Source organism: Flavobacterium sp. AC267 (assembly GCF_979258715.1).
Genome location: NZ_OZ409875.1, coordinates 2,360,808 through 2,418,478, shown reverse-complemented (window position 1 = coordinate 2,418,478; position 57,671 = coordinate 2,360,808). Strand labels below are relative to the sequence as shown.

The 57,671-nt window shown below is 35.7% G+C and carries 59 protein-coding genes, 2 tRNA genes and 10 pseudogenes (2 of these 71 cut by a window edge); 45 read left to right on the top strand and 26 right to left on the bottom strand.

Annotated features, from left to right (window positions below; translation table 11 throughout):
- Positions 1 to 619 carry the 5' portion of an amino acid permease gene (locus ACZZ95_RS12640; RefSeq protein WP_463469303.1) on the bottom strand. The gene continues 1,316 nt to the left of window position 1, outside the view, so 619 of the gene's 1,935 nt are visible here — the first part of the coding sequence; its start codon is at positions 617 to 619; its stop codon lies beyond the left edge, outside the window.
- Positions 620 to 1,759: 1,140 nt separating this feature from the next.
- Here ACZZ95_RS12640 and ACZZ95_RS12635 point away from each other — a divergent pair.
- Together ACZZ95_RS12635 and ACZZ95_RS12630 are read left to right on the top strand one after the other, a co-directional pair.
- A complete protein-coding gene (locus ACZZ95_RS12635; RefSeq protein ID WP_463469302.1) occupies positions 1,760 to 2,212 on the top strand; it encodes a Gfo/Idh/MocA family protein in 453 nt (150 codons plus the stop codon).
- Complete coding sequence (locus ACZZ95_RS12630) at positions 2,145 to 2,915, top strand: Gfo/Idh/MocA family protein (protein ID WP_463469301.1); 771 nt, start codon at positions 2,145 to 2,147, stop codon at positions 2,913 to 2,915. Before ACZZ95_RS12635 ends, ACZZ95_RS12630 begins: the two co-directional genes overlap by 68 nt.
- Positions 2,916 to 3,148: 233 nt before the next feature.
- Here ACZZ95_RS12630 and ACZZ95_RS12625 read toward each other — a convergent pair.
- Positions 3,149 to 6,050, bottom strand: a pseudogene (locus ACZZ95_RS12625) (FAD-binding and (Fe-S)-binding domain-containing protein).
- 208 nt (positions 6,051 to 6,258) lie between these two features.
- On the opposite strand from ACZZ95_RS12625, the gene ACZZ95_RS12620 reads away from it, so the two are divergent.
- Positions 6,259 to 7,071, top strand: a complete 813-nt coding sequence (locus tag ACZZ95_RS12620) for a mechanosensitive ion channel family protein (RefSeq protein WP_463469300.1) — start codon at positions 6,259 to 6,261, stop codon at positions 7,069 to 7,071.
- 716 nt (positions 7,072 to 7,787) lie between these two features.
- Here ACZZ95_RS12620 and ACZZ95_RS12615 read toward each other — a convergent pair.
- The 4 genes from ACZZ95_RS12615 to ACZZ95_RS12600 form a co-directional block, all read right to left on the bottom strand.
- The gene (locus ACZZ95_RS12615; RefSeq protein ID WP_463469299.1) at positions 7,788 to 8,198 is read right to left on the bottom strand and encodes a DUF3137 domain-containing protein; all 411 of its coding nucleotides are present in this window, start codon (positions 8,196 to 8,198) and stop codon (positions 7,788 to 7,790) included.
- A gap of 136 nt (positions 8,199 to 8,334) precedes the next feature.
- A complete protein-coding gene (locus ACZZ95_RS12610) occupies positions 8,335 to 8,742 on the bottom strand; it encodes a hypothetical protein (protein WP_463469298.1) in 408 nt (135 codons plus the stop codon).
- The gene (locus tag ACZZ95_RS12605) at positions 8,742 to 9,296 is read right to left on the bottom strand and encodes a LemA family protein (protein ID WP_463469297.1); all 555 of its coding nucleotides are present in this window, start codon (positions 9,294 to 9,296) and stop codon (positions 8,742 to 8,744) included. Before ACZZ95_RS12605 ends, ACZZ95_RS12610 begins: the two co-directional genes overlap by 1 nt.
- 120 nt (positions 9,297 to 9,416) lie before the next feature.
- Entirely contained in the window at positions 9,417 to 10,088 is a 672-nt protein-coding gene (locus tag ACZZ95_RS12600; RefSeq protein ID WP_463469296.1) for a DeoR/GlpR family DNA-binding transcription regulator, read from the bottom strand.
- A gap of 290 nt (positions 10,089 to 10,378) precedes the next feature.
- Here ACZZ95_RS12600 and ACZZ95_RS12595 point away from each other — a divergent pair, with 290 nt between their 5' ends.
- From ACZZ95_RS12595 to ACZZ95_RS12390, 42 genes and pseudogenes are all read left to right on the top strand, one after another.
- Positions 10,379 to 11,122 (top strand): TonB-dependent receptor plug domain-containing protein, encoded by a 744-nt coding sequence (locus ACZZ95_RS12595; protein WP_463469295.1) that lies wholly within the window; start codon positions 10,379 to 10,381, stop codon positions 11,120 to 11,122.
- Positions 11,085 to 11,570: a hypothetical protein gene (locus ACZZ95_RS12590; RefSeq protein ID WP_463469294.1), complete on the top strand. Its 486-nt coding sequence runs from the start codon at positions 11,085 to 11,087 to the stop codon at positions 11,568 to 11,570. The genes ACZZ95_RS12595 and ACZZ95_RS12590 overlap by 38 nt, the downstream gene beginning before the upstream one ends.
- Before the next feature lie 14 nt (positions 11,571 to 11,584).
- Entirely contained in the window at positions 11,585 to 11,920 is a 336-nt protein-coding gene (locus ACZZ95_RS12585) for a hypothetical protein (RefSeq protein ID WP_463469293.1), read from the top strand.
- Positions 11,863 to 12,780, top strand: coding sequence for a TonB-dependent receptor domain-containing protein (locus ACZZ95_RS12580; protein WP_463469292.1), 918 nt, complete (start codon positions 11,863 to 11,865; stop codon positions 12,778 to 12,780). Before ACZZ95_RS12585 ends, ACZZ95_RS12580 begins: the two co-directional genes overlap by 58 nt.
- On the top strand, positions 12,747 to 13,463 hold the full coding sequence (locus ACZZ95_RS12575; RefSeq protein ID WP_463469291.1) for a hypothetical protein: 717 nt from the start codon (positions 12,747 to 12,749) through the stop codon (positions 13,461 to 13,463). Before ACZZ95_RS12580 ends, ACZZ95_RS12575 begins: the two co-directional genes overlap by 34 nt.
- A 59-nt stretch (positions 13,464 to 13,522) precedes the next feature.
- Complete coding sequence (locus ACZZ95_RS12570) at positions 13,523 to 14,275, top strand: SusD/RagB family nutrient-binding outer membrane lipoprotein (protein WP_463469290.1); 753 nt, start codon at positions 13,523 to 13,525, stop codon at positions 14,273 to 14,275.
- Positions 14,235 to 14,459, top strand: coding sequence for a hypothetical protein (locus ACZZ95_RS12565; protein WP_463469289.1), 225 nt, complete (start codon positions 14,235 to 14,237; stop codon positions 14,457 to 14,459). Before ACZZ95_RS12570 ends, ACZZ95_RS12565 begins: the two co-directional genes overlap by 41 nt.
- 17 nt (positions 14,460 to 14,476) lie before the next feature.
- Positions 14,477 to 15,091 (top strand): SusD/RagB family nutrient-binding outer membrane lipoprotein, encoded by a 615-nt coding sequence (locus ACZZ95_RS12560; RefSeq protein WP_463469288.1) that lies wholly within the window; start codon positions 14,477 to 14,479, stop codon positions 15,089 to 15,091.
- A gap of 25 nt (positions 15,092 to 15,116) precedes the next feature.
- The gene (locus ACZZ95_RS12555) at positions 15,117 to 15,662 is read left to right on the top strand and encodes a hypothetical protein (protein ID WP_463469287.1); all 546 of its coding nucleotides are present in this window, start codon (positions 15,117 to 15,119) and stop codon (positions 15,660 to 15,662) included.
- 76 nt (positions 15,663 to 15,738) lie between these two features.
- On the top strand, positions 15,739 to 16,020 hold the full coding sequence (locus ACZZ95_RS12550) for a hypothetical protein (protein ID WP_463469286.1): 282 nt from the start codon (positions 15,739 to 15,741) through the stop codon (positions 16,018 to 16,020).
- Positions 16,021 to 16,129: 109 nt separating this feature from the next.
- Positions 16,130 to 17,327 (top strand): annotated as a pseudogene (locus ACZZ95_RS12545) (exo-beta-N-acetylmuramidase NamZ family protein).
- Between the two features lie 133 nt (positions 17,328 to 17,460).
- Positions 17,461 to 18,282 carry an N-acetylmuramic acid 6-phosphate etherase gene (murQ, locus tag ACZZ95_RS12540; protein WP_463469285.1) on the top strand — a complete coding sequence of 274 codons (822 nt, stop codon included), beginning with the start codon at positions 17,461 to 17,463 and terminating at the stop codon, positions 18,280 to 18,282.
- A gap of 24 nt (positions 18,283 to 18,306) precedes the next feature.
- Positions 18,307 to 19,813, top strand: a pseudogene (locus tag ACZZ95_RS12535) (sodium:solute symporter).
- Between the two features lie 18 nt (positions 19,814 to 19,831).
- Positions 19,832 to 20,992 carry a glycoside hydrolase family 3 protein gene (locus tag ACZZ95_RS12530; protein ID WP_463469284.1) on the top strand — a complete coding sequence of 387 codons (1,161 nt, stop codon included), beginning with the start codon at positions 19,832 to 19,834 and terminating at the stop codon, positions 20,990 to 20,992.
- The gene (locus tag ACZZ95_RS12525; protein WP_463469283.1) at positions 20,946 to 21,140 is read left to right on the top strand and encodes a hypothetical protein; all 195 of its coding nucleotides are present in this window, start codon (positions 20,946 to 20,948) and stop codon (positions 21,138 to 21,140) included. The genes ACZZ95_RS12530 and ACZZ95_RS12525 overlap by 47 nt, the downstream gene beginning before the upstream one ends.
- Positions 21,088 to 21,339, top strand: a complete 252-nt coding sequence (locus ACZZ95_RS12520) for a hypothetical protein (protein WP_463469282.1) — start codon at positions 21,088 to 21,090, stop codon at positions 21,337 to 21,339. Before ACZZ95_RS12525 ends, ACZZ95_RS12520 begins: the two co-directional genes overlap by 53 nt.
- The gene (locus ACZZ95_RS12515; RefSeq protein WP_463469281.1) at positions 21,332 to 21,895 is read left to right on the top strand and encodes a serine hydrolase; all 564 of its coding nucleotides are present in this window, start codon (positions 21,332 to 21,334) and stop codon (positions 21,893 to 21,895) included. Before ACZZ95_RS12520 ends, ACZZ95_RS12515 begins: the two co-directional genes overlap by 8 nt.
- A gap of 34 nt (positions 21,896 to 21,929) precedes the next feature.
- The gene (locus tag ACZZ95_RS12510) at positions 21,930 to 22,481 is read left to right on the top strand and encodes a serine hydrolase (protein WP_463469280.1); all 552 of its coding nucleotides are present in this window, start codon (positions 21,930 to 21,932) and stop codon (positions 22,479 to 22,481) included.
- Complete coding sequence (locus ACZZ95_RS12505; protein WP_463469279.1) at positions 22,405 to 22,836, top strand: serine hydrolase domain-containing protein; 432 nt, start codon at positions 22,405 to 22,407, stop codon at positions 22,834 to 22,836. The genes ACZZ95_RS12510 and ACZZ95_RS12505 overlap by 77 nt, the downstream gene beginning before the upstream one ends.
- 214 nt (positions 22,837 to 23,050) lie before the next feature.
- A pseudogene (locus tag ACZZ95_RS12500) lies at positions 23,051 to 23,479 on the top strand (anhydro-N-acetylmuramic acid kinase); the annotation flags it as partial.
- A 52-nt stretch (positions 23,480 to 23,531) separates the two neighbouring features.
- Entirely contained in the window at positions 23,532 to 24,257 is a 726-nt protein-coding gene (locus tag ACZZ95_RS12495; protein WP_463469278.1) for an anhydro-N-acetylmuramic acid kinase, read from the top strand.
- Positions 24,258 to 24,295: 38 nt separating this feature from the next.
- Entirely contained in the window at positions 24,296 to 25,561 is a 1,266-nt protein-coding gene (locus ACZZ95_RS12490) for an acyltransferase family protein (RefSeq protein ID WP_463469277.1), read from the top strand.
- Between the two features lie 100 nt (positions 25,562 to 25,661).
- On the top strand, positions 25,662 to 26,876 hold the full coding sequence (locus ACZZ95_RS12485) for a glycoside hydrolase family 10 protein (RefSeq protein ID WP_463469276.1): 1,215 nt from the start codon (positions 25,662 to 25,664) through the stop codon (positions 26,874 to 26,876).
- Positions 26,877 to 26,907: 31 nt separating this feature from the next.
- The gene (locus ACZZ95_RS12480; RefSeq protein WP_463469275.1) at positions 26,908 to 27,144 is read left to right on the top strand and encodes a hypothetical protein; all 237 of its coding nucleotides are present in this window, start codon (positions 26,908 to 26,910) and stop codon (positions 27,142 to 27,144) included.
- A 77-nt stretch (positions 27,145 to 27,221) separates the two neighbouring features.
- Positions 27,222 to 28,497, top strand: a pseudogene (locus ACZZ95_RS12475) (MFS transporter).
- A gap of 22 nt (positions 28,498 to 28,519) precedes the next feature.
- Positions 28,520 to 28,861, top strand: a complete 342-nt coding sequence (locus ACZZ95_RS12470; RefSeq protein WP_463469274.1) for a hypothetical protein — start codon at positions 28,520 to 28,522, stop codon at positions 28,859 to 28,861.
- A gap of 115 nt (positions 28,862 to 28,976) precedes the next feature.
- Positions 28,977 to 29,426 carry a GNAT family N-acetyltransferase gene (locus ACZZ95_RS12465; protein WP_463469273.1) on the top strand — a complete coding sequence of 150 codons (450 nt, stop codon included), beginning with the start codon at positions 28,977 to 28,979 and terminating at the stop codon, positions 29,424 to 29,426.
- A gap of 8 nt (positions 29,427 to 29,434) precedes the next feature.
- Positions 29,435 to 30,568 (top strand): glycoside hydrolase family 3 protein, encoded by a 1,134-nt coding sequence (locus tag ACZZ95_RS12460; protein ID WP_463469272.1) that lies wholly within the window; start codon positions 29,435 to 29,437, stop codon positions 30,566 to 30,568.
- The gene (locus tag ACZZ95_RS12455; RefSeq protein WP_463469271.1) at positions 30,531 to 31,043 is read left to right on the top strand and encodes a hypothetical protein; all 513 of its coding nucleotides are present in this window, start codon (positions 30,531 to 30,533) and stop codon (positions 31,041 to 31,043) included. The genes ACZZ95_RS12460 and ACZZ95_RS12455 overlap by 38 nt, the downstream gene beginning before the upstream one ends.
- Before the next feature lie 125 nt (positions 31,044 to 31,168).
- A complete protein-coding gene (locus tag ACZZ95_RS12450; RefSeq protein ID WP_463469270.1) occupies positions 31,169 to 31,807 on the top strand; it encodes a peroxiredoxin in 639 nt (212 codons plus the stop codon).
- 256 nt (positions 31,808 to 32,063) lie between these two features.
- Complete coding sequence (locus tag ACZZ95_RS12445) at positions 32,064 to 32,372, top strand: thioredoxin family protein (RefSeq protein ID WP_008462030.1); 309 nt, start codon at positions 32,064 to 32,066, stop codon at positions 32,370 to 32,372.
- A 67-nt stretch (positions 32,373 to 32,439) separates the two neighbouring features.
- Positions 32,440 to 32,697 carry a DUF6952 family protein gene (locus ACZZ95_RS12440; protein WP_042566605.1) on the top strand — a complete coding sequence of 86 codons (258 nt, stop codon included), beginning with the start codon at positions 32,440 to 32,442 and terminating at the stop codon, positions 32,695 to 32,697.
- A gap of 642 nt (positions 32,698 to 33,339) precedes the next feature.
- Complete coding sequence (gene tpx, locus ACZZ95_RS12435) at positions 33,340 to 33,837, top strand: thiol peroxidase (protein WP_463469269.1); 498 nt, start codon at positions 33,340 to 33,342, stop codon at positions 33,835 to 33,837.
- A gap of 13 nt (positions 33,838 to 33,850) precedes the next feature.
- A complete protein-coding gene (locus ACZZ95_RS12430) occupies positions 33,851 to 34,225 on the top strand; it encodes a diacylglycerol kinase (protein WP_463469268.1) in 375 nt (124 codons plus the stop codon).
- A gap of 18 nt (positions 34,226 to 34,243) precedes the next feature.
- A complete protein-coding gene (locus ACZZ95_RS12425; RefSeq protein ID WP_463469267.1) occupies positions 34,244 to 36,694 on the top strand; it encodes a DNA translocase FtsK in 2,451 nt (816 codons plus the stop codon).
- A 73-nt stretch (positions 36,695 to 36,767) separates the two neighbouring features.
- Positions 36,768 to 37,394 (top strand): outer membrane lipoprotein periplasmic chaperone LolA1, encoded by a 627-nt coding sequence (gene lolA1 / locus ACZZ95_RS12420; protein WP_463471671.1) that lies wholly within the window; start codon positions 36,768 to 36,770, stop codon positions 37,392 to 37,394.
- An 8-nt stretch (positions 37,395 to 37,402) separates the two neighbouring features.
- Positions 37,403 to 38,858 (top strand): annotated as a pseudogene (locus ACZZ95_RS12415) (LptF/LptG family permease).
- A 2-nt stretch (positions 38,859 to 38,860) separates the two neighbouring features.
- Positions 38,861 to 39,996: pseudogene (gene ribB, locus ACZZ95_RS12410) on the top strand (3,4-dihydroxy-2-butanone-4-phosphate synthase).
- Position 39,997: 1 nt separating this feature from the next.
- A complete protein-coding gene (locus tag ACZZ95_RS12405; protein WP_095955189.1) occupies positions 39,998 to 40,396 on the top strand; it encodes an acyl-CoA thioesterase in 399 nt (132 codons plus the stop codon).
- Between the two features lie 140 nt (positions 40,397 to 40,536).
- Positions 40,537 to 40,621, top strand: a tRNA-Ser gene (locus tag ACZZ95_RS12400).
- Positions 40,622 to 40,774: 153 nt separating this feature from the next.
- Positions 40,775 to 40,859 (top strand) — tRNA-Ser (locus ACZZ95_RS12395).
- A 292-nt stretch (positions 40,860 to 41,151) separates the two neighbouring features.
- On the top strand, positions 41,152 to 42,462 hold the full coding sequence (locus ACZZ95_RS12390; RefSeq protein WP_463469266.1) for a site-specific integrase: 1,311 nt from the start codon (positions 41,152 to 41,154) through the stop codon (positions 42,460 to 42,462).
- 45 nt (positions 42,463 to 42,507) lie between these two features.
- Here the strand turns inward: ACZZ95_RS12390 and ACZZ95_RS12385 are convergent, their stop codons facing one another.
- From ACZZ95_RS12385 to ACZZ95_RS12290, 20 genes and pseudogenes are all read right to left on the bottom strand, one after another.
- Complete coding sequence (locus ACZZ95_RS12385; RefSeq protein ID WP_463469265.1) at positions 42,508 to 42,768, bottom strand: hypothetical protein; 261 nt, start codon at positions 42,766 to 42,768, stop codon at positions 42,508 to 42,510.
- Between the two features lie 43 nt (positions 42,769 to 42,811).
- Positions 42,812 to 43,087, bottom strand: coding sequence for a DNA-binding protein (locus tag ACZZ95_RS12380; RefSeq protein WP_463469264.1), 276 nt, complete (start codon positions 43,085 to 43,087; stop codon positions 42,812 to 42,814).
- Positions 43,088 to 43,121: 34 nt separating this feature from the next.
- Entirely contained in the window at positions 43,122 to 43,424 is a 303-nt protein-coding gene (locus ACZZ95_RS12375; protein WP_463469263.1) for a hypothetical protein, read from the bottom strand.
- Positions 43,425 to 43,497: 73 nt separating this feature from the next.
- On the bottom strand, positions 43,498 to 44,580 hold the full coding sequence (locus ACZZ95_RS12370) for a hypothetical protein (protein WP_463469262.1): 1,083 nt from the start codon (positions 44,578 to 44,580) through the stop codon (positions 43,498 to 43,500).
- 15 nt (positions 44,581 to 44,595) lie between these two features.
- On the bottom strand, positions 44,596 to 45,165 hold the full coding sequence (traN, locus tag ACZZ95_RS12365) for a conjugative transposon protein TraN (protein ID WP_463469261.1): 570 nt from the start codon (positions 45,163 to 45,165) through the stop codon (positions 44,596 to 44,598).
- A gap of 49 nt (positions 45,166 to 45,214) precedes the next feature.
- The gene (locus tag ACZZ95_RS12360) at positions 45,215 to 45,292 is read right to left on the bottom strand and encodes a hypothetical protein (RefSeq protein ID WP_463471670.1); all 78 of its coding nucleotides are present in this window, start codon (positions 45,290 to 45,292) and stop codon (positions 45,215 to 45,217) included.
- Between the two features lie 209 nt (positions 45,293 to 45,501).
- On the bottom strand, positions 45,502 to 46,482 hold the full coding sequence (traM, locus tag ACZZ95_RS12355; protein ID WP_463471669.1) for a conjugative transposon protein TraM: 981 nt from the start codon (positions 46,480 to 46,482) through the stop codon (positions 45,502 to 45,504).
- 544 nt (positions 46,483 to 47,026) lie between these two features.
- Complete coding sequence (gene traK, locus ACZZ95_RS12350; protein WP_463469260.1) at positions 47,027 to 47,635, bottom strand: conjugative transposon protein TraK; 609 nt, start codon at positions 47,633 to 47,635, stop codon at positions 47,027 to 47,029.
- 24 nt (positions 47,636 to 47,659) lie between these two features.
- Positions 47,660 to 48,190: a hypothetical protein gene (locus ACZZ95_RS12345; protein ID WP_463469259.1), complete on the bottom strand. Its 531-nt coding sequence runs from the start codon at positions 48,188 to 48,190 to the stop codon at positions 47,660 to 47,662.
- Between the two features lie 22 nt (positions 48,191 to 48,212).
- Positions 48,213 to 48,869, bottom strand: coding sequence for a hypothetical protein (locus ACZZ95_RS12340; protein ID WP_463469258.1), 657 nt, complete (start codon positions 48,867 to 48,869; stop codon positions 48,213 to 48,215).
- A gap of 3 nt (positions 48,870 to 48,872) precedes the next feature.
- Positions 48,873 to 49,508: a TerB family tellurite resistance protein gene (locus ACZZ95_RS12335; RefSeq protein WP_463469257.1), complete on the bottom strand. Its 636-nt coding sequence runs from the start codon at positions 49,506 to 49,508 to the stop codon at positions 48,873 to 48,875.
- Between the two features lie 11 nt (positions 49,509 to 49,519).
- Positions 49,520 to 50,134 carry a hypothetical protein gene (locus ACZZ95_RS12330; protein ID WP_463469256.1) on the bottom strand — a complete coding sequence of 205 codons (615 nt, stop codon included), beginning with the start codon at positions 50,132 to 50,134 and terminating at the stop codon, positions 49,520 to 49,522.
- 14 nt (positions 50,135 to 50,148) lie between these two features.
- A pseudogene (locus ACZZ95_RS12325) lies at positions 50,149 to 50,833 on the bottom strand (conjugal transfer protein TraI).
- Positions 50,834 to 50,842: 9 nt separating this feature from the next.
- Positions 50,843 to 52,845: pseudogene (locus tag ACZZ95_RS12320) on the bottom strand (TraG family conjugative transposon ATPase).
- Positions 52,846 to 53,115: 270 nt separating this feature from the next.
- Positions 53,116 to 53,283 (bottom strand): DUF3875 domain-containing protein, encoded by a 168-nt coding sequence (locus ACZZ95_RS12315; RefSeq protein WP_463471668.1) that lies wholly within the window; start codon positions 53,281 to 53,283, stop codon positions 53,116 to 53,118.
- Between the two features lie 65 nt (positions 53,284 to 53,348).
- A complete protein-coding gene (locus ACZZ95_RS12310) occupies positions 53,349 to 53,663 on the bottom strand; it encodes a DUF4133 domain-containing protein (RefSeq protein ID WP_463469255.1) in 315 nt (104 codons plus the stop codon).
- 12 nt (positions 53,664 to 53,675) lie between these two features.
- Positions 53,676 to 53,959: pseudogene (locus ACZZ95_RS12305) on the bottom strand (DUF4134 domain-containing protein).
- Positions 53,960 to 54,794: 835 nt separating this feature from the next.
- Positions 54,795 to 55,511 (bottom strand): hypothetical protein, encoded by a 717-nt coding sequence (locus ACZZ95_RS12300; protein ID WP_463469254.1) that lies wholly within the window; start codon positions 55,509 to 55,511, stop codon positions 54,795 to 54,797.
- A 604-nt stretch (positions 55,512 to 56,115) separates the two neighbouring features.
- The gene (locus ACZZ95_RS12295) at positions 56,116 to 56,916 is read right to left on the bottom strand and encodes a helix-turn-helix domain-containing protein (RefSeq protein ID WP_463469253.1); all 801 of its coding nucleotides are present in this window, start codon (positions 56,914 to 56,916) and stop codon (positions 56,116 to 56,118) included.
- Positions 56,917 to 57,425: 509 nt separating this feature from the next.
- Positions 57,426 to 57,671 carry the 3' portion of a hypothetical protein gene (locus ACZZ95_RS12290; protein ID WP_463469252.1) on the bottom strand. The gene runs 189 nt beyond the window's last position, so only the last 246 of its 435 coding nucleotides appear in the window; its start codon lies beyond the right edge, outside the window; the stop codon is at positions 57,426 to 57,428.

Here is a 57,671-nt window from a genome sequence, read left to right as displayed (position 1 = left end):
CTGGTAAATCTGTCACAAAATGAAATGATCCTATTGTTGGTGCAGTTGTCCAAGCCGTATGAGCAGATTGCAGTGCTGTACTTAAATTTTCGAATGATTTTCCACCGCGCATTAAAGCTTCGGCATCGTTAAATCCGTTTGAAGCGGTTAAATAATCCATCTGAATCCATTGTGGAAGATGAATACCGCCACTCTGGAGCAGTCCAGTAAAATAATCACTCCACGATATGGCAACGGTTATATTTCCAACCGCATATTCCATAATCAATGCCCAGCCAATTATCCAAGCAATTAATTCTCCAAAAGCTACATAAGAATACGTATAAGCACTTCCCGAAACTGGAACCATCGAAGCAAATTCGGCGTAAGCAAAAGCGACAAAACTACAAGCTAAAGCTGTAAAAAGAAATAAGAAAATAACAGCTGGTCCGCCGTCTGCGCTGGCTTTTCCGATGGTACTAAAAATTCCCGCTCCAACAATTGCCGCTATTCCGAATGCAGTTAAATCTCTAGTTGTCAAATGTTTTCCTAAAGCATTATGACCGTCTGTTTCGTTCTGAGCAACCTGCTTCAGAATATCCTGTACTGTTTTCTTTCGGAATAAACTTGAAAATGCCATATATAATTTGGTATTGTAAATTAATTTAATTCGGACTTTATGGTTTTATTTTGCAAATAATGCAAAAATTATCCTGATTTCAAATATATAAAACCATTTTGTTTTATTGTGAATTATTTTTTGCCACGAATTTTTCGATTTTTTTTTTTGCCACGAAGACACTAAGGCACAAATTTTTTTTTATCTTTTAATATGTGTCCAAAATTTTCTCGCAGATTTGGCAGATTGAGGAGATTTTCTCTTGTTGCAGATTAAGAAGATTGACACAGATTTACTCATTAAAAGTTATCTGCTAGATCTGCTGAATCTGCGGGAAACAAAAAATAATCCTTTAATCTGAAACTAAATTTTTCTCGCAGATTTGGCAGATTGAGCAGATTATTTTGCCACAGATTAAAAAGATTATCACAGATTTATTCGTTAAAAGTAATCTGCTAGATCTGCAGAATCTGCAGGAAACAAAAAAAAATCCTTTCTTCTGAAACTAAATTTTTTCTCGCAGATTTGGCAGATTGAGGAGATTGAGGAGATTTTCTCTTGTTGCAGATTAAGAAGTTTAACAGAGATTTACTCATTAAAGTTATCTGCTAGATCTGCTGAATCTGTGGGAAACAAAAAAATCCTTTATTCTGAAACTAAATTTTTCTCGCAGATTTGGCAGATTGAGGAGATTTTCTCTTGTTGCAGATTAAGAAGTTTAACACAGATTTATTCATTAAAAGTAATCTGCTAGATCTGCTGAATCTGCGGGAAACAAAAAAATAATCCTTTAATCTGAATCTAAATTTTTCTCGCAGATTTGGCAGATTGAGCAGATTTTCTCTTGTTGCAGATTAAGAAGATTGACACAGATTTACTCATTAAAAGTAATCTGCTAGATCTGCTGAATCTGCGGGAAATAAAAAATAATCCTTTAATCTGCAACTAAATTTTTTCTCGCAGATTTGGTAGATTGAGCAGATTTTTTTTGCACAGATTAAAAGATTATCACAGATTTATTCATTAAAAGTAATCTGCTAGATCTGCTGAATCTGCGGGAAACAAAAAAATATTATAAATCAAATAAGATCAAACACAAATGTAACATTTATAAAAAAGAGCTTACTAATAAATTGATATTTAACTTAAAAGATAAATTATATGGAAAAAATTTCAAGAAGATCATTTGTGAACAAATTTGGGATTGGCGTTGGAGCATCAGTTATTGTAACTGCTCTTCCTTCTTTTTTATCTGCGCCGGAAACGGATAAAACGCCTTATACTGGAAAAAAATTAAATATCGCACTTTGCGGTCTCGGAAATTACGCCTCCATGTTAGCAGAGGGAATTCAGGTTTCTGAATATTGCCATCTTGCTGGTATCGTTACGGGCACACCTTCAAAAGCTGAAAAATGGAAAAAGAAATATAATATTCCTGAGAACAACATTTACAATTACGAGAACTTCGATGAAATTATAAAAAACAAAAACATTGACTTAGTGTATGTTGTAACGCCAAACGGACTTCATAAAGAATTTACTATCCGTGCTCGCAAAAGCAGGAAAGCATGTTATAACCGAAAAACCAATGGCAATTTCTGTACAAGATTGTGAGGAAATGATAAAAGTCTGCACGGATAACAATGTACAGTTAGCAATAGGTTACCGCTTGCATTACGAACCTACACATCTAGAAATAAAACGATTGGGGCAAGAAAAAGTTTTTGGACAAGTGCGTTTTATCCAAGCTTCTTTGGGTTATAAAATACATGATCCTCTTGATACAAAAGCTACTGTCAATTTTAACGATCGAAATGAATGGAGGCTCAATAAAAAATTATCAGGAGGCGGGCCCTTAATGGACTTAGGAGTTTATTGTATTCAGGCTAGCCGATATGTTTTAGGAGAAGAACCAATTGCTGTTACGGCGCAATTTGGAAAAGTTTATAACAAACAGATTTTTTCAGAAACAGAGGAAAGCATATCCTGGCAAATGGAATTTCCGAGCGGAGCCGTATCCAATTGCGTTACGTCTGTTAATTTTGATATTGATCGTTTTTACGCTTCCGCAGATGAAGGTTCGTTTGAATTAAGTCCAGCTTTGAGTTACGGACCATTTGAAGGAAAGACATCTAAAGGTATTCTGAAATTTCCCGTAATAAATCAACAGCAAACGCAAATGGATGAAATTGCAAAATTATTATTAGAAAATAAAAAACTGCCAAATCATATTACCGGAGAAGAAGGATTAAAAGACATTAAAGTTATTAATGCCATTTATAAAGCGGCAGAAACCGGAAAAAAAGTCTTGTTGTAATTTTTAGCACGCAGATGACACGGATTTGAACGGATTGACGCAGATTTTTTTATGTATTTTGTAATCTGTGGACATTTTTTTACGCAGATTTTAGCAAATTTTAGCAGATTTAATTTTTAGATTTTTTATTAAATAATCTGCGCATATCTGCTTAAATCTTTTTAAATCTGCGTGAAAAAAAAATAAAAATCTGCGTCAATCCGTTCAAATACGCGTTATCCGTTTGCCATTTGTCATTTCAAGCAATTCCTCAAAATACTAACAGGATGCTTGCGCCTCACGTTTTGTTCCATCATAAATTTGATGACGACAGCTTGTTCCTGCAAGCAGCAATTTTTACATTTTCGGCTGTGTTGCGTACTTTAGGGAAAAGTGTATCTTCTCCCATCTGCATGCTCACTTTATAATGTTCTTTTTCGTATCCAAAAGATCCCGCCATTCCGCGACAACCCGAATTGTAAATAGTCACCGTATTATTTTTAGGAAGATTCAGCATCGCAAAAGTCGCTTCAACAGAACTCAATGATTTCTGATGACAATGTCCGTGAATTTTGATTTCTTTTGTTTCTTCTGAAAAGGAATCGGGCGTTATTTTTCCGTCGATGATTTCTTTTTTGAAGAATTCTTCGATAGTAAAAGCATTTTGCGAAATTCTTTCTGCATTTTCTTTGTCCGATGCCAAACGCAGGTATTCATCTCTAAAAGTCAAAATCGCCGAAGGTTCAATTCCAATTAAAGGCGTGTTACTCGAAATTAGAGCTTTAAAAATGTTGACATTGATATCGGTTATCTTTTTGGCTTCTTCCAAAAATCCTTTTGACAAATATGTTCTTCCGCTTTCTTCGTGATTAACGATTAAAACTTCGTAACCTAATTTCGTTAATAATTCAAAAGCATCGATTCCGATATTGACATCGTAGTAATTCGTAAATTCATCTACAAATAAATACAATTGTCCGTTTGGGAAATTTTTGGATGCAGGTTTATTGTTTTCATACCATTTTCTGAAAGTCTTTTTCGCTAAAAGCGGCACTTGTCGTTCTGGTGCAATTCCCATTGATTTTTTAACAAGCGACTGATTCGAAATAAAATTCGTAATCGACGGAAACAAACTTCCCATTTTATTCAATTTTGCGTTATTGGCAAAAATTTTACTTCGGGTCGAGAATCCGTTTGCTTTTTGGTATTGGTATAAAAATTCCGCTTTTAAAGTTGCCACATCCACATTACTCGGACATTCGCTGGCGCAGGCTTTACAGCTTACACATAACTCAAAAACTTCGTATAATTCTTTTTGATCAAATTTGTTCTCTTTTTCAGAATAGGTCAAATATTCTCGTAAAGCGTTTGCACGTGCACGAGTCGTTTCTTTTTCATTTCTGGTCGCACGATAACTCGGACACATCGCTCCTCCCGCCGATGGCATTTTTCGGCAGTCGCCAGAACCGTTGCATTTTTCGGCGACCATGTAAAATTCCTAAACTATCGGAGAAATCCTGAAAGGTTTTAATATCTGGTTCTACCCTGCCCGAAACCACACGATGATTTTCATCCATTTTCAAGGCATTGACAATCTTCCCGATATTCAAAACCGAATTAGGGTCAAATGCCAGTTTAATTCTTTTCAGCAGTTCGTAATTCTTTTCGCCAATCATAAACGGAATAAACTCCCCGCGTACAATTCCGTCGCCGTGTTCGCCGCTTAATGAACCTCTATATTTTTTAACCAAAATCGCAACATCTGTCGCAATGGTTCTAAATAATTTTAAATCTTCTGTTTTCTTTAAATTCAAAACCGGACGCAAGTGTAATTCTCCTGCTCCTGCATGCGCGTAGTAAATCGCTTCTTGTCCGTGACTTAACATCATTGCCGAAAACTCTGCAATATAAGCGGGTAAATCACTCAATTCAACCGCTGTATCCTCAATAGAATCGGTCGCTTTGTTGTCGCCTACAATACTTCCTAAAAGTCCCAATCCGGCTTTTCTAAGTTCATTGGCTTTATCGATATCTGCTCCGTAAATTTTTACTCGGGCGTAACCAAAATTGTGTTTTTCTAAATCGGCAATTAAAGCATTGGCTTGCAGTTCTGCATCTTCTAAAGTATGAGAAGCTACTTCAAAAAGCATAATCGCTTTAGGTTCGCCTTCTAAAAAGAAACGGTTTTTAATGTGTTCGCGATTTGTTTTAGTACAATCCAAAATCGTGTCGTCGATCATTTCGCAAGTATACAAATGATGTTTCATCGCCACGACAACAGATTCCAAAGATTCATGAATTGTATGATAATGCCCCACAACCATAATATTATGCGCCGGTGGCAAGTCGTCTACTTTTAAAGTAACTTCTGTTGTAAAGGCTAAAGTTCCTTCACTGCCGCAAAGCAATCTTCCTAAGTTAATTGTCGGTTCTGTTCCGCCAAATAACTCTGATTTTAGCAGAATATCAACCGCGTAACCTGTATTTCTTCTGTGAATTTCTGGTTTCGGAAACTCTTTTACAATTTCGTCCTGAATCGCTTTTACCGAAAGCTCTTCGTAAATGCTTTTGTAAATTTTATTTTCTAATGAATCGCCTTTGGTTTTTTCGATAAATGCCGCCGAAGTCAATTCGCCGAAAGCTACTTCAGAACCATCACTTAAAATGGCTTTAATCTCCACAATTTTGTCGCGCGTAACACCATAACGAATCGAAGTGGTTCCAGAAGAATTGTTTCCCACCATTCCGCCCATCATACAACGGTTTGAAGTCGATGTAATAGGTGCAAAAAATACACCATGAGGTTTTAAAAATAAATTCAGTTCATCGCGAATCACACCTGGCTGTACCGTAACGGTTTTCTTTTCGGCATCAAAAGCAACTATTTTGGTAAAATGTTTCGACACATCAACCACAAGTCCGTCTCCTACCGCTTGTCCTGCCAGAGAAGTTCCCGCAGTTCTTGGCGTAACCGAAATATTATGCACTGCGACGAAAGCGAATTAATTTGCTGATATCTTCAACCGTTTTAGGCAAAGCCACCGCATTTGGCCGAATCCGATATACCGATGCATCTGTAGAATAAAGTGTTTTATGAAGATCATCGTATAAAAGTGTGCCTTCGAGCGCCGCAGACTTAATTGCTCTAAATGAGATTGGGTCAACATGAAATGGTGCTTTTTATAAAAATATTTTTCTGAAAAACTCAGACAGCAAATATAAAAATATAGCAGGTTAAATTGATATAATTTGTGATTTTATCTGATTACTGTATTAGATTTTATAAGATTCTGAGAGAATCCTGTAAAGCGTTCCACTTTTGAAATCTCTAATTTTAAATTTTTACTTTTTTAAGCCTATTATTATGGAAAATTTTCTGCAAGACGTTTTTAAACATTTAGAAGGATATTATTATAGCATTGTCGATCTTACACCAAAATTTATTCTGGCAGTTCTGGTTATTCTCGTTTCCTGGTTTATTGCGAGCCGTGTCGGAATTTTTGCGGGCAACCGACTTAAATTAAGAATGCACGATCGTCTTTTGGCTACTTTTATTGCCCGATTAATTAAATCTGTTCTTATCATTATCGGGATTCTTATTATGTTCCGAATTATCGGTCTTGACGGAATCGCGCAAAGTATGCTTGCCGGTGCTGGAATCTCCGCTTTTGTAATTGGTTTTGCACTTAAAGATATTGGCGAAAATTTCCTTGCGGGAATTCTGCTGGCTTTCAAGCGTCCGTTTTCTATTGGCGATATTATCGAAAGCAACGGCGTAAAAGGCGAAGTAATCAACCTTAACCTGCGCGATACCGAAGTAAAAAGCGATTCCAAAATTATTTATATTCCAAACGCACTTTTAATTAAAAATACGCTCATTAACTACAATAGCGAAGGATTTCTACTCCAAACTTTCACAGTTGGACTCGAATACGGTTCTGATTATACCCGCGCTATCGAACTCGTCAAAGAAGTTCTTGGAAGCAGTGAAGATGTTACCGAAAAAGACCACGGAAACGCAGACCGTAATTACAGACGTCGTCACGCGGGAGTTATTCAGCTTAATATTCGTTATTGGGTTAAAACTGCCTCAACAACTGAAAATTCAGAATGCCGTTCTAAAATCATCGCCGCAGTCTTGAAAAAGTTAAAAGAAAATGAGTTTGTTTTGAAGTAGAGGGAGGTTTAGAGTGGCAGAGGTTCAAAGGTTCAAAGGTTCAGAGGTACAAAGGTACAGAGGTACAGAGATTCAAAGGTGCAGAGGTTTTTCTCAATCCACAATTGTCACCCTGAGCGTAGTCGAAGGCTTATGGAAACGTAAACTTCTCTTCTTGGAATTTGGAATTTAAAACTTCTCCCAATTGTCACCCTGAGCGTAGTCGAAGGCTAGTAAAAACGTAAATCTTCTCTTTTGGAATTTGGAATTTGAAAACAGTACCCAATTGTCACCCTGAGCGTAGTCGAAGGCTTTTGAAAACTAAATTTAAATTGTAACAATCAAAGAATTTTGGAATTTGGGATTTAAGAAATTGGAATTTTAATAAGGAGCAATTTCCTGCTGTCCGCTATATCTTTTACGCCGAACCCCGGCGCAAAAGGATGCCGCTTCCATCAGGGCTAGACACTCGGTTTCATAAGAATTGTCAAATTTTTCTACAACAAAGTCTATCAATCTTGTCATTTCAACCGAAGGGAGACTCGAGCGATAGTGAACTGTCGAAGCAAATCTCACTAGTGGATCGCCAAAGATTGGAGATTTCCTCTCTGGAATGCAAGTGCGATTTCTCCCTTCGGTCGAAATGACAAACTGCTTGAAAATCTCGCAACTTAGATTTTAAATCTCAAAAAAAACAAAATCTATTAAACGGCTTAAAAAAAATATTCCAAAATCCCTTAATTCTTCCCCCAAATTCTAGTATTCAAATCCAGCTCATGAACAATACTCTGCATAAACTCAACAATCGAAAGATCATCGGCAAGTAAATCTGGAACTAATAGTGACGAATGAATGGGTGGTTCAAAATAATTGGTGCCTAACGGGAAAGCAATATACATTTTAGAATGTATAAAAGAGATCGAAATGGTGTCGCCGCATTTTTTGTTTAACTCCAAAATTCTTTCCATCATGGCGGGCGTTAAAATATATCGCGCTTCAATCTGGTTTCTGGAATAGGTGACAAATATATCATCGAAGATTGTATTTTCTAACAGCACTAAATTGCTGTTTCCAAAACTGAAAACGTTTTTAGAGAACCACTCCCCAATAGAATCTCCAAAATCTTTTGGGCGCACGACTGTCGACACTTCAAAGTTTTTATTGAAATCGGCAACAAAAATAATTCCCTTAAAAATAGTGTACCATTCGGTACGCGTTCCATTTTTGGTACGGGTTTCTGTTTTGTATTCGGCATGAACCTCGGCAAACCAAAAAGAAGTTTTGTCAACGCACGCTTATTAAATCCTGCGTTTTATAGCGATTTGGTTCTGTTGTAAAAAGTTCAGAACTTATAAACTCATATTCAGGAAGCCCGCTTTGCGGTGTTAACGAAAAAGTTTCATTAATCTGTTTTAATGCCGATGCAACTACATTTGTTTTATAAGCAAATTTATATTTTTTTGCTTCATCTTCTATTTGAAAATACATTACAATTCCAATAATTGCAGGAACTAAAGCACCAAAAAAAGCTAACATTGGAAACCTAATAAGCAAACCAACAACTACAATCAACCCCGCAAGACCAAATAATATATAGCATGTTTTATAAGTTTCTGCTATTTTTTTTCGGTCAATTTCTAACGTATTCAAAACCTCCTGCAACGCAGTATTATTCGTATTTTCTGAATCCATTAATTATTGAAAAGTTCTTTTGCACTAATATTTTTACGTTCTTCTTCTGGAGTTGCCAGAACATCAATTGGAGTATAATTTAGCATTCCCGCAAATAAATTCCCTGGAAACATCATAATAGCATTATTATAACTCGTCACCGAAGCATTGTAAGTTCTTCTAGCAGTCGCGATTTGTTCTTCGCTTTCTGTCCAAGTTGTCTGAAGGTTTAGGAAATTTGTATTGGCTTTTAAGTCCGGATAGTTCTCAACCGTTACCAATAAACCTTTTACAGCCGTACTTAATTCTGTATCCAAACTTGCTTTTTCGGCATCGGTTAAAGAACCTGAGCCGGCTTTAGCACGAAGCTCAACGATTTTAGTTAAGGTGCTTTGTTCGTAATTGGTGTATTGTTTGACAACCTCAACCAAATTCGGAATCAGATCGAAACGTTTTTTCAGCATCACATCAATCGCCGAAAATGCATTGGTAACCTGATTTCTTCTTTCAATAAGAGAATTGTAAATAAATACGCCTACTGCTAATAAAACAACAAGGATTATAACTATAATCATGACTTAAAAAATTTAATTGGTTTGGAAACAAATATATAGAATAAGGAAATATGTTTTATGTTTTTTGTCAGAGATATCATATCATTAAAAAAACGCATAAAAATGCATTTTTATACAATTTTACAATACTTTAATTCCTGAATCGACAAAATTCTTGATTTTCGGACTCGCCACATTTAGGTCGGTTACAACAGCGTAAAGCTTATCCAGATCACACACTTTATGCGGCATCTTGCTGTTCATTTTTTCTGAGGTTAAAAGCGCAATTACCTTGTCTGACGCCTTAATCATCTCTTTTTTGATTACGGAAACTTCATAACCCATTTCGGTAAGTCCTTGATTTACATCGATACTGCTGACCCCCATAAAACAAATATCTGCTTTAATTTTAGAAAGTATTTGTACCACATCGATACCAACTGTTACCATCGCCTGCTTTTGTAATTTTCCTCCAATAAAAATCAATTCGATATTTGGATGTCGCGATAACTGCATGGCAATTGGAAGGCTGTAGGTATAAATTGTAGCGGTAAAATTTAACGGAATAAGCTTGCAGAATGTCAAATTTGTAGTTCCCCCGCTCATGATAATCACCTGTCCTTCACTCAATAAGGAAAGTGCTTTTTTGGCTACACTTATTTTCTTATCCTCATTGACAATAGTTATATCAAACACATTTTTATGGTTGTTTTTGACTAAAAATGCCCCGCCGTATACTTTGTTTATTAGGCCTTTATCATTTAGCTCGATAAAATCCCTGCGAATGGTATCTTCAGAAATATTCAATTCCAAGGCTAAGTCGATTGTATTTATTCTTTCGACTTGCTCGCAATTTATTCATTATGAATTGATGTCTTTCTTTTTTGAGCATAAGATGTTCTTTTCTACAAATTTAGAAAAACAAAGCACTTTTGAAAATCTTCGAAATAAAACTTTTTACGATTTACAGAATTCGAATCAATTCAAAATAAAAAATGCGTTTTTATGCATTATTAAATAGAATTAATAAAAATACGACATAAAGTTGCAGTTTTTTAAAAATATTTTATACATTTCGCTTCTCTAACCATAAATTAACCCTTATGAAAAAAAAGCATTTAATTCTTTTACTTTTCATTTTTGGAATACTAGCCAGTTATTCGCAAAATAATGTAGTAAAAGGTGTCGTTACAGATGGCGCTGGGAACACACTGCCAGGCGCAAACATTTTAGTACAGGGAACCAAAGATCAAACCTCAACGGGAACTGACGGAACCTTTTCGATCAAAGCTAACCAAGGAGCGGTGCTTCTTGTTTCGTACATTGGTTTTAACACCAAAGAAATTATCGTGAATGGCGTTAATCTTAAAATCGTAATTTCAGAAAGTGCTCAAACACTGAACAATGTTACCATTGTGGGTTCTATGGGTATTGTAAGAAACAAATCGTCTTTAGGATATGCAGTTCAGGAAGTAAAAGGAAAAGAAATCGCCGAGACACAGCGTCCGAACTTTGCAACGGCTTTACAAGGTCGTGTGGCGGGTTTAACGGTAACGAGTACTTCTGGTGCACCGGGTGCTTCTGTCGCGATTCAGTTAAGAGGGGTAAATTCGCTTAGCAGCAGTAACTCTCCTTTGTACGTAGTTGACGGATTACCTGTGAGCAACGAAACAATGGATCAAGGTTTAACGATTTCTAATGCTCCAAACAGAACACAAGATTATACCAACAGAGGCGCAGATATCAATCCAGACGATATTGAATCTGTAGTAATACTAAAAGGACCTGAGGTCGCAAAGACTTTACGGAATGCAGGCTGGAAATGGTGCTATCGTAATTACAACTAAAAAAGGTAAAAAAGGAGTTGGAAGACTTACCTATTCTACTAATACCAGATTTGACAATTTATACCGTTTTCCCGAAATTCAAAAAGTATATCAAAGAGGTTCTGACGGTGTAAACAATCCAGATTACAGAAGACAATTTGGAACGGCTTACGAACCGGGAACTAAATTTTATAATAATGTAGAAAACTTCTTTAGAACCGGAGTTTCAACCAATCATAATCTTTCGTTTGAAGCGGGTACAGAAACTACTTCTTATCGTTTATCTATTGCTAATTTAGAGCAAGAAGGTGTTGTACCCAATACAGGTTACAGCCGTTTGACCGCAAATTTGAATGCTTCTGCAAAATTATCTTCAAAATTAAGATCAGAAGCTACTTTTAATTTCACAAAATCAGATAATCAGAAAGCACAAAAGGAGCTGGATCTGCGGTACAGATTCCCGGTGTAACAAACGCAGGATATTTGCTTTCGCTTTTAACATGGCCTTCAAATGATGATGCAAGTGTTTATCTAAATCCTGACGGAACGAGAAGAAAAATTACAAGCGGTGCTTTGGATAACGAAACCGATAATCCATATTGGGATGTCAATAAAAACTTATCTGAAGATTTCAACAATCGGTTCATTACTAATGTTGGCTTAATTTACGATCCAACTTCTTGGTTAAACTTAACAGGCCGTGTGGGCTGGGATGTGAATTCTGGTCAAGGTTACAGAGCTATTCATCCAGAATCTGCGGCATGGGAATTGCTTCTGGCGGTTATATCGAATCTTATTATTCTAATACCAGTAATTTAAACACGACTTTATTAGTTACAGCTAAAAAATCTTTCGGAAAATTCAATACCAAATTGATGGTTGGTAATTCGGTTAACGATAATGATTATAGAATTTTATCTACAACAGGAAGCCGTTTTTTTGATCCTAACTTCTACTCTATCAACAATACAGACGCTACAACGCAAAGATCTCAAGAGAGAATTATCCAAAGCAGAATCATTGGTTTCTTTTCTGAGATGAGTTTAGATTATGACAAAATTGTTTATTTGACCTTAACTGGACGTGAAGACTGGACTTCTGTTTTACCAGATCCATTTTTCTATCCTTCTGTTTCAACGAGTTTTGTTTTCACAAACCTAAACGGATTGAAAGACAAAGAAATACTTTCTTACGGAAAACTGAGAGCTTCTTATGCGGAAGCCGCTAATATTCCTTCTCCTTATTCTGCAGAGCCGGTTTTCACGCCGCAATTAACTACAGATGGAGGTTATGCTTACGGAGTTACAGGAGCAAATCCGAATTTGAAACCAGAATTCCGTAAATCATTTGAATTGGGTACAGAATTAAAATTCTTTAAAAACCGAGTTGGATTAGACGTTGCAGTTTACAGCACTAAAACAATCGATCCAATTCTAAAAAATATGCGTTTAAGCTACGGAACGGGATTCGTGGTAACTTCTGCTAACTTTGGAGATTTACAAAACCAAGGTTTAGAGATTACTTTAAGCGGAAGTCCTATTCAAAAAGACAATTTTTCTTGGAATGTAAGTGCTAATTTCAGCAAAACACAATCTAAATTACTAAATCTTCCTTCTGTGGTTTCAGAATATTATGTTTCTGATACTTGGCTTTACGGAAATGTTCGCGGCATGGAGTAACCGTTGGAAATCCGTTAACGACTTTAACTGGAAATGATTATTTGAGAAATAATGCCGGAGAACCTTTAATTGATCCAAATACTGGTTTTGCTTTAAAAGATCCAAACTTTAAAATTGTTGGAGACAGAAATCCTGATTTTATGCTTGGTTTACAAAACACATTTGTTTATAAAAACCTAAGTTTATCTTTCTTACTAGACATTAGAAAAGGCGGTGATATTTACAACGCAACCGAATTCTATTTGTACCAAAACGGATTGTCTACCAAAACCTTAGATCGTGATCAAACCAGAATTGTAAAGGGAGTTTTGAGAGACGGTTTAGAAAATTCGGCTACGCCAACCCAAAATAATATTCCGGTACGACCAAGTGTTCAAAACGAATACTACAGAACTGGAGCTATTGATGCTGATTTTATTGAAAAAGACATCAATTGGTTAAGAATGAGAGATATTACTTTAAGCTATCAAATGCCTTCAGAAATCTTGAAGAAAACATTCATCAACAATCTTTCTTTATACTTAACCATGACCGATCTGTTTATCATCACCAATTATACTGGAGCAGATCCTTCGGTTAACGGAACGAATGCTTCAACTGGAGGTGCTGGAGGAACAGGTTTTGACTTTGGAGTAGTTTCTACGCCACGAGGAATAAACTTAGGATTGAAAATCGGACTTTAATTAATTGACCATGAAAAATATAAAAACATATATAGCAACGATTAGGTCTTGTAACCACAATGATTTCTTGCAACGATTTAGAGGATATAAACGTAAATCCTAGTTTTCCTGTTGATGTTTCTGCACCAGCTTTATTACCGCCAATCGAACAGCAGATGGCTGTTGGACTGCAATTTGACAACCGCTGTTTAGGACGATACATTCAGAATTTCAGTATTGCTACCGTTGGCGCTGTAGGAAGCGAATGGGATCGTTTTGGATATCAAGCAAATAGTGACACAGGCGGTGAAATCTGGAAAATGGCATATTTTGCTATTGGTTTAAACTTAACGAAATTACAGGAAAAAGCAACCGCAGAGCAACGTCATGACATTACTGGAATTTCAAAAGTAATCAGAGCTTGGTCTTGGCAGGTTGCAACAGATTATCATTCCGAATTAATCGATTTTGACCAAGTTTTCACTTCACGCCTTTCTTTTGATTATGTTTCTCAGGACAAAGTCTATGCTGAAGTTGTTCGTTTATTAAACGAAGGTTTAGTCGATTTAGATCGTACAGATGGAAATGTTTCGCAGACCTACACAGCTTCGGGAGATAAAATGTACGGCGGAGACCGCTCGAAATGGGTTAAATTTGCTTACGGAGTTTTGGCTAGAAACCTAAACAATCAAATTAACAAAGCTTCTTACAATGCTGATAAAGTTATCGAATACTGCGATAAATCATTGGCTTCAAACGCAGATAACGCGTTGATTAGATACAACGGAACAGTTGCAAAGAGATATCAATTTTTACGGTCCTGGAAGAAATAATTTCAATACATACCGTCAAACTGATTTTGCAGTAAGAACAATGGACGGAACTCTTTTTGGAAACGTAAAAGATCCTAGAATTTCTAGAGTTTTAGCACCATCTGTAGGTCAGTCTGAATTAGCGCCAGCATCTGCAAAGCAAATCCAGATCCGTCTAAATATACTTTTAATGGAAATCCGTTAAATACTACGGCTTCAACAGTGGCAACAAACGTAAGCAGAATCCCGAATATTTACGGAACGTATGTCGCGGGAACGATTACAACTCCAGGAAGATATCTTTTTAGAGATAAAGCAAATTTTCCTTTAATGACGTATTCTGAAATTCAGTTTATTAAAGCAGAAGCCGCATTCATCAAAGGCGACAAAGCAATGGCTTTAGATGCTTACAGAAAAGCAATTGACGCTAATATTGATTTTGTAAATGCAAATACGGTTGTAAGCACCACTTTCCCAATTACCTCAACAATTACGGCTGCTGAAAAAACGGCGTTCTTAACGAATGTAAATATTGTTCCTGCTGCCGCAGATTTAACGATCAGCCAAATTATGCTTCAAAAATATGTAGCTTTATTTGGTTACGGAATGCTGGAAACTTGGACTGACTTGCGTAAATATCATTATGATACAGAAATTTACAAAACAATGAATTTTACTCCAAACGGAGGATTATTTGTAGATAACAATGGAAAATTACCATATAGAGTTCGCCCAAGATTTAACTCAGAATATGTTTGGAATTTTGATGCTTTAAAAGCGATTGGAGCTGATAAAGTAGATTATCACACAGAAGAAATGTGGTTTTCTAAACAGTAATTTTTTATAATTAAAAACGAATTAGATGAAAAATATATTCAACCATTTTAAAAAGTTAATCATTCCCGTTTTAGGAGTACTTGTTTTTACTTCCTGCGGGGACGAGAACGACCAAACGCCTTATCAAACTACGGACGGAATTGCAGATGCTTCTAACGTAAAATTTGTTCATGCCGCTGTTGGTCCAAACGGAACTAATTTTCAAATTAACTACTTTACAGGAACTGAAAAAATTTCGGCTGTAAGTTCTACCACAGGAGTTCAGGTTGGTATGAGTTATGGTGCTCAATTTCCAGTTCCAATAAATTATGTTTTAATGAAACCGGGCACACAGCCTTTGAGCATTTTAACGCCCGCAAATCCAGCAGTTACCATTTATGATGGAAATATTGTTACCGAAACAGGAAAATATTACACGAGTTTCCTGCTATCAACTCCTCCGTCTGTTACGCCTGCAGTTTATTCTCTTTATCAGTTAAATGATGATTTAGCTGTTGCTGATTTAGATCCAACGAAAGCTTATATTCGTTTTATCAATGTAATCAGTAATTCTGCTAGCAACAGGTTATGATTTAGGATTACTTAAAGAAACCTCAATTGCTGGAGCAACGCCAATAACCACAAAAGAAGTTTACACGTATAGAAATGTGACTTTTAAAGGTGGAGACGAAAAATATATTGCTATTGAACCACAAGATCCTAAAGATACAAGAGGGTATCAATTGCAGGTTCGCGTAGCAGGTTCTCCAACAAATGTTCCGGGAACAACTACAGGAACAACCATTGCCAATCTTGCCAATTCACCAGCAAGTACTGCTTTTATTCCTAGAGCGGGAAGAGTTTATACGATTTATTGCAGAGGAATTATTGGCGGATTACCAACGGCGACTTCAAATGCTCCGTCTGTTACTTTTATCACGAATAAATAAGCTTAAAAATCGAACCACTTTTTGATTAAAGTGGTTCGATTTAATTATCCAATTTTGTTTTTTGTCCTTTATTAAGCGTAATTTTAATTGTAATTTAAACTTTTGTATTATGTTTCAATCCTTAAAAAAAATCACTTTTATTTTATTTTTGATCGTTTCAAGTGCTTCGAATGCAAATTCGTCCAAAGAAATCATTACAAATAAAATCAATGGTATCAGTAATGAAATTAAAACAGGAGCTGATAATTTCGAAAAATATATTCCTTTATTAAAAGATAAAAAAGTTGGTATTGTAACCAATCAGACTGGAATTTTATCCAATAAAAAACATTTGGTAGATTTTTTACTAGAGAAAAAAATAAACATTCAGACCATTTTTGCACCAGAGCACGGCTTTAGAGGAACAGCCGATGCGGGCGAACATGTAGTAGATGGAAAAGATGCCAAAACGGGACTTTCGATTGTTTCTCTTTATGGAGAAAATAGAAAACCTAAAAAAGAGCAGTTAGAAGGAATTGATATTTTAGTTTTTGATTTGCAAGATGTTGGAGCAAGATTCTATACTTATATTTCTTCGCCGCATTATGTAATGGAAGCCTGTGCAGAAAACAATATTCCCTTACTAATTTTAGATCGCCCGAACCCAAATGGCTCTATTGTCGATGGACCAATTCTGGAAAAAGAATTTACCAGTTTTGTCGGCATGCATCCTATTCCAATTTTACACGGAATGACAATTGGAGAATACGGTCAAATGATTAATGGTCAAAAATGGCTCAAAAACGGAATACAATGCAAACTGACTGTAATTCCGTGCAGTAATTATAAAAGAGATATGCCATACGGTCTTCCTGTAAAACCATCGCCAAATCTTCCAAACGATCAGGCCATTAATTTATATGCCAGTTTGTGTTTGTTTGAGGGAACAAATGTGAGCCTCGGTCGCGGAACCGAAAAACAATTTCAAATTTATGGTTCTCCTTACTTAACCAAAACAAGTTTTACTTTTACGCCAAAACCAAATTTTGGAGCTAAAGATCCTGTTTACAACGGAAAAGAATGTTACGGCGAAGATCTTTCTAAGGCACCAAAAGTAACAAAATTGGAATTACGCTGGCTTTTAAAAGCGTACCAAAATACCACAGATAAATCTAAATTTTTTATTCCCTTTTTCACCAAATTGGCAGGAACAAAAAAATTGCAGCAGACAAATTGAATCCGGCGTTTCAGAAAAAGCCATTCGGGACAGCTGGAAAAAAGATTTAGAGGCTTTTCAAACTATGCGAAAAGCGTATCTGATTTATTAAATACCAGTTTACCCCCTTTAAAATTTCCCCAAATCACACTATTTTTTAATAAAATAGAAACTACTAATGCATAATATCGAAGCCAGAAATAAAAAAAACTATGGCTTCAAAAATCAAAAAAAAAAGAAAAAAAATGAAAAATAAAAACCCTGAAACGGAACAAGAATCTTTGTACAAAGATTTGGATCAAATGAGCGTGAAAGAGCTTTTGACGAACATTAATACAGAAGACAAAAAAGTACCGCATATTATTGAACAGCAGATTCCTAAAATTGAAAAACTCGTTAAAGCGATTGTAAAAAAAATGCAATTGGGCGGACGATTATTTTATATCGGCGCGGGAACTTCTGGTCGAATCGGAATTTTAGATGCATCAGAATGTCCGCCTACATTTGGCGTTCCGCACGACATGATTATCGGAATTATTGCGGGCGACGATACTGCTATTAGAAAAGCGGTTGAAAATGCAGAAGATGATACCGAACAAGCTTGGAAAGATTTAGCTAAATTTGAAATTTCAAGTCTGGATTTTATTATCGGGATTGTCGCTTCTGGAAATACGCCTTATGTTTTGGGTGCATTGAAAAAAGCAAAAGAACATAATATTAAAACGGGAAGTATTTCCTGCATCAGTAACGGACTTATTGCACAGGAAGCAAACCATCCGATTGAATTAATTGTAGGGCCAGAATTCTTAACCGGAAGTACGCGAATGAAAGCGGGAACGGCTCAAAAACTGACTTTGAATATGATTTCTACTTCGGTAATGATTAAACTCGGAAAAGTAAAAGGTAACAAAATGGTTGACATGCAGTTATCTAACGAAAAATTGGTAAAAAGAGGCATCAAAATGATAATGGAAGAACTTGCAATTGATTATGATACTGCCGAAGAATTACTGCTTAAACATAAAAGTGTACGCGCTGTTCTGCTGGATCATAACAGTAAAAAATAACCTAATTTCTAAACCAAAACCAAAATGTCTTCTACTACCATTCTCATTTTCATCTTTGTTTACTTTGGTCTTTTACTTTTTATTTCAAACATAATTAGCAAAAAAGGACAAGACAACGATTCTTTTTTCAAAGCAAATAAAAATTCTAAATGGTATTTAGTTGCTTTTGGTATGATTGGAACTGCGCTTTCGGGCGTAACTTTTATTTCTGTACCCGGCGAAGTGGGTTCGCCAAACGGAGAACAATTCAAATATTTTCAGTTCGTTTTAGGAAACGCAATCGGATTTGTAATCATTGCAAAAGTCCTGCTCCCGCTCTATTACAGAATGAATCTGACATCAATTTACAGTTATATCGAACAAAGAATGGGAGTTCGAAGTTACAAAACCGTCGCTTCTATATTTTTAGTCAGCAGAACCATTAGTTCGGCTTTTAGATTGTATTTGGTTGTCATTGTTTTACAGCGATATGTTTTTAACGATTTCAACATTCCGTTTCCTGTTACGGTGCTTTTGGCGCTGGCACTCATCTTTTTATATACTTTTAGAAGCGGACTTAAAACCATTATTATTACCGATACTTTACAGACGTTTTTTTTAGTTAGTTCCGTGTTTATTACCATTTATTTTGTTTGTGATAGTTTAAATTTAACTGTACTTGAATCCGTTTCCACCATTCAAAAAAGCAATTATTCAAAAATATTTTTCTTCGATGATTTCTTTACGAGCAAGTACCACTTTGTAAAACAAATTTTAGGAGGAATGTTTGTTACTATTGCAATGGTTGGACTGGATCAGGATTTAATGCAAAAAAATCTAAGCTGTAAAAACATTGGCGAGGCGCAAAAAAATATGTTCACTTTTACGGGAATTTTCGTTTTAATCAACATTATATTTTTGAGTTTAGGAGCTTTATTGTATATCTATGCAGATAGAAATGGCGTTGCAATTCCGTTAGATTTAGCGACAGGAAAACCAAGAACCGATTTGCTTTTTCCTGAAATTGCTTTAAATCATTTGTCAATTGTTCCGGCTTTTGTTTTTCTTTTAGGGATTATTGCCGCCACTTTTGCTACAACCGATTCGGCTTTGACGGCGCTGACAACTTCTTTTTGCGTTGATTTTCTCGGAATGGATAAGTCTGAAAATTTAGGAAATACCAAAAATGTAAATACAAGACATTGGGTGCATTTCGGGTTTTCGATATTACTTTTCCTGGTCATTATTGTGCTGAATTCGTTTAACGATGCTTCCGTTGTAGCCTTAATTTTCAGGGGCGACCTCTTACACTTACGGTCCATTATTAGGATTGTACGCTTTTGGATTGTTACAAAAATCAAGATTAGTAAACGATAAATTGATTCCGATAATCTGTATTATTTCGCCGATTCTGACTTACTTTTTAAGCGAAAATTCGACACAATTATTTGGTTATACTTTTGATAATGAATTAATCCTTATCAACGGATTGTTTACGTATATCGGAATTTATTTTACCAGCAAACGCACAACAGAAAGAATCTCTTTTTAAATGCCCAAACACTATTTCATGAAAAATGCTATTATAAAAATAGGTCTGTTTACCATTATGCTTTTTTTTATCATCAATTGTGGTGTTTCGAAAAAAAGCAAAACTACGGTAGTTACCAATCAGCCTGTTTCTACCGAAAATAAAGAAGTTTATATCCCAAAAAACAAAGCAGAAAAAAAACCTTTTCTACAAGATTCTGATGCCGAAAATCACTGGACAGACAGCATTTACGCCCAAATGACTTTAGACGAAAAACTAGGGCAATTGTTTTTTGTTTCGGCTTATTCCAATAGGGATTCCGTTCATGTTAATTCAATAAAGAAATTAGTGGCCAATTATAAAGTTGGAGGTCTGATTTTCTTTCAGGGCGGGCCCGTTCGTCAGGCGAAATTGACTAATGAATATCAGGCAAAAGCTAAAATTCCGCTCTTTATTGGCCTTGATGCCGAATGGGGTTTAAGCATGCGATTAGATTCGACTTATGCCTACCCTTGGAACATGACTTTGGGAGCGATTCAAGATTTAGCTTTAATCGAAAAAGTCGGAAGACAAATGGGAAGCGAATGCAAAAGAATGGGAATTCATTTCAATTTTGCGCCAGTTTTAGATATTAATACCAATCCGCTGAATCCAATTATCGGAAATCGTTCTTTCGGCGAAAGCAAAACAAACGTTGCCAATCGCGCATCGGCATTAATGAAAGGCATTCAGAGTCAAGGCGTTTTGTGTACCGGAAAACATTTCCCGGGTCATGGCGATACCGCAGTCGATTCTCATAAAGCGCTTCCCACCGTTTCGTTTACCAAAGAACATATGGACGAAGTAGAATTGTATCCGTACAAACAGCTTTTTGATGAAGGTCTGGCTTCGGTTATGGTGGCGCATCTCAATATTCCGAGTTTAGAACCAAGAGAAAATATTCCTTCTTCTGCATCTTATAATGTGGTTACAGAACTTCTTCAAAAACAATTGGGTTTTGAAGGACTAATTTTTACGGATGGTTTGGGCATGAAAGGCGCGAGTAATTTTAAAGGTGTCGGCGATTTAGAATTAGCAGTTTTAGAAGCTGGAAATGATATTTTTCTCTGCCCAGATGATGTCCCAGCGGCTTTAGATAAATTAAAAACTTTTTATGCTCGCAGGAAAAATTACAGAAGAGCGTTTGTCGCATTCGGTTAAAAAAATTCTTCATTATAAATTCAAAGCAGGTTTAAATAAATACAAACCAATTGAGCTAAAGAATTTACAAAAAGACCTAACCAGCCCAGATAAAGATGCGCTTCAATATACTTTATTCGAAAACGCAGACTACGGTTTTAAAAAATGAAAAAGACATTCTTCCAATAAAAGATCTGGAGCAGAAAATTGCTTACGTAAAATTGGGAGAAGATGTAAATAGTACTTTCATCAGTACTTTAAAAAAGTACACGACAATCACAGAAGTTTCAAATACCAATGTTGATTCTTTAAACGCAGACACTAAAAAAATACGATTTCGTAATTGTGAGTTATCACAAAGTGAATAAAGCTTGGGAGAAACAAGATTTCAGTACAAACGAATTGTTTTTTCTAAACAAAATAGCCGAAAATAATAAAGTGATTTTAGACATTTTTGCTAAACCTTACACACTTCTTCCTATTCAGAATTTTGATGCCATTGAAGGATTGGTGATTTCGTATCAAAATTCAAATATTTCTCAAATTGTTGTCGCCGAAATTTTATTTGGAGCAAAAAGTGCTAAAGGAAAATTACCTGTTTCGATCAATGAAAATTTCAAAGTAAATGACGGACTCGATACTGAAAAAATTGATCGTCTAGGTTTTGAAACACCCGAAAATATGGGAATGAGTTCGGCAATTCTTTCTAAAATAGATGCCGTTGCCCAAAAAGCAATTGATGGAAAAATGGCTCCCGGAATGCAGGTTTTGGTTGCGAGAAAAGGCAATGTTGTTTTTCAGAAATCCTATGGATATCATACCTATAATAAAGACGTAAAAGTTTCTAATACTGATTTGTACGATGTGGCTTCGATTTCAAAAATGATTTCTACGCTTCCAAACGTGATGCGAGCAATACGATAAAAATAAAGTTACATTAGAAACCAAACTCGGAACGATGTCGCCGTTGTTTGCGAAATCGAACAAAAAGGATATTTCGTTTAAAGATTTATTAAATCATTACGCCGGACTTATTGCGTGGAGTCCGTTTTATAAATCTACAATTGATGCAAAAAGTTTTCCGCTGGAGAAGTATTACAGAAAAATTCCAGAGAAAAATTTCACGACAAAAGTTGCCGACAGTCTTTTTATTCGAAATGATTATCACGACACGATCATGAAATTCATCGCCGACTCTCCTGTTTCTCTTAAAAAAGAATATAAATACAGCGATTTTACTTTTATCATTTTAAAGGAATATTTGGAAAGAGCAACGCATCAAAACTTAGAAGATCTGAGTCAAAAGAACTTTTTCAACTCCATCGGAATGAATTATACAACCTATAATCCGTTGTTGAAATTTGAAAAAAAAGAAATTGCACCGACAGAAATCGATAATTATTTCAGACATCAACTCATACAAGGTTATGTACATGATATGGCGGTACGCAATGGAAGGCGGTGTTGCGGGTCATGCGGGAATATTTTCAAATGCGATGGATGTGGCTAAAATGATGCAGCTTTTTCTTCAAAAAGGAAGTTACGGAGGTGAACGCTATTTTTCTGAAGCCACTTTTGACACTTTCAATACTTGTTTTTACTGTGCTCAAGGAGTAGAAAGAGGTTTAGGTTTTGATAAAAGATTAGGAAAAGACGGTCCGACTTGTCAATGTGCCTCTGCTTCAAGTTTTGGACATACTGGTTTTACCGGAAATATGGCTTGGGTTGATCCCGAAAACGAAACTGTTTATGTCTTTTTATCGAATAGAACATACCCAGAAATTGGTGAAGAAGGCAATAAATTAGCCAAGGAAAAAATCCGTGAAGAGATACAAAAAATAATATATGAATCTATTGTCAAGTAATTTTGAATCGTTGGACTTTATTAAAAACATAGAAACATAGGTTTTAATATTTTGAATTAAAGAGAGTACCAAAAGAAACTAGTTTCTAACACATAGCGACTCTGTTTGTTTAAAACAAGTGTAACGCCTTTTTTCGCGTCCTAAATCTATGTTTCTATATGTTAAATTAATGCTCCCAACTGTTTAACTTTAGTCGCATTTTAAATGAATTTTTATGAACAAAAATATTAAGGCACTTTATCAAATTGCCCAAAAAGAAACCAAACGCATCATCGGACTCATGTCGGGAACTTCTCTCGACGGACTTGATATTGCATTATGCGAAATTTCGGGTTCTGGTGTGAATACGAATGTAAATCTTATTCAGTTTGAAACCGTTAGTTATTCAGAAGAAATTAAAACGGAGATTCGTAAAGTTTTTGCACAAAAAAACATCGAATTCCAACACTTAGCTTTGCTCAACGAGTGGATTGGTTTACTTCATGCTGGAATGGTAAATGACACTTTAAAAAAATGGAATATTCCTGCCGCTGAAGTTGATTTAATTGCTTCTCATGGACAAACTGTTTTGCATGCACCAAAATTTTTGCATCAGCAGGAGAAATTTCCAAATGCTACTTTGCAAATAGGTGACGGCGATCATATTGCGGTTAAAACAGGAATTATTACGTTATCAGATTTTAGGCAGAAACACGTTGCTTGCAGGAGGCGAAGGCGCGCCATTGGCGGTTTACGGCGACTATTTTTTATTTGGAAAAGAAGGCGAAAACAGAATTATGCTGAATATTGGCGGCATTGCCAACTTTACTTATTTACCCGCCGCCATAAAAACCGAAGATACTTTTGTAACCGATACAGGAACTGGAAATACTTTAATCGATCTTTTTGTAAAAAAATATTTCTTTGATAAGAGTTACGATAAAGATGCCGAAATAGCAAAACAAGGAACGGTAAATCAAATTTTATTAGAAAATCTGAAAGACAATGCTTTTTTCAAAAAAGGATTTCCGAAAACAATTGGTCAGGAATTATTTAATGCGGAATATGTTGAATTAGCACTTTCCAAAAGTAATCTTACTGATATTTTAGCACCGGATTTATTAGCTACTTTAACCCGCTTTACTGCAGAAACAATTGCAGAAGCTATTCAATCTACCATCCAAAAAACCGAATACAAAATAGAAGATTTTAAAATCTACATGTCCGGCGGAGGCGCTAATAATCCTTTATTAGTGCAATGGCTGAAAGAATTATTGCCGTGTTCCTTTTTCAAAAGCAATGATTTGGGAATTAATAGTGATGCAAAAGAAGCAATTCTATTTGCCATTTTAGCGAACGAAACTGTTGCCGGAGGAGATTTCAAATTCAATTCTGTAAAAATCCCATCGGTAACTATGGGGAAAATTTCAATGCCCGATTAAAATACCCCAAACCCAATCTAACCACAAGACCACCAAAAATGAAAGACCGCATTATTTCAGTTGATGTTTTAAGAGGACTGACTGTTTTATTAATGACTTTAGTAAACAATCCCGGAAGCTGGAGTTACGTTTACCCTATATTAGATCACGCCAAATGGAACGGCTGTACGCTGGCCGATTTAGTATTTCCGTTTTTCATTTTTATTGTGGGAATCGCAGTTCCATTGGCAATGCCGATTAAAAAAGACAATGCTGAAAATGTCACTAAAATTATAACGCGATCTTTACGTATTTTCTGTTTAGGACTCTTTTTAAGTTATTTTTATTCGATACATTTCATGGGGTTACAGTCCGGAATTACACTTTTGTGCATTCGTTTATTTTTCACTTTCTGTGTTGGTTATGCCTTAATTGGCGATTTCAATCTCAAAACAAAAACCATTCTTGCGGTACTTATTTTTGTCATTCTAATTGGTCTCGCTTACAGCGGACATGAGAATTTTGCTAAAATTAGAATCTTTGGCGTTTTACAACGAATTGGAATTGTTTACTTTTTTGTTTCTTTGATTTATCTCAAAACAAATATAAAAACACAAGCAATTCTAAGCGCTTCGATTCTATTAGGTTATTGGGCATTAATGACGCTTATTCCTGTTCCTGGCGTAGGATATCCAAATTTAGAAGTCGGCACAAATTTAGCTTCTTGGCTAGACAGTGTTCTGCTTGAAAATCATATGTATATCGAAACCAAAACTTGGGATCCCGAAGGATTATTGAGTACTTTACCTGTAATTGGGAATGGTTTAATTGGTTTATTAATCGGACAGCTTTTAATCCAGCCAATGCCGAAAATCAAAATCAATAAAATAATGGCAGGAATTAGTTTAGTTCTAATTCTTATTGGTTTGTTATGGTCATTGGTTTTCCCAATCAACAAATCACTTTGGACAAGTTCTTATGTATTATTCACGGCAGGTTTGGCCTTATTATTGCTTTCACTAATTTATTACATAATTGATGTTCGAGGCTATAAAAAATGGACCACATTTCTATTGACTTGGGGTGTAAATCCGATGATTGTATTTTTCGTTTCTGGAATTTTGCCGCGTGCCTTAACGATGATTAAAATTCAAGACCCTGAAAATATTTCAGACAAAATAAACGTTAGAGATTATGCTTATAATTTTTGGATTAGTCCGCTGTTTGAAAATCAGTCTGCTTTCGTCCTTAACTTATTCTATAATTTACATTTTATTATGGAGTATTGTATTGTGGTATTTTTACAAAAACAAGCTGATTTTTAAAGTTTAATTTTCTAAGAAAAACCATAATTATTATTGCAAAATTTAAATTTCTTATATCATCTAAAAAAACTATTTTTGGTTTCTGTTAAAAAACATTGAAATGCATAAAAATCAGTATTTAATATTCTCAATCTTATTTATATTTCTTTTTTCAACGATTTCTCAAGCGCAGGAAAAATCAATGCATCCTAAAAACGAATTTAGAGGTGTCTGGATTGCAACCGTTGTAAATATCGACTGGCCAAAAACAAGTATAGATAACGTAGAGAAAGAAAAAGCTGATTATCTTGAAATTTTAGAGGCTTATAAAAAACTAAATTACAATGCCGTAATTGTTCAGGTTAGAAGTGTTGGTGATGCCATCTATCCTTCTGAATTTGCACCTTGGTCTCGTTTTTTAACAGGGAAAGAAGGTATTGCGCCAAACCCCTATTATGATACATTAGCATGGATGATTGAACAGGCACATGCCAGAGGTTTTGAGTTTCACGCTTGGCTAAACCCTTACCGCGCTACTTTCGATTTAAATAAAAACCTTTTAAGTCCCAATCACGATATTTTTAAACATCCAGAATGGATGATTGAATATGGCGGAAAAATGTACTATGACCCTGCTCTGCCAGAAGTTCAGGCACATTTAACAAAAGTAGTGAAAGAGGTTGTAGACAAATACGATATTGATGCCATTCATTTTGATGATTATTTCTATCCGTATGCGGTGCCTGGAAAAGTTTTTAATGATACCGCTTCCTACAGAAAATACGGTGCAGGTTTAAGTCTTGCTGATTGGCGCCGTGCGAATGTGAGCAACTTTGTACACACCATTTCCACAACTATAAAAGAAAGCAAACCTTGGGTTCAATTCGGAATTAGTCCGTTTGGAGTTTGGCGAAACAAATCGCAAGATCCAAGAGGTTCTGAAACACAGTCGACATCCAATTATGACGATTTATATGCAGATCCTATGTTGTGGATGGACCAAAAATGGATCGATTATATTCTGCCTCAATTGTATTGGAGTATGAACAATCCTAGAGCATCCTATTCTAAATTGGTAAAATGGTGGGCAGAGAACTCTAATAATACTGCCGTTTATATCGGTCATGCTTCATACAAAATTAGAGGTGATGGAGATAAAAACTGGAATTTTATGACTGAAATTCCAACACAGATTGACTTTGCAAGAAGTTTTAAAAACGTTTCTGGAAGTGCTTATTTCAGTTCAAAATGGTTCATGGGGAAAAACTTTGACGTAGTCCGTCATTTAGAAGAAAACCAATATAAATATCCAGCGCTTCCTGCTTGCTGTTCCTAATTTACGACACGTTATTATTGATACGCCGAAATTGATAGAGTACAATAAAGACAGCATCCGATATAATTTTACATTTAAAAGTCCGTTGAACACCAAAGTTCGTTACATGGTAGTTTACGGAGGCGATCATGTTTCAAAAATCGATGTTAACGACGCTACAAAAATTATTGAAAAAGTAACCGTAAAAGAAGTTGACGGACAAATTACGTTCTCTATTGCTTGCAGGAAAACTAAATCTTTTCAAAGCCTGTGCAGTAACTTTTATTGATTATTATGCCAACGAAAGCACACCAACAGCAATAGATCTAAAAAAACCATTTAAAAACTATATACCAGCACAACCAAATGAAAATAGATAATAAACCGTGGTTTTGGATTCCGCTTCTTAACTTTGCTTCTGGACTGCCTTATGCGATAATTATTTCGGTTTCGGTAATTATGTATAAAAATCTGGGTATTTCTAATGAAGATATCGGAGTCTACACTAGTTTATTATATCTTCCCTGGGTAATCAAACCACTTTGGAGTCCGCTTATTGAGTTAGTTGGAACCAAAAGAAAATGGTTTTTATCGATGCAGTTATTAATTTCAATTGCCTTTTTACTGGTCGGATTTACTATTCCGTACAATGGCTTTTTTATACTATCCTTATCCATATTCTGGGTTCGTTGCTTTTGCATCGGCATCCAATGATATTGCGAGTGATGGTTTCTATTTATTAGTTTTGCCAGAAGACAAACAATCTTTCTTTATTGGAATTAGAAGTACTTTTTACAGACTTTCCATGCTTGCAGGAAATGGTTTAATCGTACTTTTTGCCGGTTATTTAGAACACAAATATGGTGACAATACCAAAGCTTGGTCCTATACAATGATTGCAGTTGGTTTACTAATGACTTTTATAACTGCTTACAATTTTATTTTTACTCCAAAAAATGAAATAAATGCTGTTGCAAATACTAAAGAAACACATCAAAATCAAAACTTCGCTACAGTCTTTATCAGCTTTTTCAAGAAAAAACAAATCGGATTAATTTTAGCTTTCATTCTAGTTTTCAGGTTAGGAGAATCGCAATTACTTAAAATGTTAAGTCCCTTTTTATTGGATGGAAAAGAATTAGGCGGTATGGGATTAGACACTGAAGCCGTTGGAATAATTTACGGAACATTTGGTGTTGGAGCTTTGACTTTGGGAGGTATTTTTGGCGGCATCGCTATTTCGAAACAAGGTCTTACCAAATGGATGCTTCCTATGTTTTTGGCAATGCATTTACCCATAATTGGCTTTATTTTATTAGCATTTTTTCACCCAAGCTCAATTTATTATATTTATGCCGTCGTTATTTTAGAACAATTTGGTTACGGTTTTGGTTTTACAGCCTTTATGATGTTTTTAATAAACGTTGCCGAAGGAGAATCAAAAACAGCACATTATGCAATTGCAACTGGATTTATGGCATTAGGAATGATGCTTCCGGGAATGTTGAGCGGTTTTATACAACAATATTTAGGCTATCAAAACTTCTTTATTTGGGTTTTTATTGCCACAATTCCAGGTCTTATTTTATCACGTTTTTTAATTTTCCCGAAAGATTTTGGGAAAAAATCTGAAGCAGTTTAAATCCCAAATCAAACTCTTACATATGGAAATCAATGACAATTTGCAGGCCGAACGAAACTTGAAAGGAGCTGAGTTCGAAAAAACCGGAAATCTTGAAAAAGCAATTGAATTGTATGAAGAAAATGTCGCAGAAAGCTTTAAAGGAAATCACCCTTACGATCGATTGGCAACGATCTACAAAAACCAAAACGATCTCGACAATGAAATTCGTGTATTAGAAAAAGCCATTATCGTGTACGAAGAAATCACGATTGAAGACCGAATTGAAGGACTTCCAAAACTTTTCCGTTTTAAAAATCGCTTAGAAAAAGCAATTGAAACCAAGAAGCAAATAGCCAAACAAAAGAAGGCGAAATTGAAATAGTTAAAAAATTAAATTAAGCTTAATTTTCTTCTTACCATTACAGCTATTAAGTTCATAAAGTTTAGCTTAATTAACTTAATATCTTAATGGTAAAAAACAAAATCTTTTTTGAATCATGATCACACTAAAACGAACAAATTCAGACGATATTGATTTTATAAATCTGGTTGTTTTATTAGATCAGGATTTAGCGATTAGAGACGGCGAAGATCATGCGTTTTACAATCAATATAATAAAACGGATAAGATCAAACATGTTCTGGTTTATTATGAAAACAATATTCCTGTTGGTCGCGGTGCTTTTCGCGAAAAAGAAAGCGACATAACCGAAATCAAACGAATGTATGTGCATCCTGATTTCAGAAAAAAAGGAATAGCTTCAAAAGTTTTAGCAGAATTAGAAATCTGGGCAAAAGAAGTTGGTTACAAATACACGATTCTCGAAACGGGAAAAAACCAGCCCGAAGCGATTAACCTATATCAAAAATTAAATTACATCATAATTCCAAATTATCCGCCTTACGAAAAGATGGATAACAGCGTTTGTATGAAAAAGACTTTATAATAATGAAAATGACAGCTCAAGCATTACGACAAAAAGTGGGACAATTCTTTTTTCCTGCAGTTTTCATCAACGATACCGAAGAAAATATTCAGGAAACAGAACGTTTGATCAAAGAACACAACATTGGCGGACTAACTTTCTTCCACAGTCGTGCGAGCGCCGCAACGAATTATGAAAGCAAGAAAAAAGTAGTGTTTAATGACGACAGCTACGAAAAAATCAAAGCTCTTATTGTTCGCTATCAAAAGTCTGCTTCTACTCCCCTTTTAATCAGCATTGATGCAGAATGGGGTTTGGCAATGCGAATTGAAAAAACACCGCAATATCCGTACGCGATTACACTTGGCGCTTTGCCTGCAAATAAATCAAATCTCGTTTACGAAGTCGGAAAACAAATTGGATTAGATTTAAAAGCGGCCGGAATTCAGTATAACTTATCTCCTTTGGCAGACATCAACAATAATCCAAATAATCCGGTTATTGGCTATCGTTCTTTTGGTGAAAACAAAGAAAAAGTCGCTGATTTTTCGATCGAATATTTAAACGGAATGTCGGAAGTTGGGGTTTTAGGCTGTCTGAAGCACTTTCCTGGACACGGAAATACCAATGTTGATTCGCATTTAGGATTGCCGGTTTTAAAAGAAACTTTAGACGAGCTATTAGAAAACGAATTGTATCCATTTATTAAAGGAATAAAAAATAATGTCGATTCGATTATGATTGGGCATTTGGCCGTTCCGAGTTTAAATGACGGAAAAGATACTTCGGCTACATTATCAAAAGCAGTGATTCAGGATCTTTTACGCGACAAATTAGGCTTTGATGGTTTAGTAATTTCCGATGCCTTGAATATGCACAGCGTTTCTAAATTGTATGAAACAAAAGGACATTTAGAATGGGAAGCTTTTAATGCTGGAAATGATGTTTTATGCTTCGCCGAAAATGTTCCCGAAGGAATTGAAGAAATTCTAAAAAATGCTTCACCAGAACGCATTGAAGAAAGTTTTAACCGAATTATGAAAGCGAAAGAAAAAGCTGGGATTCTTTCTGGAAATACTGCTTGCGTCGGGAGAATTAAACTTCGAAAAAGCATCAGAATTAAATTTGGAAATTGCTCAAAATGCTCTTACAACTATCATTGACAATTCCAATTTTGAATTAGTTTTTGAAGCGCAGAAAAACAATAAATTAGCTAAACTGAGTTTATATAAAAATACCGAAAATACTTTTTTCAAAACTTTAAATTCAAAACTGTCTTCGCCAGAATTTGCTTTTGAAAACTTAGAAGTTTCGGATGTTTCATCCATAAAAAAAGAATTAGAAAATTTCGATACAATTCTAATTTCCTTATTTGTTCCGAAAGCAAAACCAATGAACAATTTCGAAATTAATGATGAAGTTTTAGAACTTATTTCAAATTTACTTCAAACTAAAAAATGCATACTTTACGTTTTCGGAAATCCGTATGTTTTACCTCTAATTCCGAATCTTAGAAGGGCTTCAGGATTAGTTCAGGCGTATCAGGATTTTGAAGAATTTCAAAAAACAGCGACTGATCAATTTTTAAATAAAATTCCTTCAAAAGGAATTCTTCCAGTAAACATTGAAATTCAATAAGTTAAAAAACAAAATAGTCAAAACTTATCAACTTATAAATATTAATAATCACATCTTATTGTAAGTACCTGTACTTATACCCTACTTTTGCATCAGAAATAAATTTTTAACGTAAAACGAAAAATATGTCTTTAGTAGGAAAAAAATTCCCAAGTATTGCAGTAGATGCTATCTCAGAAATGGGTGATAATTTAAAAATCAACATTTTTGAAGAAGCAGTAAACAACAACAAAAAAGTATTATTGTTTTGGTACCCAAAAGATTTCACTTTTGTATGTCCAACTGAATTACACGCCTTTCAAGTCGCATTACCAGAATTTGAAAAAAGAAATACTATCGTAATCGGAGCTTCATGCGACACAAACGAAGTACACTTTGCTTGGTTAAATACTCCAAAAAACAATGGTGGAATCGAAGGTGTAACTTACCCAATCTTAGCGGATACAAACCGTAACTTATCTAACATCTTAGGAATTTTAGATATCGATTCTACAGAGTACAGCGAAGAAACAGATTCAGTTATCATCGAAGGTTCAAATGTAACTTACAGAGCTACTTACCTAATTGACGAAACTGGAAAAATTTTCCACGAAAGTGTAAACGATATGCCATTAGGACGTAACGTAAACGAATACTTAAGAATGGTTGATGCTTACACACACATTCAAGAAAAAGGCGAAGTTTGTCCTGCAAACTGGGAAGCTGGAAAAGAAGCTATGTCTGCTGATAGAATCAGTACTGCTGAATACCTTAGTGCTAACTAAGAAAAAAATAAATTCCAATTTTTTAAATTCCAAATTCCAATTGGGATTTGGAGTTTAAAAACTGGAAAATTCAATTCAAAAATCAAAAACATTTTAAGTTTAAAATTTCTAAGTTCAATCGCAAGATTTAGAATTTGGAACTTACAAACTTGCAATTTCATTTCAAAAATAACATTTTCAAAATTTAGAATTTATAAGTTTCAATAGTAAAATTTGAAATTTGGAATTTAAAAAATTGGAATTTAAATCAAAAGGTATGTTAATCGACTTAAACGAAGATACGTTAGCAGATTTAGTTGCTAAAAACGAAAAAGTAGTAGTACAATATTCAGCTTCATGGTGTGGAAATTGCCGTATTATGAAACCAAAATTCAAAAAATTAGCAACAGAAAATGAAGCTATCACTTTTGTTTTGGTTGATGCAGAAAATTCTCCTGAATCTAGAAAATTAGCTAATGTGAGCAACCTGCCAACATTTGCAACTTTCGTAAACGGACAATTAGTTGGCGAAACGCAGACTAACAAACAAGAAGTTTTAATTGACTTAGTAAACGCTATTGTTTAATTGGTTATTTGTTTATTCGTTTAATCGATTAAACAAAAAAACGATTTAACGCTTAAACAAAAAAATCATGAAATTACCAGTAATAAAGCAATTAACACAGTTCATCGAAGAAAACGATCAGGATTATATCATTGAAACGATCGAAGTTCTAGAAGCTATGACCGAAATTCCTTCTCTTAAAGATGAAGAATTGGATGTAATTGGCGAATTGATTTCGAATATGTATGGCGCTCTTGAAGTGCACAAAATGGTTTCTCAGGGAACAGATAAAAAAGAAGCTTTAAATGCGTTCATGAAACGTGTTTTAGGTTCAATCGATAAATAAATCGACCTCTTTTTCAAGAAAAAAACAAAAAAACATGACTGAAGAAGCGTTTCTGAATAAGGGACGCTTTTTTTTGTTTTCAGTCTCAGTGGCGGCTTTCAGTCCCTGCCTCGGTTTATACAATGTCTTGTCAGGCTGAGCGAAGTCGAAGCCCAAGCAAGAAGCTCCGTAATGAATATAAACATTTTTACTAAATCTAAAATCTACCCTCCAAAATCTATAATAATTTGGGCGAGACAGTATTTGAAAAAGCAGGCAAACATACTTTGTCTTTACTCGCCTGCTTTTTCAAATACTGTCGGGCTATCCGCGCTACTTCGGTAGCCAGCTCCTATCCCTCTCGCGACTTTACGGTTTCAATTAACGTTCATGATTATTACAACCAATTGTCAGGCTGAGCGAAGTCGAAGCCTACGCAAAGTAATTCAACAAAAAAAGTGACTCAGATTGAGGAGCTTCTTACGTCGGCTTCGACTTCGCTCAGCCTGACAAGCGCAATTAAAATCTAAAATAATTAGATAAATCCGTGAATTCTCGGCTATCAAAAAACCAACCTTAATCTCTCTTTAAACCCACAACAAATACTTTTAGATTCAAATATTAATCCTTACTTTTGAACCTCATTAATTTTAAACAAAAATCATGGCATCTATCACATTAGGAGGAAATCCAGTTCATACATCAGGCGAGTTACCAGCAGTTGGATCACAATTAGCTGACTTCAAATTAGTTCAAAACGATTTATCTGTTGCTTCATTAAGTAATTTTGCTGGTAAAAAATTAGTTTTAAACATCTTCCCTAGTGTTGACACAGGAACCTGTCTTGCATCTGTTAGAAAATTCAATCAAAGTGCAAGCGGTTTAGAAAACACAACTGTATTATGTATTTCTAGAGATTTACCTTTTGCTCAAAAACGTTTTTGTGGTGCTGAAGGTTTAGAAAATGTAGTAAACTTATCAGATTTTCAAGAAGGTGCTTTCGGTAAAGCAAATGGTTTAGAAATCGTTGACGGACCTTTAGCAGGTTTACATTCAAGAGCAATCATTGTGGTTGATGCAGATGGAAAAATCGTTCATACAGAACAAGTTGCTGAAATTGCAAACGAACCAAATTACGAAGCGACTTTAGCAACACTATAATATTTTCCCTTAAATGGAGTTTCAAAAAGATAATACTTTTGTTACAGGTCGGTTAAAGAGCGTAACTTATGCTTTTAAAGGAGCTGTAAAACTTATTAAAACAGAACACAGCGTTATGGTTCAATTCTCATTAGGAATTATCATGACCATTGCTGGATTCTATTTTCATATTTCACAAACCGAATGGCTTTGTCAAACAATGGCAATTGGTTTAGTTTTAAGTGTTGAAGGACTAAATACGGCGGTTGAAAAAATCGCCGATTTTATCCATCCTGATTACAGCAAACGAATCGGATTTATTAAAGATATTGTTGCCGGAGCGGTATTTTTTGCCGCAATGACTGCAATAGCAATAGGCTTGATTATTTATATTCCAAAATTTATTTAGGCAAAGGAAAACGCAAGAATGGCAAAAAATAAAAAAGAAACTGTAGATAAAAAAAACGACAAACAAGAAGGAAGTAAAAGATCTTTTAAGATATCAAAACAACAAAAATTTGTTTTGGGCTGTCTTTTGGTTCTTTTTTCTGTTGCACTATTAGTGGCATTTATTTCTTTTTACGTTAACGGACAATGGCAGAATGACCAAAGTATTGTAAATCAGCTCGGCGATCGTACTGAAATTGTTGAAAACTGGCTGGGAAAATTCGGAGCCTATTTAGCCGATTTAATTATTTATAGAGGTTTTGGACTTGCTTCTTTTATCTTCGTACGTTTATTTTTCCTTACGGGAATGTTTTTAGCATTGGAGCTTTCGACTCAAAAGCTAAAAAATACTTGGTTTTGGGATATTTTTGCTATTATAATTGTTTCAATTCTGTTTGGCTTTTTCGCTACTTCTGCACCAGAATTAGGAGGAACAATTGGCTATGAATTAAATTTATTCCTGCAGGATTATATCGGAAAAACGGGAACTTTACTTACACTGCTTTTCGGATTAATTATTTATTTGATTTTCAAAATAAAATTATCTCCAGAAAGAATACAGTCATTTTTTGATTCTACTAAAAAAGAACTCAAATCGGAACTTGAAGCTTTAAAACCAGCTGTCAAACAACCTGAAAGTGCTTATAATCTAGAAGAATTTGCTATTGAAGAACCAGAAAAGGATCCTGATTTAGATAACATTCATATCAAAACAGTTGATACACAATTCGAACTAAATAAAGAGGCATTAAAGCCAACTATTTCTCATTCTTCTGAAATCGAATTGAATCCGATTTTAAAGCCAATTACCCCAAAACAGGAACTACCGTTAGTTTCTCCCGACGAAGCTTTTGTAATTGAAAAAGCTGAAGAAGAAGATATTATCGAAGAAAACTTAGCTTCTCGCCTAGTTGCCGATTTCGGATTATTTGATCCTACCTTAGATTTATCGAATTACAAATTCCCAACAATTGATTTATTAAAAGAATATTCAACTGGAGGAATCACCATAAATCAAGAGGAATTAGAAGAAAATAAAAACAAAATTGTAGATACACTTCGCAACTATAAAATTGAAATTGCTCAGATTAAAGCTACCGTTGGACCATCGGTAACTTTATATGAAATTGTTCCTGAAGCCGGAATTAGAATTTCAAAAATTAAGAGTTTAGAAGATGACATCGCTTTGTCATTATCCGCATTAGGAATTCGTATTATTGCGCCAATTCCTGGAAAAGGAACTATCGGTATTGAGGTTCCGAACAAAAACCCAACTATGGTTTCCATGAAAAGTGTTATTGGAGCGGCGAAATTTCAGGAAGCTGAAATGGAACTTCCAATTGCGTTAGGAAAAACCATTTCTAACGAAACTTTTGTTGTCGATTTAGCTAAAATGCCTCACTTATTGATGGCTGGAGCAACTGGACAAGGAAAGTCTGTTGGATTAAATGCTGTTTTAACTTCGTTATTATACAAAAAACATCCAGCCGAAGTAAAATTTGTTTTGGTCGATCCGAAAAAAGTGGAACTTACGCTTTTCAATAAAATTGAAAGACATTATTTAGCCAAACTTCCTGATACCGAAGATGCTATTATTACAGATAATGCAAAAGTTGTTAATACTTTAAATTCACTTTGTACCGAAATGGACAATCGTTATTCTTTATTAAAAGATGCGATGGTTCGTAACATTAAAGAATACAACGATAAATTCAAAGCAAGAAAATTAAATCCAGAGGCCGGCCACCGATTTTTACCTTATATCGTTTTGGTTGTCGATGAGTTCGCCGATTTGATTATGACAGCAGGAAAAGAAGTTGAAATACCTATTGCCCGTTTGGCGCAGTTAGCACGTGCGATTGGTATTCACTTAATTATTGCCACACAAAGACCTTCTGTAAATGTTATTACAGGTTTAATTAAAGCCAATTTCCCAGCAAGGATTGCGTTTAGAGTAACATCTAAAATTGACTCTAGAACTATTCTTGACACGCAAGGAGCGGATCAATTAATTGGTCGTGGAGATTTATTATATACGAATGGCAATGATGTTGTACGTGTACAATGTGCTTTTATTGACACTCCAGAAGTTGAAAAAATTACAGATTTTATTGGCGGACAAAAAGCATATGCTACAGCTTATTTTCTTCCAGAGTTTGTAGGAGAAGAAACTGGCATTAATCTTGATATAGATATTTCTGAAAGAGATACTTTATTTAGAGAAGCGGCAGAGATTATTGTCAATGCCCAGCAAGGTTCTGCTTCTTTATTGCGGCGAAAATTAAAATTAGGATACAACAGAGCCGGTCGATTAATTGATCAGCTGGAAGCGGCAGGAATTGTTGGTCCGTTCGAAGGCAGTAAAGCTAGAAGTGTGAATATTTTAGACTTAAGTGCTCTTGATCAATTTTTTAACAATGAACAAAATTAATCCAATCATGAGAACAAAAATTCAAGAAATCAACAACAATTCTATCGCAAATATGACTAAAAGGTGTTTTCAAATGGCAGTTATATTGCTTTTGAGCTTCACTTCTATTCAGGCTCAGGATAAAAAAGCTAAAGATTTATTGAACGAAGTAACTTCTAAAATAAAAAGTTACAATAATATTGTTATTGACTTTAAATATTCTTTGAATAACGCCAAAGAAAACATTAATCAAGACAGTAAAGGCAATGTAACGATGAAAGGCAATCAATATGTATTGAATTTCATGGGCGTTACAAAAATTTTTGACGGTCAGAAAACATACACTATCGTTCCTGAAGATGAAGAAGTTACTATTTCTAAAGTAAACGAGAAAGATGACAATGCAATTACGCCTTCAAAAATGCTTACTTTCTTCAATTCTGGATACAAATACAATATGGATATTGTACAAAATGTAAAGGGAAGAAAAATTCAATACATCAAATTGGTTCCTACAAGTGGTAAAGACCAAAGAAAAGAAATTCTTTTAGGTGTTGACGTTCAGACAAAACACATCTATAATTTGATTGAAACTGGAAAAAACGGCACAAAAACAACTTTAACCGTTAATTCTTTTAAAACCAATCAGCCATTATCAAAAAATCAATTTACCTTTGTAGCGAGTAAATACCCGAAATACTACATTAATAAATTAGATTAATCAGAAGGTTGAAAATTCTAGACAAATACTTATTAAAAACATTCTTATTTACATTTACTACGGTATTTGTAATTCTATTTTTCATATTCATACTACAGACAGTATGGCTATTTATATCAGAACTAGCAGGTAAAGATCTCGACTTATTATTGGTCGTGAAATTCCTGCTTTTTTCTATGCCCCGAATTATACCTCTGGTGTTACCCCTTTCGGTTTTACTGGCCTCTATCATGACTTTCGGAAACTTGGCAGAAAACTACGAATTTGCCGCTATGAAATCTTCTGGGATTTCTCTTCAGAGAGCTATGCGGGTCTTGATAGTTTTTATTTTTGTTTTAAGTATTGTCGCATTTTGGTTTGCCAATAATGTTATTCCGTATGCGGAATATAAATTTGTGAACTTCAGAAAAAATATCGCTCAAGCCAAACCTGCAATGGCAATTGCTGAAGGACAATTTAATGATGTTGGGCTTTATAATATCAAAGTGAATAAAAAATCTGGTGAAAATGGAAATCATCTTACTGGAGTAACAATTCACGAAAAGCCTAATAATATGGGCGAAAATAAAACGGTAATCAAATCTAAAACCGGAGAATTAATAAGCAGTGAAAAATCCAGCATTTTACAGTTAGTCTTAAATGACGGATATTATTATCAAGATGTTACACCAAAAAAATATGAAGACCGCGCTAAATTACCTTTCATAAAAGGAAAATTTAAAAAGCAGATCATCAATATAGATTTAGCAGAATTAAATAAAGTTGACGACAGCAAAGAAAGTATTGCTGGAACAAACGCAATGCTGAACGTTAATGAATTACGTTATACTTTAGATTCGTTAAATAAAAATTTAGATAACGAAATCATTTCCTTTTCAGAGAATATCAACCAGCGCGTTGGAATTAGAAAAATCTATTCTGGACCAGAAAAAAAACTCAAGAAGAAACAGCTTTCTAATGATCTTATTTCAATGTATTCCAACAAAGACAAAGTAGATATTTTGAAGATGGCAGGAAGTAATGTTACCAACAACATCTACTCGATCGAAACAACCCAAAAAGATCTAAAAGACAAACAACGTGATATTAACAAGCACTTAAGTGCATTTTACGAAAAAATTCGTAATTGCCTTTGCCTGCTTTTTAATGTTCTTTATTGGAGCCCCGCTTGGCGCTATTATTAGAAAAGGCGGACTTGGACTTCCAATTGTTTTTGCTGTTTTGATCTTTATTACATTTCACTTTATTAATACTTTCGGAAAAAGATTGTCGCAAGAAGGCGGTATGACTCCCTTTATGGGATCATGGATGTCGTCGTTTATCTTATTGCCTTTAGCAGTTCTTTTAACCTATCGTGCAACAAACGACAACGGATTAATTAATTTTGATGCGATAACAACTCCGATTTCACAACTATTTCAAAAAATTTCCGAGCGGTTCTCACCGGCTCAAAAGCAACAATAATTATGTCAACAACAAAAATACAACTGAATACCATTGAAGAAGCTATAGAAGATATTCGTCAAGGTAAAGTAATCATTGTAGTCGATGATGAAGATCGCGAGAATGAGGGTGATTTTTTAGTCATGCGACTGAAAAAATAACTCCAGAAATGATCAATTTTATGGCTACTCACGGACGCGGTTTAATCTGTACCCCACTAACAGAAAGCCGTTGTAAAGAACTTGATCTTCGAGCTATGGTTACCAATAATACTGATCATATGGAAACTGCTTTTACTGTTTCTGTTGATTTAAAAGGTAACGGAGTTACAACTGGAATTTCAGCGACCGATCGTTCTAAAACAGTAGAAGCTTTGGTTGACCCAAATACAAAACCTCACGATTTAGCTCGTCCTGGACATATTTTCCCTTTAATTGCCAAACAAGGCGGTGTTTTAAGAAGAACCGGACATACTGAAGCCGCAATTGACTTTGCTCGTCTGGCAGGATTTAAACCAGCTGGAGTAATCTGCGAAATCCTAAACGAAGACGGAACAATGTCTCGTTTGCCTGAATTGATAGAAGTGGCAAAAAAATTCGATTTGAAATTAGTTTCAATTGAAGATTTAGTTGCTTATAGAATGCGACATGATAGTTTGATTGTTAAAAAAGAAGATTTTGATATCGAAACTCGTTTTGGCACTTTCAGATTGAGAGCTTACGAGCAGACTACAAATAAACAAATTCATATCGCTCTAACAAAAGGAACGTGGAATCTTGGAGAGCCTATCTTAACGAGAATCCACTCTTCTCAAGTTAATAATGATTTACTTGGAACATTGACTAATAATGCCGAACAGCAATTAGACGATATGTTTAAAGTAATTAATGAAAATGGAAAAGGTGCTGTTATATTCATCAATCAAGATATGACTGCAGTAAATCTTTTAAATAGAATTTCGGAACTAAAATCGTTGCAATCTAACGGAACTTTGAAAGCTCCTAAAGTGATTATTGACAGTAAAGATTACGGAATTGGCGCTCAAATCCTTCATGATATTGATATTTCTAAAATTAGACTGGTTTCTAATACAGAACAAACAAAACGTGTTGGTATGATTGGTTACGGACTTGAAATTACTGAATATGTTAATTACTAATATGGGCACTATAGAAGAAAGAATTCAGAAATCTGAAACACGCATATTTAAAGCTGTTTTTCCGAGCACTACAAACCATTATGACACTTTATTTGGTGGAACTGCACTTCATCTTATGGATGAAGTTGCTTTTATTTGTGCAACGCGTTTCAGCAGAAAGAAAGTTGTGACTATTTCAACTGGTCAAATTGACTTTAAAAAAGCAATTCCGGCTGGAACTTTAATTGAATTGGTAGCAAAAGTTGACAGCGTTGGACGAACAAGCTGTAAAATTCATGTTGATATTTTTATGGAACAGATGTATTCAGAGCTTCGTGAAACGGTAGTTTCAGGAACTTTTTCGTTTGTTGCTGTTGATGAAAACAAAAAACCAACGCCAATTTTAGACGACTTAGAATAATTATTCTTAAAAAAACACTTTCCGAAATACTGATAATTAAGCACTTGAAAATTAACTTAAAAAAATCAGCGAAAAAGTTTTTATAATCGGAAAAGCGTACTATATTTGCACTCGCAATCAGATAATGATCGCGACATACTGGAGAAATGGCAGAGCGGTCGAATGCGGCAGTCTTGAAAACTGTTGACTGTAACAGGTCCGGGGGTTCGAATCCCTCTTTCTCCGCTGAAAATTGAAACCCTTAACATTTGTTGAGGGTTTCTTTTTTTTTATAGAATATCCTATTATTTTCTTTGTAAATAGTTCCGAAAAAATTTTTTACAACCGAAAAAACATTTTATCTTTGCACCCGCAATCAGCGTATGATTGCTACATACTGGAGAAATGGCAGAGCGGTCGAATGCGGCAGTCTTGAAAACTGTTGACTGTAACAGGTCCGGGGGTTCGAATCCCTCTTTCTCCGCGAAGGCCCGAAAACAAAGTAAAAATATGATTTTCAAAGTTTTCAAAAAAGGCCAAAAAGAGCGGTAAACCCTGCAAATCCAACGATTTGCAGGGTTTTTTTCTTTTATACCGCTTTTCAATATTTATAAAATCGAACAAAATCTTTGTGGCACATTCGTGGCACACTTGGAAATTTCGAAAATGTGCCACAAAATTTCATCTTAAGTCCCGATATCAAAGGGGTTAAGCACGTTTACATCTTGTTTAAATGAGGTTATAATTCTACATTTACTAATCTAATAAGTTGAATTATGCTAGAGAACAGCTTTGGGTTGATATTCTTTTTGAAAGCATCCCGCAATGAGAGTAACATTAGAATCGTTTATTTCAGGATAACCGTTGACGGAATCCCGAAAGAAGCATCCACAAGACGGAAATGGGATAGCGAGCGCTGGAACCAGAAAACCGAGAGAGCAACAGGCACGAAAGAAGACGCAAAATCCCTGAACTTTTTTCTGGAATCACTCGCTATGAAGATCCATGAAATCAAATCAGAAATTATGTACACCGGAAAACCCATAACTTCCCAAAAGATTATGGATCATGTCATGGGAAGAATGACACCCAGAGCAAGGGTGCTGGAAGAATTTCAAAAACACAATGATGAATTGAAAGCCTTAATTGGCAACGGATATACTGAAGCGACACTGGAGAGATTCAATATTACTAAAAATCACGTAACGGCTTTCATTAAATTCAAATACAATACTAGTGATTTTGAATTTGCTGATTTAAATTTTGAATTCATAAAAGACTTTGAGTTCTATCTTCGTACCGTAAGGAAATGCGCAAATAATACCACACTTAAATACATTTCCAACTTCAAAAAAATTGTAATACGGGCCATTGATAAAGAAATCATCATCAAAGATCCATTTAAGAATTTTAAAGGAAAGAAAACAAAAATTGTAAAGAAGCCCATATCTGCAAAAGAATTGGCTGAACTGGAAAGGCGCGAATTTTCGACTGACCGGCTTAATACCGTTCGTGATATTTTTATTTTCCAGTGCTACACAGGACTTGCTTATATTGATGCATTTCAGCTCCGGAAAGCTGACATAAAAGATGGTGTTGACGGAAATCAATGGATTTTATCTGAGAGACAGAAAACAAATTCTACGGCAAGAATCCCGCTTCTTCCAAAGGCGATCGAAATTCTTGAAAAATACAAAGATCATCCGCTCTGTCTTAAGCGCGGAACTGTATTGCCGGTTTCTTCTAATCAGAAAATGAATGAATACCTTAAAGAAATTGCATCTCTATGCGGTTTTCATTTCACCCTTAACACACATATGGCACGCAGAACATTTGGAAGCACGGTAACATTAAATAATAATGTCCCAATCAATGTGGTCAAGGAAATGCTAGGACATTCATCAGTTAAACAGACGGAATCTTACGCTGTTACCGAGCAAGCCACTATAGGACGGGAAATGACATTGCTGAATAAAAGACTACACCCTGAAAAAACTGAAATGTCACAGGAAGATCTAACGGCACTGATTAGACTGGAGAACGAATTAGAATTAATTAAAGAGAAGTATAAAATACCATCCTCTTAGAATATAATCTCTAAAATAATTTGATAGAAAAAGAAAGAGGTTATCTCAATTATGAGATAACCTCTTTTTATACAATTCAATTTCACTTCTATAACCTGGATGGTAAGAAGGCATATACTTAATATAGCCCAAATCCTGAAGCTGTTTGAAATATTTATGATAAGTGGGCAGTGTATTGATATGTGACAATAACATGAGCTTGCGACGGCTGACTTTAATTCTCTTCCTCTCGCCCTGCCTATATCCCAAACTTAGAATTGCATTTAAAATAGCCAAATGCCAAACGTTGAGCTGAGGATCATCCATATAAATGGATAAGCAATCTATGACTTGGTGTTCGGTTATATTGTTAATTTGACTCATCTTTGAAAAGTTTAAGCAGATCTTCTTTATTGTAGTAGTACGATCCGAGAACCTTTTTAAATCGGACTTTCTGTGTCATTCGAAGATTTTGAACTGAACCTGCAGAAATATCAAGCAGTTTCCTGACAGCTTTACTTTTTAACCACTCGGGATCTGACGATTCTTTTTGCTGAGAATTCTTTTCTTTAAATATCGTTTGTATTTTATCCAGTAATAGAAGACCAAACTGCCTTAGATCTTCCTTTGTAACAATTTCATTCATAGTACAATTTCATAAATTATTAATTGCAGAATCTTTAGATGTCCGCATCAGCTGAAAACAAAAAATATACTTCACTTCCACGATTTTTTTTAAAAGATGGTCTATACTTTATGTATCCATACTGATGAAGTTCCTGGACACATTTATGATACGTATTTGCTGAAGAAACTTTGGCAATAACAATAATTTCCGAGCTGAATACAAAAATTGGATTAATAAAGCCCTTAACGGATCTAAATTGTAATAGAGTCGCATAAATGGCAATATGCATCGGACTAATCCGGTAATCATTCTCTATTGCGGTGAAAAAATCCGATAAAGGCTTTAATTTTTCCATAACTTTTAAAGTGAAGGAGTTTTTCTTTTCTTTACTTTATTATCTTTCCTCCCTGAATCACCTTCATCAGAATCTAGATTTTTTTTTGATCTTTAGATACTGATTCTTTTTGAGATTCAGCCTTTTTCTCTTCCTTGCTCTCTCGATGATTAATTCTTTGTAAATTTTCATCATAAACATTAACAGTCTTAAACTGGGGATTTGCCTCCACAAACATTTTACTTTCAACACCGCTAACTACGAAAGTCGCTGACTGAAGATTTCCTTTCTTAAGGGAATTTAAAAGGTCTTCTTTATACTGCGGAGTATTCAGTTCCTTTATTGAATGTTTTGCCAGACTTGCTTCCAAATCATACCCATAATTCTGATGGTATTGGTTCAGCTTAAAATTCCCATTGTCAGATTGTTTAAAGTCGATTTTCAGCCAGCAATTATAGCTCTCCCCTTCTTTGTTTTTAAGATCTTTATTGACAGATCTGCCTTCCATCAAATTATAAGCCTCTTTCATTGTAATGCTGGCGCTGTCTTTGTTGATGTAAAAGGTCTGTTCCAGACCAGGTTTGTTTTCTTCTTTCTGAAGATTGACATGATAGGAATTAAAAAAGTACATATCTGTCTGCTCAGACCTTTTGAAATTTAATTCTACAGTTAAGGTATCCTTATTTGGCAGACCATTGTTCATAATGCCGGTGTGCATAATTTTAAAATCCTTCTCTCCCTTCATTATGTTCTCTCGCAGTTCAGCATCGAACGTTTCTCCAAATCCAGTATATTTTAACTGGTCTTTCAGGTATTCTAAATTTTTCTCATTCATTGCGTTTTCATTTAAATTATTTTCTAAAATTTCTCTCCTATCTATTTCCCTTTTGGCAAATCCAGTAAGTTCTATTGCTTCATTTTCGGAAGTATCTGCCCCGCTATTCAAAATTGCTCGCAAGTCGTCGATAACTGATTCAATCGGCAGGCTCTGAAAATAATTCGCATCATTGGTCATAACCAGACAGTACTCCTTCGCATCCAATGGGTTTCTAAAAAACTCAATTGTGTAGGTATCAGTCACCTCATCGGTATTAAAGGCGACAAATCGATGGCCGTTACAAGCCATTTCCTCTGCAAATGACAGCATCATTTCAGTATCAGCTAAATTGATTATCATAATTTATTTTAAAGCTTAAAAAGTGTCACTGCCTAATTCGGAAATTGGAAAAACCAGATCAGTCAGATTATTATTTATATCTATTTCCAAATGTCTCCCTCCGTTTTTTTCGATCATCTGAATCGTTAGATACTTATTCTCAGGTATAGTAAATTTCTCCAGCGCATAGACTTTTATTATTTCAGATTTATAAGGAATTACAGGAGATGATGAAGTTGCATACAAAGGCTCCAATTCAATTTCCTGTGAGGCAGTTCGTTTTGATTTTCTCTTATCCCTGATAAAAAAACGAAACTGATCAATATCGTAGTTAATCTTTGATTTGTTTTCCAAAACAACACGCAGATACAAAACATCCTGCTGGATAAAGATGCCGTTCACCTCCAGTCTGATCTGATACTTTGATTTTTTTAGACCACTGACTTTTTTCTTTTTGGAATATGCAGTCAAAGCACACTGTTCAATTCTTTTCTGATTTTCGTTTTCTAAAGAAAACAGCACATCCCTGCTTGCGACCACTGCATTTTCAGCCTTAAAATTTAAGTCAGGGCACGAATCATCATAATTCAGTACAAAAACGTACAATTTCCCGTCAGATGTTACAACTGTCAGATTGGTCTGGATAAAATGCTGTTTAGCGAGCTTTTACAAGTAGTATATTCTCAACTCCCTTTGCTTTCTGGACAAGCACTTCTGCGCTTCCTTTATCTATGCTCTTGATTGTATAGGGAAAAATAATACTTGTGGTTTTAGAAAAACCTACTAGTAGATTTTTATACTGGTCTTGGTAAAAGACAGTTTCCTTTGCGTTTGACTGTGGATTAACTGAAACACCAACCAGCGAGCAAGCTGATTAAAAACAAATAATTCGCTTTTTTCATATTTTCTCTCTTTTAAGGTTTTAAATTCTTTTGTTTTTCATCATACAGCAAGCACCTGATACCCTGCCTTTACAACCACTTTTATGAGTTTTACCTTTTTGCTCATCAGACTTTTGGTCGCCTCGATGCCCATACCTGCGGCCTGTGCTCCCCATGAATCCGAAATCCCGGTAAGACCGAGTGTCTGGATAGAACGATCGGCAGATGCTTTAGCCACATCCCTGTTAATCGCTCCGGGAATATAGATACCGTCAATCCCGTCCAAATCATAGACTGCCAGCTCGACGGGAAATATCGAATTATTGTACTGGATGTTTGTGATTTTTACCTCCAGCCTCTCTCCTTTTAAAGCCGCCATGCCATACAGAAAAGTATTTCTGGGTATAATTGTTCCTTGAAGAAAAATATCATTGGTGAGTCTTAATTTAACCACCGAGCCATTGACAATAGTCTGCGTCTGATGCACAACTGCTTCAATAGAATTTTGTATTTCTTCACCAGGCTGTGCTTCGTCCAGAGAATAAAATTCATTTGTTTTCAAAGAGGTCTGCCAATCGGCATTCCGCTGAAGTGAGCTTATGTTATTCTCTGCTTCTTTTTTCTGCACTGAATATATTTTGCCTTTTTTGCTCTCAGATGTTTGTTTAAGCCTTTCCTGCACGTGCCGCGGATGCTGTATATCCAAAATATTTTCCAGCATGCCGCCTAATTGCTGAAGTTCCGGATCAGGTTCCTGGGGCGTGCTCATCGTCGACATTAGCCCTTCAAGTTTTTTAATCTCTTCCGATTCTCCATGAGAAGTGCCGTAGTTTTCAAATTCCCTCATTTCTTGGCTGTAAGCAGGGACAGCAGGCTGGCTGATTACTTTTTCAAGAGCCCTGAGCTTCTCATAAACTTTCTGTTCATTGCGGTCCTGAAAAGACTGAGAATTAAAAGCTGATCTGTTTTTTGGAAGCATGCGGGATTCAAAATCACTTGTGGAAAAAGAATCTGCTTTATCCTCCGAGACTTTATTATCAATATAGTTAGGATCTTTTTTTATCTGCTCTCGCAGTTTTATCGAATCAACTGCTCGCCTGATCGTAATAGCTCATCTTATCCAGTGCAGAATCTTCTTTAAATTTAGGCATGGCAGATTAAAATTAAATCCTTTCTTTTCATTGTTCCCTGCCATCTTGGATTCCATTCTTCCGCCGCCTAATGAATAAAATAAGAATGTGAGAAATGGAAATGTTATAAGAGGCGACATTAAAAGCATCTTTCTCTTTTTAGTTTCCTTTGGAGATAATGTTTTCTCTTGCATAATTTTAGTTTTTTAAATTGATTGTCTTAATTTTTGAAGCTGTTGAAACCTCAGCTTGTTTATAAAATGTCCTATATAGGTTATAAATTAAATAACCCGATGTCAAAACCGTAAAGAACAGAAGTCCCCAGATCAGTTTTGTTTTAGAGAGCCCATCTGTGATGCTCTTCATTTTGTCTGCCCATCTTTTCTGCAATAGCAGATAATACTTGTGATACACAAAAGGCTCAGTTTGTCTTGTAAAAAAGGATTTCATAAATCTTTATTTTCTGGTTTCTGCGGAGAGATCTTTGTTTTCAATCGTATTAAACCGCTCGATAAGAAAACCATGCGGATTATTATCGCTTCTTGATACATTGCGAAGCGCACCTTCGGTAAGCAGGCTTCTTTTCAAAATACTGGTTGTACGGATAATGTTCTGTCTGGCATAACATCTAAAACGATAGGGATATTCACGGATATCAATGCTCACACTGTCAATCTGGATGGTCTGGCTGATATTTCCTGATATAATACCCGAATAAAAATTATTTTCCTTCAGGTCATCATAAATCCGTTTTGCACTGTCGTCTGCCAGATACAGCGCTTTTGTGATATTCGTTTTAATGACCTTATCATCAGGATCAAGGGTAAAGAAAAACTTGTGAAAGGTTTTCACATGGTCCCTTGCTTCAACAGCGATATTATCTTTTCTTTCCGAAGCGTAAGCTTCCAGCGCTTTACCATTTGCCAGAATATATACTTTATCCTGCATAAGGCTCACTGTCTGGAAACTTTTATAGACAGCATAGCGACTTATTATGATGCGACCTGCAATTACAAGCATCGTGAAACCTCTCACATATCTAAATGCCGTATCAATGTTTTTCATTTTGGTAAACATATGCTCCTGTTATTAAGTCTGTTTAGAATTTCCTTTAAGCCTGTCATTCATATAGTTTCCTTTATCAGTAAAATAAGGACTGCTTCCTGCTGTCGCGACCATGTCGCTGGTCATTCTCCGATCCGCATCTCCCATCGCATCAGCGACCATTACAACCGCATTTGAAGAGGTTCTCACAACAGAACTAGCTGAATTTCCAAACATGCTTGTCACCTTATGACCCAAGGCTCCTCCTCCGCCTGCATGAACTATATAATTGGCAACAGAAGGCACGGTAAAATATCCTATGATACCTATTATCATGAAAATTAAATATGACATATCGGTCCTGCTGAAAAAAGTGTCACCTGTTGCCTGCACCTGCGAGAGGTCCAGCTTAAGCATGAGTTCCTGAATCTTTCCTATAATACTTCCGAATATATTGGCAACAGGAAGCCAGAGGTAAATATTGATATATCGGGCAAGCCAGACAGTGAGCGTGTGCTGGAAACCGTCAAATACTGCGATTCCAAATACCAGCGGCCCTAAAATGGAAAGCACCACCAGCTGAAAGGTCCGAAGGGTGTCAATGCATAAAGCGTACTTCAAACAAAACCCTCAGCACCTCGCTCAGCCATTCCTTGACCGAATTTCGAAAACTGTAAGAAGCTTTTTCCATCGCAAATTTGACATCATTGCCTATGCCTGCGAGCATGCTCTCATCCGATGGATCAGCACCGTCATGCGTATACTTATACCATCTGTCGCGATCACCCGTACCTGCGGCCCCTACATACATCTTCCATGGATCGGTTTCTTTAATTGCTTTTTCTTTCTCTTTAAGCAGAACAGTAACTGCATTGTTAGAGCCTGTTACCATAGTCGCAGTAGCTGTAACCGTTGGTTTCATAACTCCGTTAATAAGTGCCAGAACCGACGGAAAAATCATAATGCAGAATCCTATTACAAAGGGACGGAAGAGCGGATAAAAATCGATAGGTTCTGCACTTGCAATATGCCTCCAAACACGTGAGGCGATGTACCATATAGTTCCAAAGCCTGCTAGTCCCTGCCCTACAGCAATTAGGTTAGAACACAATGGCATCATTTCATCATAAAGCTGGTCTAAGACCCCATGAAGACTACTCATATCATCACCTAGTCCCTGCGCAGTTATTCTGCAGGGAAGCAGTAATATGATAAGCATCACACAAACTGCTTTTTTGTTTAATAAACATTTCATACTCTACTCTTTAAATTCCTGAAAACTCTTTGAGATATAAACATCATTTTTCTCTTTTGATCTCTGAAGAGCCAGCACGTTCGACGTGGTATTAAAGTTTCTGAGAAAAAGCAGTTTATCCTGCATCTGCTCATAGATATCGTCAACTGCCTTTAGTCTTTCGTCGTCCGACATCCTGAGCTTATCAGCTGTTATGACTATCGTAAGTTCATCGAGATTTCGCAGGCTCTGATTAAGCAGGTTTCCGTAAACTTTCTCAAAGTAATTTATTTCCTGTCCGCTGAAATTTCCGCTTTTTATAAATCGGTTCATTCCGTTGCGGCTTTCCTTGACTATTGAAATCTGATATTCCACTATCTCTGCTACCCTTTTGTAATTTTTTACCGCTGGACTTACCTGCATAAGTGCATCTAGAAAAGTTTTATGCAGGCTGAAGTTTCCTTCAGTCATATCTTTCACCGTTTTGTATCCACCTGAAAGCGACTCATACCCCTTTTTCATATCACTAAGAATTTTCTTGAACTGGGATAGCTTTTCGATATTCAAAATCAGTTGCTGAATTTCAGCTGACTGCCCCATTGATTTAACTGGAATCATTAACAAAGTGATCAATATTGTCAAAATCAAAATCTTTTTCATAGTAGCTTAATTTATAATCCATATAATTCATCAACATTCTTTGAATCCTTTTTATCGGCAGATTTTGAAACCGACAGCAGTCTGGCATCCCTGCTGAAAGAAAGACAGAAATTATAATCCTCCAGCATAGTATTGTGCAGAAGATCAATGCGCTCAAGCCTCTGGTCATCTTTTAGTTCCAGTTCTGCATCTGTGGTAATAACAAGCGACTGGTCGAGAGTCTGGTCGCAGTTCTGAAGAAGTTTCTCAAAAGACCTCTCTATATAGTCCAGTTCATTACCATGAAACAAATCAGCAGTTTTAAGATCTGCCAAAGTCTTTCTGCAGAGTTTCATTATTTTAAACTGCATGGAAATTATCTCAGCAGTTTTATAATAATTCCTAACCTTTGGATTGATTTTTAAAAGTGAGGTAAAATAATCACCGTGCAGGTTTAGCTCTCCTTTTCTGGCATCACCTATAAAATTGAGTCCCTTTGATACCGCTGAATATCCTTTCTTTGCATAGTCAAAATAAACCTGAAGCGCTGCTATTTGAAGGATAAGTTCCTTCCTCTGCTTTGCCTGCCCGCTCATACTTTGATTAAAAACACAGAGCGTTATTATTAGTACAGCTATCTTTTTCATGTTTTTTTATTGAATTATGGAATTCCGTAAAATTGTTTGACTTGTTTTACATCTGCTTCTGTTTTGGCCCTCTGAAGACTCAGCAGTATGTTCTGCTGGTTAAACATTTTAAGGTCGTCGTAGTTCCCATCAATCTGATCAGCGACCTTGTTGATGATTTCAAGTCGCTTGAGATCGCTCATCTGGGTGGCAAAAGAATCCAGAATCAAAAAAATCTGGTCGATATTCTTCACACTTTCCTCGAGTATTCCTGTATAAACGCGCTCCATATACTGGATTTCGCTTTCTTTAAAATGGGTATCCTGCTTAAAAAGATTCCAGGCTCTTTCATACTCCTGAACTAGCTGGGTCTGTTTTTTGGTGATCTCTTTAATCCTCTGGTAGTAGGTAATAATTGACTTTACTTTTGCGAGTTCTTCATAGTATCCTTTGTAAAGATCTTTCTGTTTCTGAGTCCAGTCCGAGATCTCATCGAGCTTCAATTTGGAAAGTACATTTTCCACCTGCTTCTGTGCATTCTGAAGCCAGATCGTTTTATTCTGTAGCCGCTGGATTCTCAGGTCAATGGCTTTAATCACCTTTTTCGTAACAGCTTTTACAATTTCCAGTATCGGCAATACCGCAACTTTTTTCCGCAGGTCTTGCCGAGGTGCCGACTAGCGACAGGCAGACCATCAAGACTATTAATTTCTTTTTCATTATTCCTTTTCATTTAATTCCATTTCTCATATCCTGAGACATTGCGGCTATTCCTTTCTTTATGTCCCCGCCAAACTTCTTGGCATAGGCATTCATTTTCACTTTCTCGCTTTCCTCTGTTGTATAAGCTAAGTATTCCTCCAGCGAAACTTCGGTTCTGTAGACCTTTGAAAGCATCCCTCCCAGAGAGATAAACACTTCTTTGTATTTCCTGGCTGGATCATTGGCTTTATTTACAGAAAGTACAAGTGCCTTTTCTTTGTCTGTAAGTCCAAGCGACTCCTGAATCTGGTCAAATTTATTCTGATATTTGCTCTGGTCCAGAAGGATCTTGCAGTCGCTGTTGTTGATAATGGCCTGCTTGACCACTGGCGAAGAAATAATATCCTCTACCTCCTGCGTGACCACTATCGCTTCCCCGAAGAATTTACGCACAGTCTTAAAAAGATACTTTATGTAATCTGCAAAACCTTCCTTCATCAGTGCTTTCCATGCTTCCTCAATAAGTATCATTTTTCGGATACCTTTGAGTTTTCTCATCTTGTTTATAAAAACTTCCATTATTATGATGGTCACTACTGGAAAAAGAATCGGATGGTCTTTGATATTATCCAGCTCGAAGACAATAAACCTTTCTTTTAGAAGATCCAAATTTTCTGTCGCGTTCAGTAGATAATCAAACTCGCCTCCCTTGTAATAAGGTCTGAGTACATAAAGAAAATTATTCACGTCAAAGTCCTTCTCCTTTACTTTATCTCCTTCCAAAATTGAGATAAAATCCACCTTCAGGAAATCATAGAAGCTATTGAAACAGGGAAATATATTTGTGTTAACATCCAATTTCTCGTAATAAAGCTGAAGGGCATTTGAGAGTGCTACATACTCGCTCCGGTTAAAGGTTTCGTCGTCTTTTTTCCAGAGTGCAAGCAGAAGCGTTTTAATGCTCTCTTTTTTCTCCGTATCCAGACTGTCTCCTTCTGAAATATAAAATGGGTTAAAACGGATAGGATTCTTTTCATCGTAAGTGAAATAATACCCGTTTACCATATCGCAGAGCCCTTTATAGCTGTGCCCGACATCCACCAGCACAATATGCGTTCCCTGCTCGTAATAACTTCTCACCATATGATTGGTAAAAAAGGACTTGCCACGCCCGAAGGTCCCAATATAAACTTATTGCGATTGGTGCAGATTCCCATCTTAACCGGCTCATCACTGATATCAACATGAACTGGTTTTCCTGTCAGCCTGTCTCCCAGCCTGATACCGCACGGACTCAGCGAAGATTTATATCCCGTTTCCATATTCAGAAAGCATACCGCCTGTTCCGTAAAGGTGTCGAAGGTGTCATTCATGGGAAAGTCCGCGGCATTTCCCGCCATTCCAGCCCAATAGATCTGAGGAGCTCCGACAGTTTCCTGCTTGGCGTACGCATCCATCTGCGCAAGAGCTGATGACACTTTGTTTTTAATCTCTTTCAAGTCTTCCTTATCCGTGCTCCAGGCCAGTACATTAAAATGGGCTTTAACCGGAAGCCTCTGCTGTGATACTGCCTCGTTCAGGAAATCATTCGTCGCATCCCTGGCAATCATATTCTCCCGGCTGTAGGCAGAGAGTGACTGCAGTCTGAGTCGCTTGCTTTCCAGCTTTTGGATGGTTTTCTGTGAATCCTCAATGAAGATATACTGATTGTAAATATGATTACAGGATAAGAGCTGGCCCAGGGTTGACGCAAAACCAATACTGAATTTGGTCTTATCGGTTGAATAGCGGTCAAAATTGTTTCTCGATCCGCATAATCCAGGAAGATCAGTCGCATCACCAAGAGTAAAGAGCTGACAGTGTTTATCCCCTACCGCTAATCTCTCATCAAACCTTATATCCTTAAATACGAATGAATCTTCACGCTCTGACAAAAAACAATACTTTTCCACCAGACCTATTCTTCTGCTCTCGCTTCTAAGCGATTCATTTTGCAGACGCTCCAGCTTTATAAATCCGCTGTCTTCCATAATTCTCTTAAACTGGCCGCAGGTATCTGCAAAATCCTGCAGAAGGCTGCGGTTTTAAGGTTTCCTCGGGTACTATGGTACTTCTAAGCAGATTAGAAAACAATGAGGTTGCATTTCTTCTTCCCGCCGGTTTCTTGGTCAGCATGATATAGCAGGAATGATCCAGAAATGGTCTCTCATTAAAGAAACGCTCAGTCGCTTCTGGTCAGAAAACTGCTGTCTTCACTTGAAAAATCAGCTCTATAAGCACTTTCTAAGAACCAGTCCTGTTTATGAAAAACACAAAACTTCGGCGAGCACCTTTAACGCCTTTATCCACGATTGGTGGAAAGCTTCATACTCCTGGTCTGACAGCGTAAAAATTTCAGGCAGTTCTGCCTTAAAAACTATAGTTACATCGCCCTGTTTTGATAAAATACAATCATGTTCCACTGCCATAACCGGCGACAGATTTTCCATCCTCTTCTCCATCCTTTCTCCATTATATCATTAACTCTCTGCGGCTATAACTTCATAAATACCTCTCTGCTGTAAACTTTAATCCACTTAGGAATCTGTTTTTTAGCCAGAGCCTTCATCATGCCGTATTCACCGTAAGTATTACTCATTCTGTATATTTTAAAAACAAGAAAACCTCCTGTCGTTCCAATAAAACCAATGCATATCAAGGAAGGAACTCCAATTATATACAGGGCGACAAACAGAATCATAAGACCTATAACACCTCCGCCCAAATACCAGATGTACTGCGCTTTAAGTCCCTTAAATTCTATACTCTGATTGATTCCTTTATTGATCGAATAAACGCTGTTACTCATTTTTTCTATCGTTTAAACCCCGAAAAAGGATTTAATTACAGTAGCTACCACCACCAGAAACACACAGCTTCCAAACCAGGTACTGCGACTTTTCCGGTATCAGGATCTCCGGCATTCCATTTCTGGTATACTTTTACTGCCCCTATCAGCCCGAGGATAGCTCCTACCGCATACATTAATTCAGTGCCGGCATCAAAGTAACTTCTCACTTTCTGGTTGGCTTCATTAATTCCCGCCACACCATCCTGGCTGTAAATAACATTACTAACCAGAATCATCAGGAGCGAAGATCCCATAGCTCTAAATCGTCTCAAAAGACTTTTAAATTTCCATCTCCATTTTTTCATCACAAATCATTTTTAAAGTTATTCTTTAATAAAAAGAAGAGGAATACCGCCGTTGTCGCTCTATTTTTCCTGTCACATAAAGCCATACCGCACAAGAGAGAACGGGGAATATTCCTCCTCTGAATTTTTTAAAATACCGGTCCTTCCCAGAGACTGTCTGCTTCGCTGAGCGTTAAGAGCAGATTGGGATACTTTTGAGATTCAAAGACCATTAGTTGGTTAATGTTTTCTCTGAGGGAGGAAATTTTGACATAAGGATATTCATCCAGAAGCATTCGCAGGTAGTTTTGAAACTGCTCTTTTGTTAGTGGTTTTTCAGCACTTTCTTTAACTGTTTCTTTAATACGTCGCGATAGATTTTCCGCATCTTCCAGGGTATCAAAAGATTTCGGAAATGAATCGGATATCGATTTTATTTCCTGTAAATTTTTAGAAGTTTTTTTTAGAAATGGTATTTGCAGTTTCTTTTCACCTGATAAGATTTTTTTTAAATCGCGACTGTGAAATTTCAGTAAGATTATTAGATACCAGAAAATTATTGCAATACCAGCATGCGGTCAGATAACTGCCCCATGAAATATTTGTAAACATAGCTTCTCATTTTATCATTCAACATTTTATCCTCTTCTATGAAAATCACCATCCGTTTTGATGTGATTTATTCTACAGGTCAAAGGAACGATAAGAATAAATTTTCTACAAGTACAACTTTTCTGTACCCTTTTTGTACCCTTTCAAAATGCCCGAATTTTAAGGGTTGTCAGATTACACAAGACAATAAAATCTAGTACGTTTTTATCTTACGGATTATTTTTTCAAGACTTTCAATCGCAATTTCCTTATCACGATCTTCTGCATTATATGACTTGCTTCTCACTGACTGGTAAGAAAGATTTCTCTTTACGGGAGTAGAAAGATAAGGTACTATACTTTTAAATATGTAATTCATAGACTTAGCTTTAATAATTCTTGCTTCATCTGTGGCTCTTAAAATCAGTCCAATCTGATCACCTGAGAGGATACACTCCAGTTTAGAATCTGCCTTCTCCACAAATTCACTTCCGACAGAAGCATCAATCTGTTCCTGCAGTAGAATTGCGACCTTTTTTTCAGCAAATCTGATTTCACTGGAGAACCAGTATTCCAAAAATGAAATAAGATTCTGTTGAGATGGATTAAAGGTTAATTTTAAATCTGCGTTTATTTTAGACAGTTTCTTGCAGAAGTATAGCAGCTTTTCAAGTCTTTCAGATAAATTCTCAAAACCTTCTAAATACCTGCCTATTCTAGTTACCAGTCTATCGGTATATTCTCTGGAATTAAAATTCATCCTTATAAGCACAAGATCCAGATTTGACAAACCTTCTGATTCCGTAACTTGATCGTTTAATTTTTCAAGTTCGATGATTATCTCTCTATAATACAAAATCTGGCGATAGGTATACTTACTATTTCTGCTGTTATGAAGTGGCGCGGCAAGAAGATTGACAACATATTCCAATTCGAGATCATTCTCCTCAGTATTTTCTTTTTTTTTTAATCAGATTCGTTAAAACCTCAAGTGTCTCTTTCTTCCAAATTGAAAAATAGCTGAAGGACACCCTTTGGTCCAGACTTATAAAGGACGAATATCTGATTTCTACAAATGACAGCAAATCGTCCAGGGAACTAACAATCAGGTCAAATATTCTAAAAAAATCAGGAGAATTGAATTTTTCGATTTTTCTTATTTCTACAACCCTGTCTATTAAAAAAACCAATGAAGAATGATATTTTCTTATGAGAAGTCTAATCTGCCTTTTACTTTTCAGCTCGAAAAAAGAATCTTTAATATGAATTTTAATTTTTTTTGATTCAGATACTATTGTTTTACTCAAATTCTCCAATTCATATTCCGATACTTTTACAAAAGAATTATCAGTATCAAATGAATTTATAATCAACGAATCAAACCATTCCAAAGGATACATTTTAATCATCGTCTTATCGTTTTAATTAAACAATCTCTGGCAGAATAAGGAGCTGTGTTGGCGACTTACTTTTTATTAGAACGAAATTCGGTTGGCAGCATACCAGTATGTCTTTTAAAGAATACTCCAAAGTTTTCAGCGGCTGCTGAATTCTAATTCATCGGCAATATTAGCGACGGAATAGCTTGAGTCCGTAAGAAGATTTTTTGAAACATTGACAAGAGCTTCAATTATAAATGCTTTAGCTGTTTTACCTGTGCTTTCTTTTACCATCTTATTCAAATGTCCTGGAGTGATAAATAAAGCTCCTGCATAAAACTGAACATGATGCTGTTTTCTCAAATGTATTGATAATAGAGTCAGGAATTGTATTACAATGCTCTCTCTTCTTGAAAAGTCAAGATTTAAGTCGGGTTTATATTTCGAATGTATAAACTTGAGTTCATATATAAATAAATTAAAGCATATCCGGCGCGACTTAGTAATTACGTCCGGTTTGTCATTGCTGTTCTGCAATACATACATTAATTTATAAATAAGCGACAAAACTTTAAAATCCGTTTCCTGAAGACTAATCTTTCGATCTGATTTTAACATTAGAAAACTAAAAGCATCCGAAAGCTCTTTTTCATAGCAATTATTAAATGCAAAATCAAAATTTGTCCTTATAAGATATAGCTGGATATTATCCGTGGCTTCAAGCTTGGTGCATATGGAATTAAATGGGATTACCAATAAATCTTTCCGATTAACTATATTAGTTTCGTCATGAAATCTGATATTCATTTTACCACTTTTGATTAAAAGCACCGAAAAATTTGAAATGGAAAATGGGACCGGTGCAATATTTTTTGCCCTATAGTCTGTAATGTATACTACATCAATACCATCATTTTCAATGCTTTTAATCTCAGTATTTAAGATTTCTCTAATCATTTTTGTTCTTTTAGTTTAGATCTCCTTTTAAATTTCATCCTTGAAAAAATATTCCATCCATGTAAAAAACTGGAAATATAAATTAGACAAACAGCAGACGTATAAAATATACGCTGTTAACCTCGGACTCTCAATTATATTGTCCTGGTAAAGTACGTACTGAACCAGCTGATCAGCGACAAAAAGCTTCATTATAAAATAAAGGCTGCAAAGATTAAAAAGGAACAATAAAATATAAAACAAAGCTCTCTTTTTCATAAATCACATAGATTAGAAAATTATTAATCAACTATATTAAAGCAGGAAGTGATTCAACTTCATTTACGTCGTTACATCATTGATGTCTGGTACTCCTACTGGTGGTGGATGTCTCCCAATCTCTGTCCTTTCTGTCCTTTTCACTAAATAAAACTGCTTCCGAAATTGAGGAAATAGATAAAATGGATTCCTTTTCATCTGTTAGAAGTGTTGAATCCTGTCTTTTTGAAATCTCGTATTGAATTATAAAATCATCCACAATTTGGTATTGCTGGTACGCGAAGATTTCCGAGATTAACTATATACCCCTTAACATCAAGTTTCAGTGATGATCCCAGTGTACTTTCATCAACAATTATAAGTAATGTTGAGACAGGATCCTCAGTAGAAGAAATTGTACCTAAATCAGAAGTGCTTTTCTCAAAAGTCTTTAGTTCATTTCGCCCGGGTTGGGCTTTTAATACTGAAATGATCTTTTCTTTTAATTTTGCAGGAAC

Bases quoted from the DNA above. Each gene is read 5' to 3' on its own strand.
- ACZZ95_RS12570 (WP_463469290.1), top strand. From the start codon at position 13,523: ATGATTTCTTGCAACGATTTAGAGGATATAAACGTAAATCCTAGTTTT.
- ACZZ95_RS12390 (WP_463469266.1), top strand. From the start codon at position 41,152: ATGCTAGAGAACAGCTTTGGGTTGATATTCTTTTTGAAAGCATCCCGC.
- ACZZ95_RS12510 (WP_463469280.1), top strand. From the start codon at position 21,930: ATGTCGCCGTTGTTTGCGAAATCGAACAAAAAGGATATTTCGTTTAAA.
- ACZZ95_RS12380 (WP_463469264.1), bottom strand. From the start codon at position 43,087: ATGAATGAAATTGTTACAAAGGAAGATCTAAGGCAGTTTGGTCTTCTA.
- ACZZ95_RS12485 (WP_463469276.1), top strand. From the start codon at position 25,662: ATGCATAAAAATCAGTATTTAATATTCTCAATCTTATTTATATTTCTT.
- ACZZ95_RS12520 (WP_463469282.1), top strand. From the start codon at position 21,088: ATGCGCTTCAATATACTTTATTCGAAAACGCAGACTACGGTTTTAAAA.
- ACZZ95_RS12425 (WP_463469267.1), top strand. From the start codon at position 34,244: ATGGCAAAAAATAAAAAAGAAACTGTAGATAAAAAAAACGACAAACAA.
- ACZZ95_RS12460 (WP_463469272.1), top strand. From the start codon at position 29,435: ATGACAGCTCAAGCATTACGACAAAAAGTGGGACAATTCTTTTTTCCT.
- ACZZ95_RS12315 (WP_463471668.1), bottom strand. From the start codon at position 53,283: ATGGCAGTGGAACATGATTGTATTTTATCAAAACAGGGCGATGTAACT.
- ACZZ95_RS12450 (WP_463469270.1), top strand. From the start codon at position 31,169: ATGTCTTTAGTAGGAAAAAAATTCCCAAGTATTGCAGTAGATGCTATC.
- tpx (WP_463469269.1), top strand. From the start codon at position 33,340: ATGGCATCTATCACATTAGGAGGAAATCCAGTTCATACATCAGGCGAG.
- ACZZ95_RS12610 (WP_463469298.1), bottom strand. From the start codon at position 8,742: ATGGATTCAGAAAATACGAATAATACTGCGTTGCAGGAGGTTTTGAAT.
- ACZZ95_RS12620 (WP_463469300.1), top strand. From the start codon at position 6,259: ATGGAAAATTTTCTGCAAGACGTTTTTAAACATTTAGAAGGATATTAT.
- ACZZ95_RS12470 (WP_463469274.1), top strand. From the start codon at position 28,520: ATGGAAATCAATGACAATTTGCAGGCCGAACGAAACTTGAAAGGAGCT.
- ACZZ95_RS12555 (WP_463469287.1), top strand. From the start codon at position 15,117: ATGAAAAATATATTCAACCATTTTAAAAAGTTAATCATTCCCGTTTTA.
- ACZZ95_RS12405 (WP_095955189.1), top strand. From the start codon at position 39,998: ATGGGCACTATAGAAGAAAGAATTCAGAAATCTGAAACACGCATATTT.
- ACZZ95_RS12505 (WP_463469279.1), top strand. From the start codon at position 22,405: ATGATATGGCGGTACGCAATGGAAGGCGGTGTTGCGGGTCATGCGGGA.
- ACZZ95_RS12330 (WP_463469256.1), bottom strand. From the start codon at position 50,134: ATGAAAAAGATAGCTGTACTAATAATAACGCTCTGTGTTTTTAATCAA.
- ACZZ95_RS12370 (WP_463469262.1), bottom strand. From the start codon at position 44,580: ATGATAATCAATTTAGCTGATACTGAAATGATGCTGTCATTTGCAGAG.
- ACZZ95_RS12530 (WP_463469284.1), top strand. From the start codon at position 19,832: ATGAAAAATGCTATTATAAAAATAGGTCTGTTTACCATTATGCTTTTT.
- murQ (WP_463469285.1), top strand. From the start codon at position 17,461: ATGAAAAATAAAAACCCTGAAACGGAACAAGAATCTTTGTACAAAGAT.
- ACZZ95_RS12525 (WP_463469283.1), top strand. From the start codon at position 20,946: ATGCTCGCAGGAAAAATTACAGAAGAGCGTTTGTCGCATTCGGTTAAA.
- ACZZ95_RS12490 (WP_463469277.1), top strand. From the start codon at position 24,296: ATGAAAGACCGCATTATTTCAGTTGATGTTTTAAGAGGACTGACTGTT.
- traK (WP_463469260.1), bottom strand. From the start codon at position 47,635: ATGAAAAACATTGATACGGCATTTAGATATGTGAGAGGTTTCACGATG.
- ACZZ95_RS12375 (WP_463469263.1), bottom strand. From the start codon at position 43,424: ATGGAAAAATTAAAGCCTTTATCGGATTTTTTCACCGCAATAGAGAAT.
- ACZZ95_RS12445 (WP_008462030.1), top strand. From the start codon at position 32,064: ATGTTAATCGACTTAAACGAAGATACGTTAGCAGATTTAGTTGCTAAA.
- ACZZ95_RS12595 (WP_463469295.1), top strand. From the start codon at position 10,379: ATGAAAAAAAAGCATTTAATTCTTTTACTTTTCATTTTTGGAATACTA.
- lolA1 (WP_463471671.1), top strand. From the start codon at position 36,768: ATGGCAGTTATATTGCTTTTGAGCTTCACTTCTATTCAGGCTCAGGAT.
- ACZZ95_RS12580 (WP_463469292.1), top strand. From the start codon at position 11,863: ATGGGAATTGCTTCTGGCGGTTATATCGAATCTTATTATTCTAATACC.
- ACZZ95_RS12635 (WP_463469302.1), top strand. From the start codon at position 1,760: ATGGAAAAAATTTCAAGAAGATCATTTGTGAACAAATTTGGGATTGGC.
- ACZZ95_RS12340 (WP_463469258.1), bottom strand. From the start codon at position 48,869: ATGAAATGTTTATTAAACAAAAAAGCAGTTTGTGTGATGCTTATCATA.
- ACZZ95_RS12465 (WP_463469273.1), top strand. From the start codon at position 28,977: ATGATCACACTAAAACGAACAAATTCAGACGATATTGATTTTATAAAT.
- ACZZ95_RS12605 (WP_463469297.1), bottom strand. From the start codon at position 9,296: ATGATTATAGTTATAATCCTTGTTGTTTTATTAGCAGTAGGCGTATTT.
- ACZZ95_RS12430 (WP_463469268.1), top strand. From the start codon at position 33,851: ATGGAGTTTCAAAAAGATAATACTTTTGTTACAGGTCGGTTAAAGAGC.
- ACZZ95_RS12385 (WP_463469265.1), bottom strand. From the start codon at position 42,768: ATGGATGATCCTCAGCTCAACGTTTGGCATTTGGCTATTTTAAATGCA.
- ACZZ95_RS12440 (WP_042566605.1), top strand. From the start codon at position 32,440: ATGAAATTACCAGTAATAAAGCAATTAACACAGTTCATCGAAGAAAAC.
- ACZZ95_RS12590 (WP_463469294.1), top strand. From the start codon at position 11,085: ATGCAGGCTGGAAATGGTGCTATCGTAATTACAACTAAAAAAGGTAAA.
- ACZZ95_RS12295 (WP_463469253.1), bottom strand. From the start codon at position 56,916: ATGATTAGAGAAATCTTAAATACTGAGATTAAAAGCATTGAAAATGAT.
- ACZZ95_RS12335 (WP_463469257.1), bottom strand. From the start codon at position 49,508: ATGAAAAAGATTTTGATTTTGACAATATTGATCACTTTGTTAATGATT.
- ACZZ95_RS12310 (WP_463469255.1), bottom strand. From the start codon at position 53,663: ATGAGTAACAGCGTTTATTCGATCAATAAAGGAATCAATCAGAGTATA.